This is a genomic window from Bradyrhizobium sp. AUGA SZCCT0222 (genome assembly GCF_018130205.1).
Lineage (GTDB): Bacteria > Pseudomonadota > Alphaproteobacteria > Rhizobiales > Xanthobacteraceae > Bradyrhizobium.
The window spans coordinates 1-57,671 of sequence record NZ_JAFCLX010000018.1 but is presented as its reverse complement, the minus strand read 5'-3'; the positions used below and the strand labels follow the sequence as shown (position 1 = coordinate 57,671).

At 59.4% G+C, this 57,671-nt stretch carries 45 protein-coding genes and 4 pseudogenes (1 of these 49 running past the window's edge); 12 read left to right on the top strand and 37 right to left on the bottom strand.

The features are described from left to right. The 3 genes from JQ629_RS17785 to JQ629_RS17775 form a co-directional block, all read right to left on the bottom strand. Positions 1-189, bottom strand: partial view of an efflux RND transporter periplasmic adaptor subunit gene (locus JQ629_RS17785; protein ID WP_212413763.1) — the 5' end (the start) only. Its footprint begins 1,074 nt before the window's first position; only the first 189 of its 1,263 coding nucleotides appear in the window; its start codon is at positions 187-189; the stop codon falls past the left edge of the window. Further along, complete coding sequence (locus JQ629_RS17780; RefSeq protein ID WP_212413762.1) at positions 186-3,377, bottom strand: efflux RND transporter permease subunit; 3,192 nt, start codon at positions 3,375-3,377, stop codon at positions 186-188. Before JQ629_RS17780 ends, JQ629_RS17785 begins: the two co-directional genes overlap by 4 nt. 533 nt (positions 3,378-3,910) lie before the next feature. Continuing rightward, on the bottom strand, positions 3,911-4,384 hold the full coding sequence (locus tag JQ629_RS17775) for a hypothetical protein (RefSeq protein ID WP_212413761.1): 474 nt from the start codon (positions 4,382-4,384) through the stop codon (positions 3,911-3,913). A 292-nt stretch (positions 4,385-4,676) separates the two neighbouring features. Between JQ629_RS17775 and JQ629_RS17770 the strand changes: the two genes are divergently transcribed. Together JQ629_RS17770 and JQ629_RS17765 are read left to right on the top strand one after the other, a co-directional pair. Continuing rightward, entirely contained in the window at positions 4,677-4,964 is a 288-nt protein-coding gene (locus JQ629_RS17770) for a hypothetical protein (protein WP_212413760.1), read from the top strand. Between the two features lie 173 nt (positions 4,965-5,137). After that, positions 5,138-5,227: pseudogene (locus JQ629_RS17765) on the top strand (alpha/beta hydrolase); the annotation flags it as partial. Positions 5,228-5,566: 339 nt separating this feature from the next. Here JQ629_RS17765 and JQ629_RS17760 read toward each other — a convergent pair. The 3 genes and pseudogenes from JQ629_RS17760 to JQ629_RS17750 all read right to left on the bottom strand — a co-directional run. After that, positions 5,567-5,755: pseudogene (locus tag JQ629_RS17760) on the bottom strand (dihydroxyacetone kinase subunit DhaK); the annotation flags it as partial. Between the two features lie 11 nt (positions 5,756-5,766). Then, complete coding sequence (locus JQ629_RS17755; protein ID WP_212413759.1) at positions 5,767-6,993, bottom strand: gallate dioxygenase; 1,227 nt, start codon at positions 6,991-6,993, stop codon at positions 5,767-5,769. Positions 6,994-7,024: 31 nt separating this feature from the next. Beyond that, the gene (locus tag JQ629_RS17750) at positions 7,025-7,738 is read right to left on the bottom strand and encodes a cysteine hydrolase family protein (protein WP_212413758.1); all 714 of its coding nucleotides are present in this window, start codon (positions 7,736-7,738) and stop codon (positions 7,025-7,027) included. Between the two features lie 165 nt (positions 7,739-7,903). Here JQ629_RS17750 and JQ629_RS17745 point away from each other — a divergent pair, with 165 nt between their 5' ends. Continuing rightward, entirely contained in the window at positions 7,904-9,103 is a 1,200-nt protein-coding gene (locus JQ629_RS17745; protein ID WP_212413757.1) for a LysR family transcriptional regulator, read from the top strand. A gap of 17 nt (positions 9,104-9,120) precedes the next feature. Here JQ629_RS17745 and JQ629_RS17740 read toward each other — a convergent pair whose 3' ends face one another. From JQ629_RS17740 to JQ629_RS17710, 7 genes are all read right to left on the bottom strand, one after another. Continuing rightward, the gene (locus JQ629_RS17740; RefSeq protein ID WP_212413756.1) at positions 9,121-10,296 is read right to left on the bottom strand and encodes a 4-hydroxybenzoate 3-monooxygenase; all 1,176 of its coding nucleotides are present in this window, start codon (positions 10,294-10,296) and stop codon (positions 9,121-9,123) included. A 78-nt stretch (positions 10,297-10,374) separates the two neighbouring features. Then, the gene (locus JQ629_RS17735; RefSeq protein WP_212413755.1) at positions 10,375-12,258 is read right to left on the bottom strand and encodes a feruloyl-CoA synthase; all 1,884 of its coding nucleotides are present in this window, start codon (positions 12,256-12,258) and stop codon (positions 10,375-10,377) included. A 67-nt stretch (positions 12,259-12,325) separates the two neighbouring features. Further along, positions 12,326-13,033 (bottom strand): ABC transporter ATP-binding protein, encoded by a 708-nt coding sequence (locus JQ629_RS17730; RefSeq protein WP_249135124.1) that lies wholly within the window; start codon positions 13,031-13,033, stop codon positions 12,326-12,328. Next, positions 13,026-13,790, bottom strand: a complete 765-nt coding sequence (locus tag JQ629_RS17725) for an ABC transporter ATP-binding protein (RefSeq protein WP_212413754.1) — start codon at positions 13,788-13,790, stop codon at positions 13,026-13,028. The genes JQ629_RS17730 and JQ629_RS17725 overlap by 8 nt, the downstream gene beginning before the upstream one ends. Beyond that, positions 13,787-15,085, bottom strand: coding sequence for a branched-chain amino acid ABC transporter permease (locus JQ629_RS17720; protein WP_212413753.1), 1,299 nt, complete (start codon positions 15,083-15,085; stop codon positions 13,787-13,789). The genes JQ629_RS17725 and JQ629_RS17720 overlap by 4 nt, the downstream gene beginning before the upstream one ends. Further along, positions 15,082-16,032: a branched-chain amino acid ABC transporter permease gene (locus tag JQ629_RS17715; protein ID WP_212413752.1), complete on the bottom strand. Its 951-nt coding sequence runs from the start codon at positions 16,030-16,032 to the stop codon at positions 15,082-15,084. The genes JQ629_RS17720 and JQ629_RS17715 overlap by 4 nt, the downstream gene beginning before the upstream one ends. A 73-nt stretch (positions 16,033-16,105) precedes the next feature. Continuing rightward, on the bottom strand, positions 16,106-17,356 hold the full coding sequence (locus JQ629_RS17710; protein WP_212413751.1) for a branched-chain amino acid ABC transporter substrate-binding protein: 1,251 nt from the start codon (positions 17,354-17,356) through the stop codon (positions 16,106-16,108). 174 nt (positions 17,357-17,530) lie between these two features. On the opposite strand from JQ629_RS17710, the gene pdxR reads away from it, so the two are divergent. Continuing rightward, positions 17,531-19,003 (top strand): MocR-like pyridoxine biosynthesis transcription factor PdxR, encoded by a 1,473-nt coding sequence (pdxR, locus tag JQ629_RS17705; protein WP_212413750.1) that lies wholly within the window; start codon positions 17,531-17,533, stop codon positions 19,001-19,003. A 79-nt stretch (positions 19,004-19,082) separates the two neighbouring features. Here the strand turns inward: pdxR and JQ629_RS17700 are convergent, their stop codons facing one another. The 3 genes from JQ629_RS17700 to JQ629_RS17690 all read right to left on the bottom strand — a co-directional run bounded on the left by JQ629_RS17700 (position 19,083) and on the right by JQ629_RS17690 (position 22,896). Then, positions 19,083-20,846 carry a pyridoxamine 5'-phosphate oxidase family protein gene (locus JQ629_RS17700; RefSeq protein ID WP_212413749.1) on the bottom strand — a complete coding sequence of 588 codons (1,764 nt, stop codon included), beginning with the start codon at positions 20,844-20,846 and terminating at the stop codon, positions 19,083-19,085. Positions 20,847-21,350: 504 nt separating this feature from the next. Then, a complete protein-coding gene (locus JQ629_RS17695) occupies positions 21,351-21,935 on the bottom strand; it encodes a flavodoxin family protein (protein WP_212413748.1) in 585 nt (194 codons plus the stop codon). Between the two features lie 112 nt (positions 21,936-22,047). Then, complete coding sequence (locus JQ629_RS17690) at positions 22,048-22,896, bottom strand: NAD-dependent epimerase/dehydratase family protein (protein WP_212413747.1); 849 nt, start codon at positions 22,894-22,896, stop codon at positions 22,048-22,050. Positions 22,897-24,471: 1,575 nt separating this feature from the next. Between JQ629_RS17690 and JQ629_RS17685 the strand changes: the two genes are divergently transcribed. Next, positions 24,472-25,272, top strand: a complete 801-nt coding sequence (locus tag JQ629_RS17685; protein ID WP_212413746.1) for a CbbQ/NirQ/NorQ/GpvN family protein — start codon at positions 24,472-24,474, stop codon at positions 25,270-25,272. Further along, a complete protein-coding gene (locus tag JQ629_RS17680) occupies positions 25,269-27,596 on the top strand; it encodes a nitric oxide reductase activation protein NorD (protein WP_349631282.1) in 2,328 nt (775 codons plus the stop codon). Before JQ629_RS17685 ends, JQ629_RS17680 begins: the two co-directional genes overlap by 4 nt. Here the strand turns inward: JQ629_RS17680 and ureE are convergent. The 13 genes and pseudogenes from ureE to JQ629_RS17615 form a co-directional block, all read right to left on the bottom strand. Beyond that, a complete protein-coding gene (ureE, locus tag JQ629_RS17675; protein ID WP_212413745.1) occupies positions 27,577-28,056 on the bottom strand; it encodes an urease accessory protein UreE in 480 nt (159 codons plus the stop codon). The genes JQ629_RS17680 and ureE overlap by 20 nt on opposite strands. A 46-nt stretch (positions 28,057-28,102) precedes the next feature. Beyond that, positions 28,103-29,122, bottom strand: coding sequence for an alpha/beta fold hydrolase (locus tag JQ629_RS17670; protein ID WP_212386115.1), 1,020 nt, complete (start codon positions 29,120-29,122; stop codon positions 28,103-28,105). A gap of 74 nt (positions 29,123-29,196) precedes the next feature. After that, positions 29,197-30,537, bottom strand: a complete 1,341-nt coding sequence (locus JQ629_RS17665) for a purine-cytosine permease family protein (RefSeq protein WP_212413744.1) — start codon at positions 30,535-30,537, stop codon at positions 29,197-29,199. A 212-nt stretch (positions 30,538-30,749) separates the two neighbouring features. Further along, the gene (locus JQ629_RS17660; RefSeq protein WP_212413743.1) at positions 30,750-31,787 is read right to left on the bottom strand and encodes an aliphatic amidase; all 1,038 of its coding nucleotides are present in this window, start codon (positions 31,785-31,787) and stop codon (positions 30,750-30,752) included. 231 nt (positions 31,788-32,018) lie between these two features. Beyond that, positions 32,019-32,165: pseudogene (locus JQ629_RS37910) on the bottom strand (ABC transporter ATP-binding protein); the annotation flags it as partial. 292 nt (positions 32,166-32,457) lie between these two features. Beyond that, positions 32,458-33,066 carry an ANTAR domain-containing response regulator gene (locus JQ629_RS17650; RefSeq protein ID WP_212413742.1) on the bottom strand — a complete coding sequence of 203 codons (609 nt, stop codon included), beginning with the start codon at positions 33,064-33,066 and terminating at the stop codon, positions 32,458-32,460. A 24-nt stretch (positions 33,067-33,090) separates the two neighbouring features. Further along, positions 33,091-34,257 carry a transporter substrate-binding domain-containing protein gene (locus tag JQ629_RS17645; RefSeq protein WP_212413827.1) on the bottom strand — a complete coding sequence of 389 codons (1,167 nt, stop codon included), beginning with the start codon at positions 34,255-34,257 and terminating at the stop codon, positions 33,091-33,093. 837 nt (positions 34,258-35,094) lie between these two features. Beyond that, on the bottom strand, positions 35,095-36,363 hold the full coding sequence (locus JQ629_RS17640) for a Zn-dependent hydrolase (protein WP_212413741.1): 1,269 nt from the start codon (positions 36,361-36,363) through the stop codon (positions 35,095-35,097). Further along, positions 36,364-37,203, bottom strand: coding sequence for a type 1 glutamine amidotransferase (locus JQ629_RS17635; RefSeq protein WP_212413740.1), 840 nt, complete (start codon positions 37,201-37,203; stop codon positions 36,364-36,366). Positions 37,204-37,206: 3 nt separating this feature from the next. Continuing rightward, on the bottom strand, positions 37,207-38,379 hold the full coding sequence (locus JQ629_RS17630; protein ID WP_212413739.1) for an iron-containing alcohol dehydrogenase: 1,173 nt from the start codon (positions 38,377-38,379) through the stop codon (positions 37,207-37,209). 9 nt (positions 38,380-38,388) lie between these two features. Beyond that, on the bottom strand, positions 38,389-39,774 hold the full coding sequence (locus tag JQ629_RS17625) for an aldehyde dehydrogenase family protein (RefSeq protein WP_212413738.1): 1,386 nt from the start codon (positions 39,772-39,774) through the stop codon (positions 38,389-38,391). Positions 39,775-39,810: 36 nt separating this feature from the next. Beyond that, positions 39,811-41,118, bottom strand: a complete 1,308-nt coding sequence (locus JQ629_RS17620; protein WP_249135122.1) for a glutamine synthetase family protein — start codon at positions 41,116-41,118, stop codon at positions 39,811-39,813. Between the two features lie 117 nt (positions 41,119-41,235). Beyond that, positions 41,236-42,573: an aspartate aminotransferase family protein gene (locus JQ629_RS17615; protein WP_212413736.1), complete on the bottom strand. Its 1,338-nt coding sequence runs from the start codon at positions 42,571-42,573 to the stop codon at positions 41,236-41,238. 344 nt (positions 42,574-42,917) lie between these two features. Here JQ629_RS17615 and JQ629_RS17610 point away from each other — a divergent pair, with 344 nt between their 5' ends. From JQ629_RS17610 to hisN, 3 genes are all read left to right on the top strand, one after another. Then, a complete protein-coding gene (locus tag JQ629_RS17610) occupies positions 42,918-43,730 on the top strand; it encodes a DeoR/GlpR family DNA-binding transcription regulator (RefSeq protein WP_212413735.1) in 813 nt (270 codons plus the stop codon). Positions 43,731-43,744: 14 nt separating this feature from the next. Further along, positions 43,745-44,776, top strand: coding sequence for a helix-turn-helix domain-containing protein (locus JQ629_RS17605; RefSeq protein WP_212413734.1), 1,032 nt, complete (start codon positions 43,745-43,747; stop codon positions 44,774-44,776). A gap of 72 nt (positions 44,777-44,848) precedes the next feature. Further along, complete coding sequence (gene hisN / locus JQ629_RS17600; protein WP_212413733.1) at positions 44,849-45,640, top strand: histidinol-phosphatase; 792 nt, start codon at positions 44,849-44,851, stop codon at positions 45,638-45,640. A gap of 22 nt (positions 45,641-45,662) precedes the next feature. Here hisN and JQ629_RS17595 read toward each other — a convergent pair whose 3' ends face one another. Next, entirely contained in the window at positions 45,663-46,622 is a 960-nt protein-coding gene (locus JQ629_RS17595) for a choline kinase family protein (RefSeq protein WP_212413732.1), read from the bottom strand. Then, complete coding sequence (locus JQ629_RS17590; RefSeq protein ID WP_249135121.1) at positions 46,619-47,710, bottom strand: phosphotransferase family protein; 1,092 nt, start codon at positions 47,708-47,710, stop codon at positions 46,619-46,621. Before JQ629_RS17590 ends, JQ629_RS17595 begins: the two co-directional genes overlap by 4 nt. Positions 47,711-47,781: 71 nt before the next feature. On the opposite strand from JQ629_RS17590, the gene JQ629_RS17585 reads away from it, so the two are divergent. Further along, on the top strand, positions 47,782-49,209 hold the full coding sequence (locus JQ629_RS17585) for an amidase (RefSeq protein ID WP_349631281.1): 1,428 nt from the start codon (positions 47,782-47,784) through the stop codon (positions 49,207-49,209). A 13-nt stretch (positions 49,210-49,222) separates the two neighbouring features. Here JQ629_RS17585 and JQ629_RS17580 read toward each other — a convergent pair whose 3' ends face one another. The 4 genes from JQ629_RS17580 to JQ629_RS17565 form a co-directional block, all read right to left on the bottom strand. Next, positions 49,223-51,046 carry an ABC transporter ATP-binding protein gene (locus JQ629_RS17580; RefSeq protein ID WP_212413731.1) on the bottom strand — a complete coding sequence of 608 codons (1,824 nt, stop codon included), beginning with the start codon at positions 51,044-51,046 and terminating at the stop codon, positions 49,223-49,225. Between the two features lie 2 nt (positions 51,047-51,048). Then, the gene (locus JQ629_RS17575; protein WP_349631280.1) at positions 51,049-51,966 is read right to left on the bottom strand and encodes an ABC transporter permease; all 918 of its coding nucleotides are present in this window, start codon (positions 51,964-51,966) and stop codon (positions 51,049-51,051) included. Positions 51,967-51,968: 2 nt separating this feature from the next. Next, positions 51,969-52,949, bottom strand: a complete 981-nt coding sequence (locus tag JQ629_RS17570; RefSeq protein ID WP_212413730.1) for an ABC transporter permease — start codon at positions 52,947-52,949, stop codon at positions 51,969-51,971. A 69-nt stretch (positions 52,950-53,018) separates the two neighbouring features. Continuing rightward, positions 53,019-54,581 carry an ABC transporter substrate-binding protein gene (locus JQ629_RS17565; protein WP_212413729.1) on the bottom strand — a complete coding sequence of 521 codons (1,563 nt, stop codon included), beginning with the start codon at positions 54,579-54,581 and terminating at the stop codon, positions 53,019-53,021. Positions 54,582-54,880: 299 nt separating this feature from the next. On the opposite strand from JQ629_RS17565, the gene JQ629_RS17560 reads away from it, so the two are divergent. Both JQ629_RS17560 and JQ629_RS17555 read left to right on the top strand, forming a co-directional pair. Beyond that, complete coding sequence (locus JQ629_RS17560) at positions 54,881-55,735, top strand: HAD-IIA family hydrolase (protein ID WP_212413728.1); 855 nt, start codon at positions 54,881-54,883, stop codon at positions 55,733-55,735. Beyond that, on the top strand, positions 55,732-56,718 hold the full coding sequence (locus JQ629_RS17555; protein WP_349631279.1) for a phosphotransferase enzyme family protein: 987 nt from the start codon (positions 55,732-55,734) through the stop codon (positions 56,716-56,718). Before JQ629_RS17560 ends, JQ629_RS17555 begins: the two co-directional genes overlap by 4 nt. Before the next feature lie 292 nt (positions 56,719-57,010). Here the strand turns inward: JQ629_RS17555 and JQ629_RS17550 are convergent, their stop codons facing one another. Together JQ629_RS17550 and JQ629_RS17545 are read right to left on the bottom strand one after the other, a co-directional pair. After that, a complete protein-coding gene (locus tag JQ629_RS17550) occupies positions 57,011-57,202 on the bottom strand; it encodes a hypothetical protein (protein ID WP_212413727.1) in 192 nt (63 codons plus the stop codon). A 280-nt stretch (positions 57,203-57,482) separates the two neighbouring features. Next, positions 57,483-57,671, bottom strand: a pseudogene (locus JQ629_RS17545) (MFS transporter); the annotation flags it as partial.

Below are 57,671 nucleotides of genomic sequence, written 5' to 3'. Positions count from 1 at the left end.
CGTAACCACCTGGCGCTGCTGCTCGTAATGGTTCCACGCTCCGGAAGCGAGCGCTATTGTCAGAACGAAGCCGAGCCCGGCGCCCGAAAGCCGACCAACCCATCGTCTATTGCCGGGCGTTAGACGTGCGGGTCCGGTCTCACGCCCGGTCTCCGGCGGCTCAATATCCAAAGGACGATTGAAGTTCATTCCAGCACCTCGTCAAATACCCCGTGATGTATCTTGCCGTCGTTGCCTTTGCGCAGCATGGCGAAGAGGTACGGCACGACCAGCAGCGTCGTCGGTGTTGCGAACAGCAACCCGCCGATCACCGCGCGCGCCAAAGCCGCGTTCTGCTCTTCTCCCGGCGCACCGATGGCCATCGGAATCATACCGACGATCATGGCGGCCGCGGTCATCAGCACCGGCCGAATCCGCGTATGTCCGGCCTCGATGGCCGCCTCGAACGCCGTCTTGCCGGCAAGCTGTTGCTCGCGGGCAAACGTCACCAGCAGAACGGAATTTGCCGACGCGACGCCGACTGCCATGATCGCGCCCATCAAGGACGGCACGTTGAGCGTGGTCCCGGTGATGAACAGCATTGTGAGGATTCCGCACAACGTCGCCGGCAACGCCAGGATAACGACGAAGGGGTCGCCGAAATTCTGATAGTTCACGACCATCAACAGATAGACAAACACCGCCGCGAACAACAGCCCGATGCCGAGATCAAGAAACGCACCGTTCATGCTCTGGATCTGGCCAATCACCTGGATGGTGTTTCCAGGCTTGAGTTGCTTCTGCAGATCCGTCACGATGTTACTGATCTGGCTGGCTACACCGCCGAGATCACGGCCCTGGACGCTCGCATAGACTTCATAGACCGGCTGGACGTTGGCCTGATTGCTGTTGGTGGGGACGCTGCCGCGCCTGAACGTCGTCACGTTGCTGAGCAGGCCCGGCACGGGGACGTCGGTCAAGGATGACGAAATCCCGGTGGAAACCGGCGTATTGCGCAGATCATTCAGCGAACTGATCCTGTTCTCTGGTGTCTGTACCGCGAGATAATACGGAATTCCCGATTTGGGATCGGTCCAGAAGTTCGGTGTCACCTGCTCGGACGAACTCAGGCTGACATTGACGTTGGTCGCGATGGTATTCGCGTTGAGCCCAAGCTGAGCTGCGCGCGTGCGATCGATATCGGCATAGAATGCCGGCGCATCGACTTCCTGCTGCAGATGCGCATCCGCGATCCCTGGTATGGCCGCGATTCTGCGACGCAGTTCGTTCGCGACGCGGAGATTGTTGTCCTTGTCGTAGCCCACGGTGCGAACGTCGATTTGCGCCGGCAGACCAAAATTGAGGATCTGGGTGACAATGTCTGCCGCCTGGAAATAGAACGTGTCTTCGGGGAACGCAGCAGGCAGCGCCGCCCTCAGCTTGCGCACATATTCGCTGGTCGGCCTGTGACCCTCCTTCAGCGATACCAGAATAACGCCGTCATTGACGCCGATGGTCGAACCATCGGTGAACGCCAGATTGTAGGCCCGCGCCGGCAGTCCGATATTGTCCACAATCAGATCGCGCTGGTCTTCAGGTATGATTTCACGAATCTTTTCCTCGACCTCCTGAAAGGTCCTTTCCGTGACCTCGATCCGCGTTCCGGCGGGCGCACGCACATGAAGCTGTATCTGTCCGCCGTCAATGGCCGGAAAGAAATCGCGGCCAACGAGCGGAAATGTGACGACTCCAAGCCCAAGCAGCAGCAACATGAATACCGGAACGATGTAACGATGCTTGATGAGTTCGGCGAGCGAACTTGAATACCGGTGGCGCATGGCTTCGAAGCTGCGCTCAAAAGCGGCATGGAAACGGGCAAATAGGCCAGCCTTTGTCGCGTCCGCCGGTCCGTGATTCTCGCCCTTGAGCAACAAGCCGATGACGATCGGCGTCAGCGTTCGAGACAGACCATAGGACGCCAGCATTGCGAATACCACCGCAAGGCCCAGCGGCGTAAACAGATACTTTGCCGGACCTTCGAGGAACACCACCGACGTAAAGACGCAGCTGATGGCCAGCGTCGACACCAGCGTTGGAATGGCGATACCGGCGGCGCCGTGCAGCGTGGCCAGCGGCAGAGGCATCCCCTCTTCGGTAAGCAGGCGATGGGTGTTCTCGATCGTGACCGTGGAATCGTCCACCAGGATACCGACCGCCAGCGCAAGCCCGCCGAGCGTCATCGTATTCAACGTCTCGCCGAGGAAGTACAGCACGACAAGTGAAGTCAGGATCGAAAGCGGAATCGAGATCATGACAACCAGTGTCGAACGCCATGATCCCAGGAATAGCAGAATCATCAACGCCGTGAGGCCGGCCGCGATCGCGCCCTCGCGCAAGACGCCGGCAACCGACTGCTTCACGAATACCGACTGGTCGAACAACTCGTTAATCTGCATGCCCGGAGGTGCTGCGGCGCGCGCTGTCTGCAACGCATTATGCACGGCATTGACGACGCTGAGCGTCGATGCATTGCCGTTCTTGATGATGCTGAGCAGCACGGAGTGGCGGCCGTTCTGCCGAACCAGGTTTTGCTGCACCAACCAGCCGTCATGAACCTGGCCGACGTCCTTTACGAAGATCGTGGCCCCGTTGACGACCTTGATCGGAATATTGTTGAGATCATCGATGGTCGCGGGCGTCGCGTTGGTCCGGACGGCATATTGCTTGTCCCCGAACTTTGCCGCGCCCGCCGGCAGCGTCAGGTTCTGCGTGTTGACGGCATTGACGACATCAAGCGGCGTAAGCCCCTTGGCGAGCAGCTTCGAGGGGTCCAGATCGACCATGATCTGGCGATATTTCCCACCCGTGGGTGTCGGGAGCGTGATGCCCGGTATCGGCGCCAGTTGCTGGCGGATCCGGTAGATTCCGTAATCGTAGAGCTGCTGCTCATTGAGCGTGTCGGAACTCAAGCTGATCTGCAACACCGGCACGCTCGAGGCATTGAATTGCACCACCAGAGGGGCCTGGATGCCTGGCGGCAATAATGCACGAATGGCGTTGGTTGCCGAGACAATCTGGGCAATCGCGAGGTCGAGATTAACGTCCGGCTGAAAGTAAATCTTCTGCACCGAAAGCCCGGCCAGCGTCTGCGCCTCAATGTTCTTGATGCCATTGACGTTCGAGCTGATGGCGTACTGGCTGTAAGTGGTGACGCGCTGCTCCATCTCCGGCGTGCTAAGTCCGGTATAGCTCCAGATCACCGTCACCACGGGGATATTGATTTCCGGAAAGACGTCGGTCGGCATCTCCCGGCATGCGACGACACCCAGAAACAGGATCAGCGCGGCGACCACATAAAACGTGTGCGGAAATCTCAGGGCGAAGCGAACAATACCCATCCATTCATCCTCAGCTACGTGCCGGCTGGGCCTGGGTCGCTCGGCCGGCTCTGCTTGTTTATTTCAATAACGCAGTTGCGACCAACGTCTTGGTCACCACAGGGAGATCACACGTTTGCGAACAAAAGGACGCGAGAGTGCACTCATCTCATCTTCGCACAGACAAGCTCACGCGGCCGTGAATTGCCGCATGCCTGCTCGCGCGTTTCCAGAGTGACTTTTCTTCTCGGAAGATTTGCCCAAAAACGACATTCCTGACACGCAGATACCCATCAGGAACATTTCGAACATGGCGGCTGGGTGCCCTGTTCTCAATTAAAAACGCGTTTAGTGTCGCGTAATCACCTTCGTGTCGCTAGTACGTCACCGAGGAATAAGGCGTCTCACGCAAAATCGCACGATGATTATATCGCGGTAGCACCAATCCATGAGATTAACCTCGGCATTCTCGGATACCGAGGTCATCTCGTGGCCGCCGAGCCTGTCGGATTACCGTTGACGATCGTGATCGGAATCCACTCTGCGACGGTCTATCAACCGCACACCTGAACAGGTTGCCGGCGCCAACCATGCGCGGTGTGCACGCGGCGTTGAACGACATAGCAACCATCGCTTTCAGCGAAAGAATCGCTCGATGCATACGGATATGCGTACGGATAACCGTAGCCATAGCCGTCGCTGTAGTCGTCATAATAGTACGGATTGTAGAATCCATAGCCTAGGCCCGTGCCGAACGCGAAGCGGCTTCCAAAGCCGCGACCATGAAATCCTTGGCCGTGGAATCCACCGCCTCGAAAGCCGCCGAAGCTGCTCCCGGCGTGGAAGCCCCCGGCCAGATTGCCACCATGGAAGCCGCCGCCTCCGAAGCCTCCACCGCCGTGGAAACCGCCACCGCCCATGCCGCCCCCGTGGCCACCACCGCCTCCACCACGCGCCAGGGCCATGGTTGGAGAAGCCAGGCCAATGGACATGACTGCCAATAACGCGATCGCTGTTTTATGCAACATCAACATTCTCCGTCAGAGATACAGCTCCCAGCGGGACTTGTGACCTGGAAATGGGAAACGCATCGAGCAAACGCCACCAGCTGCGACGCGTCCGCCGCTCAACTCTGCGCGAGCCTTGTCGGCCAAGAAGGCCGTGGTTGCTTCGACTAGTTCATTCACCGGGGATTGCCGAGCCAGCGCTGAGCTTTTCTAAAACTGAATTTAGTGGCATCGGCGGACTGCGAACCTAAACTTCGCGCGCATCAATCAACGAGTTGCGCAGAACCGGCCGACGCCAACGAGGAGTTTCGATATGAAAAAGCTTTCCGTTCTTTGCATCGCCCTTTGCTTTGGCCTTTCAACCACCGCGGCGTTTGCCCGCGGCGGCATGGGAGGAGCGCATGGCATGGGATCGTCTCATATGTCCATGATGGGCGGCGGCGCCCTCGGCACCACCGCTGCCGCGCCCGGCACCAACTCGTCTGGCACGGCACTTTCCTCAGATGGCGTGGGTCGCCCCATGCTTGACACCAAGCCCGCTATCGACCCTGAAGATGCGAAGATCGACAAGAGGATAAATTCGATCTGCCGGGGATGTTGATGCTTCTGGGGCTGAGGCGTTGCCACTGACCTTGAGGACCGTCAAATTGATTGAAGCAGTCGCGCCACCAACGCAAAGCATTGTGAGGCGACAGAACGCGCAGCGATCCTACTTGCGCGAGCCCTACAGCGTCATTGCCCGGTCATCCACCTTGCCCGCCGTGATGATCTAGGGCGACGACGTCACCCAAGCGTGTGCTGGCGCGGCAGGATGGCCCGACGGTGCTGGTGGGTCATTCCTTCTCCGGGATGATCGTCACGGAATAACTCATTGAAAAACCTCAACTGTCGGTCCAGTCCATCATGGGCGCCGTGGAGAATTTCCAGCATAACTCATTCATTTCATTGATCTATTTTGTCTCCACTCGATCCTGTAAGTGATTGGACCGACTGAGAAATCAAGCGCGACTAAACTTCCACAGATTGGATTTTCTTGGATCATACATGACCAGACTGGAAGCGAAAATTATCCAAATGCGCCCTCGGTGCACACATAGTGCACACGGAGGACCCGAGTGCACACGCATGTGCAGACCTTGAGTGCGTTAGCCTAGTAAGAGAACTCCCGCTCCAAGGGCCTGGGTGAGCGAAAGAACGCCGCGATCAAGCGCCCCAACGCAGCGTCGCCGTGTGCACGGGCGCATCCCACAAAGACTTCGCCTGGGCATCGAGCACCGATACGGTGACCGAGGCGCCGGCCATATCGAGGGCTTTGACATAGGAACCAGTCAGGAAACGCGTCGTCGTGATGCCCGCACCGTCGAGCGCAATTTCAAAGATCGTAATTACGCTGCCGATGGAGCTCAGCGGGCGCCTGGAACCTGGCGCGTAGCAAGAAACTCATCAAAGCTTTCGCCGCGCATCGACGCGTAGACCTCGAGATTACTCTCGCCTACCAGCCGCGCGAACTTTTCAAGTACGAAGAAATTCGCCCCGTACTGGATCAGTCCGAGCCAGTTGCGGTCGCGGACAAGCGTGGTCTCTTCCTCGGTCAGACCGGCCCGGAGGCAGGCCGCGGCTTCGTCCCGTTCGAATTCAGCGCGGCTTTCCGGTGTCTTCATGTTCCAGAAAAAGCGGTTCAGGCGGATGCAATCCGTGCCGGTTTTGATGTCGAAGGCATAGGTTCCGGCGATATCCTCGATGCCAGACAGTTGCGGATTATGCGAGACGCTCGCGTGCTGCTTCGGACCTTGATCGTTCTCCTCGAACACCAGCACCGTCATCGCCGTCGTGGTCGCCAGATAGTAATTCTGGTGAACCTTCCTGATGTCGTCGCTGAGTGCGCCGCGCATCGCCAGCCACATGATAACTTCGACGCTCTCGGCGCCGCCCAGGCGGATGTAATCGACGTGCTTCATTTTCGCGAGCGACATCGGATCCTTTTCGATCAGATCGATGAAACGCATGTCCCATTCGGTATCGTTATAACCGGTCCGCTCGCCATGTATCTGATGCGAAAGACCGCCAGTACCTACTACTACGACGGAGAGATCTTCGGGGTACGACTCTATCGCGCGCCGAAGCGCCTGACCCAGGCGGTAGCACCGCATCGCCGTCGGTAGCGGATACTGGACGACGTTGACCTGGATCGGGACGACGGAACCTGGCCAGCCGTCCTTGTGTGGCCAGAGCAAGGGTAGCGGCGAAAACACGCCATGATCAAGCGGGCGGTCCTGGAAGACCGACAGATCGAACTCGTCGTTGATCATGCTCTCGGCAATATGCCGCGCGAAGGCGGGATGCCCAGGTAATTTCGGCAGTGGGCGACGACCGGCACCCTCGTCGGCGACGTCGTAGCTTGGCGCGACACCAAGCGCGAACGTCGGATACAGATCATAGAAGAACGCATTTAGGTGATCGTTATAGAAGAACACCAGAACGTCGGGCTTTTTGTCCTGCAGCCATTTGAAAGCTGGCTCGAACCCCCTGAACAACGGCGCCCAGTCGGGGACGTCCTGCTTGTTCTTGTCGTAAGCGACGCCAATCGTCGGCACGTGGGACGCGCCGATGCCTCCAACAATCCTTGCCATCTACCGTTCCCTTCCCGCTGCAGCCGGCGCGTTATCCCGCGGCCGAAACACTATCCTTCGGCGCCGCACGTTCCAGGACGAGGTCATCGATCACCTCATGCATCGTCATGACGTCGCCAAAACTCTGAAATACCGTGGAGAAGCCGATGTTGTGGTCCTCGATGAAGCGAGCTGCGTTGGCATCGGAAACCATGACGACGCGAAAGTCGAGCATCATGGCGTCGCGCGCCGACGTCTCGCAGCACATATTCGTCAGCATGCCCGCGATGACGACATTCTTGATACCTTCGGCGGTAAGCTTTTCAGGAAGGTCTGAAGCGGTCGGCATAAAGGCGCTGAACCGCGACTTGTTCGCAAAAATATCCGCCGGCTGCACATCAAGCGCGGGATACAGTTGGTGTCCGTCCGCGCCCTCGGTGAGGTTATCGCGATGACGTGTGGCGTTTTCCTGGGTGAAGAAATAATCATGGTAGAGCGGCCACAGGCTCCTTCCATTCTCGCCGGCCGTCATTTTGACCCATGCAACATGCCCACCCCGTGCGCGAAACGTCGCGGCGAGCTTGTTGATATTCGGCACGATCGCAACTGCGGGCGGGACATCGGAGACGTAGAATTTCTGCATATCGATCACCACGAGCGCGGTTTCGCGCGGCTCAAAGCCGTCGAACACGCGCAGGCGGCCGCGCTTCTTCATCACCCGGTCGATGACGTAAGGCGGCATTTCGTAGGGCGCGAGTAATGTCATCGGATGATCTAACCTAGGAGCAAATCGGTTATGTCTCGGTTCGTGCTGGCCGCAAAATTACCTTGTCATACAGCCCTGCCTAGCGACATTTCTTGGTGGATGATATCTAAATTCATTATACCGTGATATCACGACGGGCACCCCCGCGAGGCTCAGGCAGTTGTGTTGAACATCAGAAATCTTCGGTCCTTCGTGGCCGTGGCTCGCTCCGGCAGCGTGATCAAATCGAGCAGGCTGGTTCGGCGCGCGCAATCCGCCGTGACACGCTCGATCAAGGAGCTGGAAACGGATGTCGGTGTCCTGCTGTTCGAGCGGAGATCAAAGGGAATGCTGCTGACGGAATTCGGTCGCGCTTTGCTGACCCGGATTGAACACGCCTTTTTCGAGATGGAAACAGCACGAACGTCCTTCAGAATCGCATCGCTGTCGGCAAATCTAATCGAAAAGGCTCCGATCTTTACATTGTCGATCAGCCGGCAGCGACTGCTCGTCTTTGCCGAACTGGTCGAGCAGCACCACATGGGCGCCGTGGCCGACTGCCTTGGAATTTCCCAGCCAGCAGCAAGTCAATCGCTGCGCGAGATCGAAACAAGCGTCGGCAGCAAGCTGTTCATCCGCGGGCCGGGCGGTATGCAACCCACTCCATTGGGTGCCCTGCTCGGCATGCACATCCGGCGGGCCCTCGCCGAAATTCGCGCCGGCGAGGCCGAAATCCAGTCGCTTCGCGGCGCCATCACCGGCAGGGTTGCAATTGGCTCATTGTCGCTCGGCCGGACCAGACTGCTCCCCAAGGCCATCATCCAACTTTCCAATGACTATCCCGACCTCACGGTCACGACGGTTGAAGGCGCCTTCGAGCATCTGGCTATGCGATTGCGGGCCGGTGACATCGATTTCATTCTCGGCGCATTGCGTCCTCCCGAACACACGATCGGTCTGACGCGTGAGGTCGTGACTCACGACGTGTTGTCGCTCGTTGCCGGCAAGTCGCATCCCCTCGCCCGAAAGCGGAGAGTGACATTTGGCGACCTTGCCTCAGCCGACTGGGTCCTCCCGCCGCACGGTGCTCCGACAAGGGAACTGCTTGAAAATGCGTTGAGGAGCCACGGGCTCAACGAGCCCCGCGTGGTGGTGGAGACGGCGGACCTTGCCATCACGCGGGGACTCCTGATGGGAAGCAACATGCTGACCGCTGTATCCGCGCACCTATTCCATGACGAGATTGCCGCCAAGACCCTGGTCGTACTCCCGTTGGCTCTCCCGGAGACCGGCCGGGCCATCGGGATCCTGCAGCGTTCCTCAAGCAGCCCTTCGCTCGCAGCGCAATTGCTGATGGCCAACATCAGAATGATCGGGCAGCTCTGACGACCGCAGGCCTCACCTCAGAGTACTGGCAGCGGCGTGCCGACATACTGTTCGGCGATGGTGGTCTGGCCTGCCCGAGATCCAAGGATGTATTCGAGCTCGGTCAGCTGCAAGTTTCGATCGAACGCCGAATGCTCCGGAAACTTGTGTAGCAAGCCAGTCAGCATCGTCGAAAATCGGACGGTCTTCCAAACGCGGTCGAGACACTTCTCGGAATAGCCGTTGAGCCGATCGCTGTTTCCAGTTCGGTAGAATTCGATCAGCGCTGCCGCCATGACGCGGGCGTCTGCGACCGCCAGATTGAGGCCCTTGGCACCTGCCGGAGGCGTGATGTGTACCGCATCGCCAGCGAGAAGCAGTCGCCCGTATTGCATCGGCGATGCGACGAACGAACGCAGTCGAGCAATATCGCGTTGAAATATTTCGCCTTCGGCAATTTCGGTCCGGCCTTCGTCGAACATACGCGCGTGCAGCTCATCCCAAAAGCGATCGTCGGACCATGCCTTATGATCGTCATTGGCATCGATCTGCAAATACAATCGGGATACTGCGTTCGAGCGCCGGCTGCACAGCGCGAAGCCGCGATCACTGTTCGTATAGGTCATGTCGGAAATCGGCTTTGATCGCGACAGCACGCCAAGCCAGGCGAAATCGTAAACCCGCTCGTAGCTGATGATATGCCCGGGAGGCGCCGCGGACCGACTCACGCCATGAAATCCATCGCAACCGGCGATGTAGTCACACTCCAGACTCTGATCCCGACCGCCATGGCTAAAGCGAATTTTTGCCCGATCACCGTCAAGATCAGAAAGCCCGGACACCTTAGCCTCAAACAGTATCGGCTGCGACGCTTCCAATCTCGCCTCGATCAGGTCTTTGACGACCTCCTGCTGGCCGTAGATCATGACCCGCTTGCCGGTCAACGCGGGCAGATCAAGGTGAATGCTCTTCCCGCGAAAGCGAATATCAAGGCCTTCATCGACCATGCCCTCGCGCCTCATCCGCGCGTCAAGACCCAGCATTTCCAACGTCTCGACTGTGCCCGGCTCGAGGACACCCGCCCGCACACGTCCCTCGACATATGAGCGGCTCTGCGCTTCAACGACAACACATTCGATGCCGGCGCGGTGCAAGAGGTGGGACAGGAAGAGCCCGGCAGGCCCGGCGCCTATAATTCCAACTTGAGTTCGCATATTCAGGATTCTCGCACCTTGACCACCAACCCTTTCGGTCCGCGCAGATTTGTTCGAGAGGAAGGATCACAAAAGGCATCAGCCGATCATGATGACGGATGCCCCGGACGGTCCTGCATAAATGTCTTCAATCAATTTCGCGCGATGCTCCAGCACAGCACGTTGGTTGACCGATCCCTTGTCGGTGACTTCGCCGCGATCGATCGACAGCGGCGTGTCGAGCAGCACAACACGGGTGATCCTCGTCGATGAGCCCGTCGAGCTGGCCAGGAAGTTGACCAGCCGCTCGCGAAACGCATCGCGGATCAGGGGATCGGAGGCCGTCGCGGCAATGTCGTCGGTCGGAAGCGCTGGATTGATGCGGCGGCAGCCGTCGATATCCAGGATGACGAGGGCCGCAATTTCATCTCGGTTGATGCCGGCGATCACCACATCGCGTACCAACGGCGCGAAAGTCGCGACGAACCGCGCCCGCAGCGGGCCGACGCTGACCCATGTGCCACTGGCGAGTTTGAAGTCCTCGGAAATGCGACCATCGAAATCGAATCCGGCACCGAGATCGTCGGGATCGACCGGCCTCAGCGCATCGCCGAGCCTGTAGAACCCCTCCTCGTCAAACGCCTTGGCGGTTAGTTCCGGCTCACGCCAATAGCCCGGTGTGATGTTCGGCCCCCTGGCGCGAACCTCCAGCTTGCCGTTGTTCGGCACCAGCTTTGCTTCATTGCCGGACACCGGCAGGCCGACATGACCGGCGCGGCTGGTCTGCGGCGTCACCGACATGAAGACCGGCGCGGTTTCGGTGGAGCCGAGGCCGGTCAACATCGGCACCCGGGCGCCAGTCTCCCGTACTGCGATCTCGTCAAGACCGTTCCAGACATGAGGCGACAGCGCCGCCCCGCTGAAGAACATCGCTTGCAGGCGGCTGAAGAACGTCTTTCGCAACACGGCGTCATCGCGCAGATAGGGCAGCAACGATTCATACCCCTTCGGTACGTTGAAATACACCGTCGGCGCGATCTCGCGCAAATTCCGGATGGTCTGCGCAATACCCGACGGCGTCGGCTTGCCGTCGTCGAGATACATCGACCCGCCGTTAAACAGTGTCAGCCCAATATTATGGTTGCCACCGAAGGTGTGATTCCACGGCAGCCAGTCGATGATGACGGGCGGTTCCTCCTTCAGGAACGCCAATGTTTTGCTCAGCATCACCTGATTGGCGCAGAGCATGCGTTGGGTATTGATCACGGCTTTCGGATTACCGGTCGAACCTGATGTCAGCAGAAACTTCGCGATGGTGTCTGGTCCAATGGCTTCGTGCACGGCATCGAGACGACTTTGCTCGGAAGTTGACATCAGGTCGGACAGCATCGTCACGCCCCGCCCTTGCACGGCGCCGCGCGTGGCGACGATCTCAACGCCATTCGGGACACTGGCGCGTATTGCATCCGAGAACACGGTAGCGTCGTCCGCGAAGACCAAGCCCGGCCTCAGCAGCTTCATCAGGTAGTTGAGCTTGCCGAAATCCCGGGAGATCAGCGAATATGCCGGCGACACCGGACAGAAAGCAATGCCGGCATAGAGCGCTCCGAATGACATCAACGCGTGGTCGATGGAATTGCCGGACAGAATGACGATCGGTTTCTCCGCTGCCAGCTCACGCGAAAGCAGCGCCGAGGCGATGCGCCGGCAGGAAGACAGCATCTGCGCGTAGGTCACTTCCCGCCAGGCACCGTCACCATCGCGCTCCGCCATGAACACCCGATCTGGCGCATTCTTCGCCCAATAATGCAAGCTATCGGTAAGGCGAAGTGGATAATCACCGAGTGCCATCATTGGCCGAAGATAAATGACGCCATCGTTACCGCTATCGATCGTGACCGATGTCCGGCCGAAGGAAATCTCCCGCAGCGGATAATCGTCCAAACGTATCGATTTTTCGCTTTTTGCAACCAGCTCAGACATGGTGTTCAGATTCGCCTTTCAGTCCGGGCAGAACTAGTCGCTTCTCGACCGAGAAACGCTCGCTGAGCTATACTTCAAGCCATTCCTTGCGCACGCCGGCATTCGCACTCAACTGCTCGGCGGTTCCTTCAAAGACTACCCGGCCGTGCCCCATCACATAGACCCGCTGGCTTATCTTTAATGCGATGGTCAATTTTTGTTCGACGAGCAGAACCGCGATGCCGCGCGACGCAATCCGTTCGAGCAGATTGCCGACATGATCGATCATCGCCGGCGAAAGACCCTCGGTCGGCTCGTCGACCATTACAAGGTCGGGGTCTCCCATAAGCGTACGACAAATTGTCAACATCTGCTGTTCGCCGCCCGAAAGCACATCAGCCCGCGTATCGGCTCGCTCGGCCAGGCGCGGGAAAATATCGAACATGTCTTGTATCGACCAGCGGTCGCATTTGTTGGCTTGCTTCTGCCCGAGGTAAAGGTTGTCCCGGACCGTCAGACCCGGAAAAATATCCCGGTTTTCCGGAACATAGCCTAAGCCTAGCCGCGCGACCTGGTGCGGCTTCAATCCGACAATCTGTTGATTCTTGAAACGAATTGAGCCGTGCGACTGAACCGCTCCCATGATCGCCTTGAGCGCCGTCGAGCGACCGACCCCATTGCGTCCCATCAATGCGACAATCTCTCCGTCGCAGACATCAAACGAAACGCCCTGCAGAATATGGCTTTTGCCGTATTTTGCGTGCATGTCCCGAATCTGTAGTATCGCGTCACTCATCACCGTCCTCCGCGTTGACGGCGCGTCCGAGATACGCTTCCTGCACAGCTTTGTTCTTGCGGATGTTTTCCGGTGTGTCGGTGGCAATGATCTGACCATGAACCAGCACTGAAATACGATCGGCCAGTTCGAACACGACACCCATATCGTGCTCGACCATGATCAGCGTGCGGCCAACACTGATCTTGCGTATCATCGCTACGAAATGCGCCGTTTCAATCCGGCTCATTCCAGCGGTCGGCTCGTCCAGCAACACAACGCCGGCGCCGCCAGCTATCGTGATGCCGATCTCCAGCGAACGCTGCTCTGCATAGGACAACGTACCGGCCTCATCGTCGCGCCGATGTGCAAGGCCGATTTCACGCATGATAAATTCGATACGTTGATTGACCTCATCCAGCCGCCGCATATTGTGCCAGAACGAATAGCGATAGCCCGCATGCCAAAGCACCCCACACACCAAATTGTCGAAAACACTGAGATTCGAATAGAAATTGGTGACCTGGAAGGACCGAGAAAGACCGCGTCGATTGATTTGAGACGGTCCCAGTCCGGCAATGTCCTGTCCGAGCAGAGTGATCCTGCCCTGACTGACCTTGAAGCGGCCCGAAATCAAGTTGAACAGGGTCGACTTGCCCGCACCGTTTGGACCAATGATCGCATGGCGCTCACCCGCTCTCACGTCCAGCGACAGGTCGCTAATGATCTGCGCCGCACCGAAGTTCTTGCTCACACCCTGCAACGATAGCGCAATCATCGCCCGACCTGATTCGACGGTTCGTGCGCCAGTAATACGAACGCCTTAGAAACGCGCGAAGCCCAAAGCCGACCAAACCAGAGCCCGGCAAGCAGCAGCAGCAGGGCAGCACCCCAGACGATCGGGTTGCCGGCGCTGTATTCCGTGCCCAGAAAATGCACCGTCGAACTACTGTTACTTGCCCACTGATTGCGCGCCATTCCGACTAGACCGGCCGCTCCAGCAACCCCGAGTGTCATCGGCAGCAACATGACGGCATAGTACGGTAGCATTCTATGCAGCCGCGAACGATGCACCAACGGAGCATGTAACATGACCACACCTGCCAGGCCGCCCGGCGCGAAAACGACGACGGCGACGAAAAGCAATCCGAAATACAACATCCAGGCGTCGGTGAGATCACTCAAAAAGATCTGCAGAAATACAACCAGGATGGCGCCAAGGATTGGGCCTATGAAGTGATCGACACCGCCGACGAAGGTCATCAAAAGGACGGTGCCGGATTGCCTGGCAGAGATGCTGGCCACGGTCATCAACTCGAAATTGATGGCGGCGAGACTACCCGCGATCCCTGCAAAGAAGCTGGATAGGCAAAATACCAAAAACCGCACCGTCGCGGCGGAGTACCCGTTGAACTCAGTCCGTTCGGGGTTGATGCGCACAGCCATTGACATGCGGCCCAGCGGTGTACGCGTAAACGAAAACATCAGCGCCGCACAAACGAAGCACCAGGCTGCGATCAGATAGTAAGTCTCGAGCTGCGAACCAAAACGTAGCCCGAAGAATGCCGGCAGTGTGGTGCGGTTGGTTGCGATCCCCTCTTCGCCACCGAAAAATGTGGGTAAAATTGGTGAAGCGGATGCAACCAGTTCACCCAGACCAAGGGTGATCATGGCAAAGGCAGTACCAGCTCGACGCGTCGACACGCTGCCAAAGATGACGCCGAACATCAGGCCCGTGACACCGCCAACAAATGGAACCAGCGGCAGCGGGATCGCGAGAGTGCTGCTCCCGAACCCGTTCATAACGTGAACTGTGAAGAATCCCCCCAGACCATAATAGACAGCATGGCCGAAGCTCAGCAATCCGGTTTGACCGAGCAGCATGTTGTAGCTGAGGGAAAAGACAATCATGATGCCCATGAGGGACATTGTGGTCAACGCAGTGCCAGAGGACCAAATCCCTGGAAGCAACGCGAGAATCACCGCGGTGACGATCCACGCGCTGTATCGTTTGGTTATATCGGACATCGAAATTGACGAAGTCTGCGCTTCGGTGCGCGCCTCTGAGCTCATGTCTCTCTAGCTCCCATCAAGCCGGTCGGCCGGAAGATCAAGACCAGAACCAGCATCAGGTAGGGAATTAGGGGCCCAACCTGGGCCACAGGCACCGAATAAATATCGCGCAAGACGCCATGCGTGGGTCGACCGACACCGATGCCGGCGAGTGCGTCGCCAAGGGAGTAGTCAATGGAGACGGCAAACGTTTGAACGAGACCAATTATCAGCGACGCTATAAAGGCGCCCGGCAGCGACCCCAGGCCACCAAGCACAACGACAACAAAGAGAATTGGGCCCAACGTATTCGCCATACTCGGTTGAGTGATTAGCAGGGGGCCAGCGACGACGCCCGCAAGACCGGCAAGGCCGCACCCCGCGCCGAAGACGAGCATGAACACTTTTGGAACATCGTGGCCCAGCATCGAAACCATTTGAGGATGGGTCAGCGCAGCCCGAATAATGAGGCCCAATCGCGAACGCGTGAGGACGAGGAACAGCAAAAGGAAAATGCCCAATGCCATCAAGAGCATGAACACGCGAAAAGCCGGATAGGTGATTCCAAGCACTTCAAACGCGTGAAAGTTGAGCGCGGCAGGTACGCGATAGTCCACGGGCAGTTTGCCCCAGACCATCTGCACGAATTCTTCGATGACGATTGCGAGCCCGAAAGTGAAGAGCAGTTCGGCCCCATGCCCCCTCGTTTGGACAGCTCGCAGACCCCATCGCTCGACCACGGCGCCCAAGCCGCCTACCAACACCGGAGCGACAAGCAACGCAACCCAGAAACCAGCCACTTGGCTGATCTGAAAACCCAAATAGGCGCCCAACATATAGAAGCTCGCATGTGCAAAATTCAGCACGCCCATTATTGAGAAAATCAAAGTCAAGCCGCTGGCCAACAGGAAGAGCAGCATCCCGTAAAGTATGCCGTTCAGGGTCGACAGGATTACCAGTTGAAGCAACGGTACCTCTCCGCTTTGAATCGCAACATCATTGGTCAGCTTGCACTCCTGAAGAGATCAGAGAATGCGACAATCAGTTACTGTTTTGCATTTTACATGTCGTAGGCAACAGAGTGGCGGACGCTGGAATTTTTGCGATTGTCTTCCAGCCCCACCCGGTCGACTCTTCGTCGAACTTTACGTCACCACCCAGCGGGACGAAGCTCGCAACATACATGTCCTGGAAGAACTGATGATCAGCGCTGCGAAAAAACGCCTCATCGCCGTAAATTGTAGTGTACTTCATGTTCGACAGAGCGTTAGCTAGTTGCTTCGGATCATCCGTCTTCGACGAATTGATCGCTATCGCCAGCATTTCCGCCATTTCGATGATCTGCGGATAGATTATCGATTTTCCGCCGTTGCTGCGGCGAAACTCCTGCTCCAGGAGTACGGCATCTCTGCTCCCGAGATTGGCGTAACCATCCACAACATAAAACACCCGACCCGGCTCCGGGTTGGCCTGCCTAATCGCCGTCGGGCTACCGTTACCGCCTGCGTAAAACGTGAACCAGTTTACATGCACGCTAGCTTCGCCCGCCGCCTTGATCAGCAAAGCCAGATCGGATCCCCAATTTGCGGTGATAACGCTATCGGCTCCACTAGCCTTGATTTTGGCTATGTAAGGCGCAAAGTCCGAAATCCTTCCTATGGGATGCAGCTCGTCACCGACAATTTTGATATCCGAGCGCTTGTCGGAAAGCATGTCGCGGGCGGTTTTTCGCACCGCTTGGCCCATGGAGTAATCTTGATTGATGAGATAGACCTTTTTGATATCCTGATTACTCTTCATATAGTTCGTCAGCGCTTGCAGCTTTATGTCGGAATGCGCGTCCCATCGGAAATGCCAAAAGCTGCATTTTTCGTTTGTTAGAATCGGATCGACCGCAGCAAAATTCAGATAGATGACCTCGCGGCCGGGATTCCGTTCGTTGTACTTGGTCACAAAATCGCTGATAGCGGCCGCGATTGAAGAACCGTTCCCCTGCGTGATAATGCGAGCTCCCGCATCGATTGCCTTTTGAACGGCCAGAACCGTCTCTTGTGCCGAGAACTTGTTGTCGTAGAGCACCAACTCCAGTTTTCGATTATTCAGAACGCCTCCTTTGGCGTTAATGCGCTGGATCGCGAACTGCAGCTGTTTGGTTGCGACTTCGCCTACATCGGCCATCGCCCCCGAAAATGCATCGATGTAGGCAACCTTAATGTTTTGCGCCGATGCCGACGGCACCGGCACACCGAAGAACGCCCATACCAAGCTTCCGATAGCGACAGCACGACGCATTTCATCTCCTCTCGGACATTACGGACCAGCCTCCGAAACGCGTGGCTCCATCGACTGGATTCCCGGCAGATTCAATTTTCCAAGTTCATATCTCGAGAATGCAGGCTAGATGGATTTGGTATTGTGAAAAGAACCATTTTTTGAAAACCTGAAAGCCATTTTGGGAGTCGTATCGTGAAGAGATCCACCAGCCCGGACTTTGCGCCACGCACGGCAAGGACCCGCCAGCAGACTCTGTTTCATTGGCTATATTCAGAGCTTCGTGACGCGATATTGAGCAATCGCCTTCCGTCCGGGGCACGTCTGCCGTCCAGCCGTGGACTTGCTGATCAATTTGGCGTCTCACGGACGATCGTCGTCAGCGTCTTTGATCAGCTGATCGCCGAAGGCTATGTCACCGCGAGGGTTGGATCGGGGACGGTAGTAAACGCTGATCAGCACCAGAGCGGAAGTATCACCTCCACGTCAGAGCGAACAAGAAAGGAGAGGGAGGCTGCACGAGCGCGCAAAAGCCCCATTCCCGCCCCTCCTGCAACGATCAGTATTGTAAGGGCCGCAGCGAAGCCTCGCCCGTTCGAAAGCAACATCCCTGCGTTGGACCATTTCCCTCAGAAAACCTGGGCCAGAATTGTGGGGCGCAGGTCGCGTATCCAGAATTACAAATCATTATTGGATGGCGATCCCAAGGGTTACAAGCCCTTGCGGGAGATACTTGCGGACTATTTGTCGCTGACACGCGGAGTGCAGTGCTCAGTCGATTCCGTTGTTATCGTCTCGGGCGTACAGCAGGCCCTCGATCTCAGCACGCGACTGACGCTGAAGCCGCGCGATTCCGTTTGGATGGAGGATCCCGGATATCCAGGTGCTCGTCACATATTCTCGCTTGCATCGGCAAAGGTCGTACCGATGGCGGTAGACGGCGAAGGAATGATAGTTCCCCGGCAGGATCGTCAAATCAAGTCGCCGAAGATGATCTACGTAACGCCGGCGCGCCAAAGTCCCACAGGAGTGACAATGTCGCCCGCCCGTCGCCTGGCACTGCTTCAACTCGCCAGTACGCATGGATCGTGGATATTCGAAGACGACTACGATGGCGAGTTTCGCTACTCGGCCCGACCATTGGCTGCTCTGCAAGGGCTCGATCAATCGGATTCCGTCATTCATTGTGGAACGTTTAGCAAGGTCTTGTTTCCGGCCTTGAGGCTGGGATACGTCGTCTTGCCGCAGGCGCTCATCGATCCATTCGTGTCACTGGTCTCTCTATCGACGCGTTTTGTACCAACCTTGGAACAAGCGGTCCTCTGCGATTTCGTTGAAGGAGGACATTTCAGTCGCCATGTTCGAATGATGCGAGATCTTTATGCCAGCCGACACGCCGCGATTGTAGAGGCCGGCGGCAAGTATCTCGCTGGCCTGCTGGAGTTTGGTCCGGCTGCCGGTTTGGAGGCCATTGGATGGTTGCCCGCAGGAGCAAACGACCGAAAGATCGCCGCAACCGCGGCACGCGCCGGCATTGTCGTTAGAGCGATATCGGAAAATGCCATACGCGCCAAGCCGCGGCCGGGGCTCGTTATCGGCGCCGCCGCCTACAGCATACCGACAATCGATAGCGGAATGAGGCAGTTGGCTAGAGCTCTCAACGCGTAGAAGACGGGCCGGTCGAAATGCGCCGTTAGTCGGGGCAGCAATTCCGTCAAGCTCTGGGCTACCGACAATGCGGTGGAGGCTATACGGCTACAACGAGTTTTGCCTTGTCTGCTGATGTCAGAAACGCATCAGCGAGGACGCGAGTTTCATTTGCACCAAGCATCATGGCAGCGCGACGACAACTGTCGACCATGGCCGGAGGCCCGGCAATGTAAATGGTGGCTTGCGTCAGGTCCGGCGCCATTTTGGCGATGATATCGGCGACGGATCCAACCAGTCGGGATGTCGTCCCAGTGGCTGCTGACAAAACCGGGAAAAAAGAAAAGTTTGGATGTTCCCTCGCGCATTTTTCGAAATGATCGACGTAATAAAGGTCCCGTTCGTCACGAACACCAAAGCAAAGTGTAATCGGTCCGTTCGAGCCTAGCCGAAGCGATCGATCGACGATCGATTTTACTGGAGCGAGACCGGAGCCGCCTGCGAATGCGTAAATTGGACGCTTTTCATCTTCTCGGAAATGCGCGATTCCGAATGGACCGCGAATTTCAACTTCGGTATCGAGCAGATTCTCCCGCGAAATTGTTCGGCTGACAAGTCCAGGCGTCATCGCCCGGACGTTGAGTTCAAGCAGCTCGTCGTCTGGCTGATTGGCGAGTGAATATTCGCGCTCCGGAAGGTCCGGTAATTTCAGCATGATAAACTGGCCAGACTTGAATTTGAACTCGGCGCGTTTTTCAAGGCGTATCAACAAACGGGTAATGTCATGCGTAAGCTTGCTTTGAGCTACGATGGTGCCCAGGACTTTGGATTCCGGCCTAAGCTTGACAAATGCAACTTCACAATCGGCCCTGGGCTGGGCGCGACAAGCAAGGATCCAGCCACCGGCGCGTTCCTCGTCGGATAGCGCCCGCTTTTCATATGCTAGCATCTCGACGTCGCCCGTCACGAGGCGCGTTTTGCATGTAGCGCAGCCTCCAGAAGCACAGCCGAACGGAAATTCGATTCCATTATCTAGAGCGCTTGCCAACAGCGTCTGATTGGCCCGAGCTAAAATGGTTTGCCCGGTGTTGAGTACCGAAATCTTGAATTCCCCAACGGGCGTTGGTGGCGTTTGAACCGGCCGACGCGGATAGTGTGGGACGTCCAGTTCGACTTCACTCAGATCCTGTGCCTTAAAGCGCTTGGCCACATCGATCGCATATTTTGGAACTCCGATGTCACTCCGCAAATGAGGGTCTGCCACCGGCTTTCCGACGGCAAGCTTGATTGGTATGTAGCCCGCCCAGGTGTTGACCCGGTCGTAGAGTAGTGGACTGTCGGGAGGCACGCCGCTGCTCGTTTTCGCTGACGCCTCCTGAATATCCATTTTCACAAGCGTCATGCGTTCAATCTCGGTGAACGTCGGTTGCTGGACACCATCCTCCCATCGCCCCGGCAGTATGCGATTCACAAACGCCTGCATGCCTTCCATTTTCGCCTGCGGGTCAGAAACGGCTTCGGCCCTGCCGAAGATCATTACCGAGCGATAATTGAATGAATGACGCGACATCACGCGAGAAAGCTTGATACCGTCGACCAATGCAACTGTGAAGCTAACCGGGAGGCCGGAGCTAACTTGCTTCAACATCCGGCTTTCCAGGGAGCCATGCCAATAGAGAGATTCGCCGACGCGCCAAAACGCTGTCGGCGTCACAACGGGCTGGTTGTCCACAATGAAACCGACATGCCCCAGGAGCGCTGCATCAAGAATTCCGAATATCGTCTCGCGGTCATATTTTCCGAGAAATGCGAATTGCTTGATCCGGGTTCGCTCAGTGGCAGGGAAATAATCCTGATTCGACATTCTTCCGCTCTGACCTTAATTGAATGGGCGCTTGCAAGGAGACTGCAAGACGGTTCTTGCTTGGGGTCTGGCACCTGCGTGAGACTCTTTCAGTCGGGCTCGCTTCTCGCGAAAAGATGCATACCCAAACAGGTCCATATTCAAAAAAACGGCAAACCACTTTGCAACCAACGTTCCTTCAGGGTGGTAGCTTGCTTTTGCCATTGGAGGATTCTTACCCCTTCCGTTATACGACTGCCTTTTGCGTCTCTCGATCGAGTGAATCCCCGGATCGCCTTCTAGACTCACCTGGACCACAAACATCGTGCGTTAGGACGGCGTATCGCCGCGCGGAATGTCGACCCTTTCAACGATGCGACGAACGCATCAGGCCCTTCTGTCAGCATCAAGGATCGGAATCACATTCATTAGAATGACGCGCGTTCTCCCGGCACGAATCTCGGACGCAAACGAACGACGCGAAGCGCGACGGATGGGCCACATTTGCGGCTGTGTCTCGTTAACTCAAGTTTTTCCTTCGGGCGAAAACCGGAGGGAGAGAGCCGCCACACGTCGGCCCAAATGTTCGCCCGTTTGCAGGTCGGATACTGGCGGCATCAGATCAGGAGCAGCGTCGATATCGGACTGGGCGGCGGCCCCAAGCCACACTCCACATCGATTCAGATCGTCACGACTTCCAGACGAGCGATTGTGGCCCGCCATAAGGCCCAAGCTCGTCCAAATCATCGAATGCTGGGCTGCGAAAGTGACAAACTGAATGAGTGTAAGAAGCTTGTCGCCGCTCCACGCGCCGGAGTTGGTAAAGCCAGCGGCCAACTTGTCCTTCCATGATTGCCGTAGATAGACCTTCCTCGAAGTCGAATCCATGAACGCCTTCATTTCGGCTGAAACACTTCCCATATAGGTCGGAGCGCCGAAAATGATCGCGTGGGCAGTATCTAGTTCGTCAAGCCTGCTTTGAGCTTCCGCGACCGTCATGAGTATTGCAGATGCGCCTTGCACCGACGCGACGCCGGCGGCGACCGCATGCGCCACGCGCTCCGTATGGCCCATGTTGCTGTGATAAACTATCGCGACGCTTCGAATCATATCACTCTCCTAAGGTCGTGGGGGCCGCGAAACGCAAACCTCCCAAGCGCAATATTTCCAACCGGCGCATGCTCGCGACGTTCGTTCCCAACTTGAGTTTTCTGATAGAATGTCATTCGAAGTGCCATCCGGACAGGAACGAAGGAAAGATCGGCGCCCAACCAAGCGTCTGCTTCGCCAGTGCGTTGGAAGTGCGGAAATTTGGATATCGCCGAGGCGCTCCGGAATGAATAGTCGTCCTTCCGTGCTCACGCGCGATATGGCCAAAGAGGTCCGACCAAGTTGACGGCGTATCATCCACTATGTTCAACAGAGGCTTGGAAACCGCCGACTCGACAGCGCAAACGAACGCCCTGCTCATATCGACAATATGGATGAGGGAGACGTAGCCGGAACCATCTTCCGGTAGTTGAAGCGTCCCATTCTTCGCCAGGCTATTCCACGCCGAGGTATTCTTGGCGCCCGGCCCGTAAAAAAGACCACCGCGCAACACTGTCGATGGAATTTTCGATTGAGCGACCAATTCTTCCATGTCTATGGCCGATTGAAACGAATCAGAACTGACGTTGCTTGATTCCGTGGTCCATGCATCTCCGATGCTAGGGGCGATCATCGCAATGCTTTGAACAACACACTTCGCTACAGACCGGTGCGCGGCAGCCTGAAGGAATTTGGCAGTTCCTTCTCGCCTCACGCGATCATTTTGAGACCAATCCATGTCCGGACCCGGCGGCGGGATCGCAGTTGCCAAATGCAAGGCAACGTCGGCGTCCTGCATTAGCTCGGAAAGCGCCGCTGAATCGAAAATGTCACCGCTCACGGGGCTAAGGCGGGAATGTTCGATTGGACAACGCCTTCCGTCCCGTCTTACCAGCACCGAGACCCGGTGTCCGCGCTCGATAAGGCGTGCTGTAACCTGTCGCCCGAGAACGCCTGTTGAACCCACCACCGCGACTTTCAATAACTGCTCCTTTCTGCTTTGGGTCAGTCTGCAGCCGCGGTGAATTATCGAAAAGGACCATATTTAGTAAAACGGCCAAACCATTTTCGTCGCGCAACCGCGGCGCCACGCTAGAGAGTCCTCGCGTGGCACGGATCGAGTCGCCCTGCCACCGACTACCCACTTGAGGAGCTCGAATGCACAACCGCTTCCTGCCGCAAGCTGCCTTCTTTGCGCTAAAGCACCACGTCACCGGCAAATCCGCGCACGGCGCACTCGCGCCTAATCGTCTTGCCAACGAGTGGGGATTGGGTACCGAGACGTTACGTGCCACAGACTCAGCGCAAGAGTTATCCGGACGCGCTGCTCAGTTCGGTATCAGGTAGGGATCTACAATTCCATCAGGTAGGGATCCACAATTCCAATTCACGACAAGCGCGGTCCAATCTCATCACCCTCTCAAAATGACTGATCGATCGCCAACTCTCAAAGCGAACTTATTTCAAGCCTGCTCAGTTGTTTGTGGCTGGATTTTCTTTGATCTCTCGGTGCGCGCATCGTGCACACACCGCCTTCTAACCAATTGAAAAACTTGAACTCTCGTTCCAGTCCATCATCGGCGCCACGGAAAAGCGGTGGTCTAAGCCATTCATCTCATTAATCTTTTATGCCTCAAGCCGATCCTATAAGGGATTGGACCGACTGGCAGATTCAGCCCGAGTGTGCCCGCTTACGCCGGTTTTTCTAGGATCATACCCGCCCGCGCTGGAAGCCAAAATCGTCACATCTGCATTCTCAGTGCACCACATGGTGCACGCGAGTGCCCGAGTGCACACGACCTTCACTCAACTGCATTCCGATTCGCCCACGACAGATTTTTTATTGGAAGTAGTCCCCTCGCATCCCAGCGTGAGCCGCGCGAAGAAACGCCGAGAACGAACCACATTCAACCGAAAAAAAATCAGCTTCGGCAATGACGTCTGCGTTGATCAAGCGTACCGACGATCGGTCATGCGCGGCGCAATGTTGGCGTAGTTCGGGAAACATCTCAACAAAACGTGAGGGGCATAATGAAATTGGATCATGTCGCCGGACCGATCCGGAGGAGCGCGCCAGCTCAAAACGCGGATCCGGCGCGGGCACTCCACGATTCGAAAAACTGTGATCGAAGGCCTTGTTCGGTAGTCCGGCTGGTCCGATCGGTTCCACAATGCCATTAATGAGTGTTCCTCTGCCGGGTGCGTGCCGACGACACGTGACACCCCAATTTTTGACAGTGATGGCGGTTTCACCGACTGGGTTCGTGGTTCAAATCGTGGACCCGCAACCAACGAGACCGACGTTCGTTGATGGTGACCATTTGGTCGCCATTCGACGGTCTTTCATGCCCTCGAGGAAGCGGAAGGCTTTGGCGCGCTTGTCCCTTGTCGCGATGTCATTTTCGCGGTCTAATTCGATCCGAGGCGTTTGATCGCCTGTTCGCACGCTTCGATGCCGCAGCGTGTCCCCGGCAAAGGCTGCCATTCCCATTCACGAAGGGACAATGGCGCTCGGCCGCGAGATCATTGATCCTTTGTCACACGCGGAGGATTTTTGATGAACCTCGACTACTTCAGGATCGCAGCCGAACCGTATTATCAGCCGCTCGGCAACGAGATAGCGACTTTTCAGGCCGCCTATGCCGAACGCCTGCCTGTGATGCTGAAAGGCCCGACCGGCTGCGGCAAGACCCGCTTCATTGAGCACATGGCCTGGCGGCTCGGAAAGCCCCTGATGACGGTTGCGGCGCATGAGGACATGACCGCGGCGGATCTTGCCGGACGCTATCTGCTCGAACCCTCCGGCACGGTCTGGCACGACGGCCCGCTAACGCTGGCGGTGCGCCATGGTGGGATCTGCTACCTCGATGAAATCGTCGAGGCGCGGCAGGACACGACCGTCGTGATCCACCCGCTCACGGACGCACGGCGCATCCTGCCGCTGGAGAAGCACAACGAGATCGTGCCGGCGCATCCCGACTTCCAACTGACGATTTCCTACAACCCCGGCTACCAAAGCGCGGTGAAGGATCTCAAGGAGTCGACAAAACAGCGCTTTGTCGCGATCGATTTCGGCTATCCGCCGCCCTCAACCGAAGCTTCCATTATCGTGCGCGAAAGCGGCACCGACGACGCACTGGCCAGCATCCTGGTCGCGATCGGAGAGCGGTCGCGCAATTTGCAGGGGCACGGCCTCGACGAAGGCGCGTCCACGCGGATGCTGATCCATGCCGGACGCATGGTGCGCGCCGGCCTGCCCCTGGAAATGGCCGTGCAGTCCAGCATCGTTCTGCCGATAACCGATAATCCCGACATCAGGGCAGCACTGAGCGACGCCATTCAGGCGTGCCTGCCGTGAACGCCACCGAGCCGCCGCTCACGCTGCATCTGGTTCCCCCGGATCAGGAGGATAGTGCGACGCGGCGCCTGCACCGACTGATGCGCGCGCGCGAGATGCTGCGACCGATGTTCCTGGCCGCCTGGGACGCTCTATCCCATCATTTCGACGCCAGCGAGCTTGAGGCCTGGGCCTGCGCCGTGCTCACGCTCGCGCATGTCAACGCCGGGCCGGCGTGCCTGATCGCCTATTGGGAGGCGAGCCGGTACGGCGATGGCCGGCGGGAGATCGCACCGCTGCTTGCGGCCGGACAAGCCGCCGCAGACATCTGCCGCCATGCCGGCGCGCAATCGGCAACCGCTGCGTTGCAGGCGTTGCCGGGCGCAGGACGCGTGCTCGGGAACGGTCCCGCACTGGCGCGATGGTGGCGGGTGATGGACGCACTGGCGCGGCAGGCGCCGGAGTCGGTCGCATCGGTCGCGGCTAACATTGGCGAGATCCTCACGCCGGGCACGATCGACGCCTTTGAGAATTTCGTCGCGGCGGGGCTGAAGTTCGCCTCCGGCAACAAGGCGCGGCGGCTCGCCTTCTTCACCCTGCAGGACGAACTCGCGCGCCGCATGATCGCGCGAGATCTCGGCAGCGTCACTTTTCCGGAGACGGAGGTCGAACTCAAGGCGTTCGTTACCGCGCTATGGGGCCGCAGCCCGCTGCTGCGCAGTTTTCCAGCCGACAATAGCCAAACGCCGCAGCGGCGCACCTCGATTGCAGGACCCTTGATCCGGCTGCCCGAAACCTACCGCGGCGTGCGAGGAAAAGCTGCCCGCGCGCTGTTTCGCGCGGCGGCCACCCACGCCCAGGGCCATCTGGTGCTGGGTCAGGGACTGTTTCCGGTCGGCACGCTCAAGCCGCTGCAGATTGCACTCGTCAACCTGATCGAGGACGCGCGGATCGAGACGCTGGCGATGCAGCAATTGCCGGGCTTGCGCCGGCTCTGGGCGCCCTATCACGTCGCCACCCCGTCCGGCGTCGTGGCGGCGCCGACCTTACTGGCCCGGCTGGCGCGCGCGCTGTTCGATCCGACCTACGCCGACAACGACAGTTTTGTCGCCAAGGGCCGTGAGATGTTTGCAGCAAGCGCGCCGCGGATCGACGATGCCGCCATCAGCCGCGAGATCGGCATGCTGCTCGGCAACGATCTCGGCCAGATGCGCGTGCAGTTCAACGCCAAGACCTATGTGGTCGAGCCGGTCTATCGCGACGATGGCCTGGGTCTGTGGGATTTCGGCGAGGACGCGCCCCCCTCCGGCGAAGTGATGGAGCTTCCGGTCGATGCCGTGCGGGTGGAACGGCAGGAGGCGCCCAACGACGACGGCACCAGCCGCGAGCCCGACGAACAGGGCCAGCCGCGCGGGCGCGGGCGCCCGGTGGCGCCGGATGATCGCGGCGTCGTCATCGCCAAATATCCGGAATGGGACCGCGAGCATAGAATCGAGCGCGCCGAATGGACCGTGGTGCGCGAGGTGCCGGCGCGCGCTGGTGACCCGCGCAGAATCGAGGACGCGCTCGTCCAGGCGGACGTGCTGCGCAACCGCATCGGCCGATTGATGCGCGGCGTGCGGATCGGGCGCACCATCCGCCTCAACCGCCAGCACGACGGGCACGATCTCGATCTCGATGCCGTGCTCGACGCCGGCATTGCGCTGCGGACCGGCCGCGAGCCCGACCCCCGCGTATTCCGCTCATCGACGTCGATGCATCGCGACCTCGCCGCGCTGCTGCTGATCGACATTTCGGAATCAACGCGAGACAGGCTAACCTCCGGCGCGACCATCCTCGACGTCGAGCGCCTGGCGGTCTCGGTGCTGGCCGAGGCGATGGACGGGCTCGGTGATCCCTTCAGCCTGCTGGCGTTTGCCTCCAACGGGCGCGAGGACGTCAAGATGACGACGGTGAAGTCCTTCGATGAGGCCTATGACCGGACCTGCAGGGCGCGTCTTGCCGGCCTAGAGTCGGGCCTGTCGACCCGGCTCGGCACGGCGCTCCGTCATGCCGGTCACGTGATCGGAAGGGAAACTTCCGCCCGCAAGCTCGTGATCGTTCTGACCGATGGCGAGCCGTCGGACATCGACGTCTCCGATCCGCTCGACCTGGTCGAGGACGCCCGCCGCGCCGCGGTTGGCCTGCATGCCGCGGGTATCGACGCCTATGGCGTCGTGCTCGGGCATCCGGGCATTCAGGCCACGTCCCGGATCTTCGGCCGCGGCAATACCATGATGGTGCACCGGATCGAGGATTTGCCGGGCCGCCTTTCCGAACTCTATTTCAGGCTGGCGCGGCGGTAGTGCCTCCATGGTCTTCCAGAATGCTCATTCCGACCCGGCGCGACCAGAACAATTCGCCGAGGCGAACAACATAGTTCTCTGCCCTCCCCTCGATGGCGACGAACAGCACCTCACCCTCGAAGCGGACCCGCCAGCCCAGATTGCCGACGTGGTAGCCGAGCTCGATCGCATCGCTGATCGAGCGCGGCTCCAGCCGCAGCCAGCGCTCGCCGGCCACCCGCACGACGATGGCGCTGACCTCGTCGAGCAGCAGCACCGCGCCATCGAACAGCCGCTGATGGCGCGGCAACGAGATCGCAAGCTCCTGCCCGTTGCGGGTCGTCGTCCGCAGCTGGTGCCGCTCAAGCTCTTCGCCCGACAGCCGCACCTCGTCGACGGCGTTGTGATGCTCCAGCGGCAGGATCTTCTCCGAGAAAGCCGGCTCGAGGCGGCTGCCGAGGACATGACTGATACTCAGCACGGCTCCGATATCCCTCCCAGAACAATACCTGGCCGAAGCGCCTGCTTTATGAGGCCAGAAGATCCTTCAGCTTCGTGTCGATGAAGTCGACATCCTTCGGATTGGTGCCGGGACCGCCCGCGAAATGCCCCCAGATCGAGGGCACCGGCATGAACTCGGCGTTCGGCATATGCGCCACCTCGAACTTGCTGTCCTCGGGCGGGAAGTACAGGTCGGTCTGGCCGGGCATGACGAAGGCCTTCGCCTTGATCGCACCGAGCGCGGCCTTGAAGTCACCCTTGTACAATTCGTTGTCGCTGATATCACCGTTCTGCCAGGTCCACAGCATGGTCAGGAGATTGTTGGGATCCTTTGGCAGGAAGAAGCCTTCCCAGAACGCGACCAGGAAATCCTCCAGCGAGGAATAGCCCAGCACCTCGAGGTCGAGCTTCTCGCGGTAGAAAGCCTGCGAGAATCCCCAGCCGGCATAGACCCGCGCAGCAGCCCTGAGGCCGCGAGCCGGCTTTTCGGTGTACCAGCCTTCCTTCCATGCGGCATCCGCCGTAAGCGCGGCCTTGACGCCTTCGAGAAACACAAAATTGTGCCGTGAGCATTTCGCCGAGCCGCAGAACGGCGCGATCAAATCCATCATGTCGGGATAGAGCGCGCCCCAATGGAAGGTCTGCAGCGCGCCCATCGACCAGCCGGTGACGAGCCGGATATGCTCGATGCCGAATTTCTCGGTGACGAGGCGGTGCTGCACCCGCACATTGTCGCAGGCCGTCACCTGCGGAAAGCGCGGACCGTTGTAAGGCTCCGGCGTGTTGCTCGGCGACGATGACAGCCCATTGCCGAGCATGTTCGGGATGATGATGAAGTATTTCTTCGGATCGAGCGCGCGGCCTTCACCGATCAGCCATTCATTGTCGTAGTGCTGGCCCGAATACCAGGTCGGATAGACGATGACATTGTCCTTCTTCGGGCTGAGCGTGCCGAACGTCTTGTAGGCCAGCTTGCAGTCGCGAATCGTCGCGCCGCGCTGCAGCTTGACGTCGCCGAGATCGTAGATTTCGTAATCGAGACTCATGATAAATGCCCTCGTTCAGGTTATGCCGGAGAAGCGGGTCGGCCTCCGTGAAGGCCGGCCGTCTTTTGGGAGCGTCAGACCGGCTTCGCCACGGCGACCCGTGATCTGGCGATGGCGTAATAGGCGATGCTCGCAACCAGCGCCGCCGAGATCGCGGTCGACAGATATGGCATCCGCTCCTCGACGATGAAGGCGCAGACCGAACCGGCCGCCCAGGCGATGAACGCGTCAGGCCGCCAGTCGGCCTCGATCTTCGCATCCGGCCGGATCAGATACTGGTCGACCAGGATGACGGCGCCGATCGGCGGCACCAGGATGCCGAGCAGCGACAGCCACTGGATGAAGAACGCCCACACATTGCCGGCGGCGACGACGATGCCGATGGCGCCGAGGATCACTGCCATCATGCGCATGTGGTTGCCGAGGATACGCGACCAGCCGGTTGCCGCATTGTAGAGACAGTGCGAGCAGACCGAACCGAGATTGACGTAAAGGAACAGGAATGCCAGCGCGCTCAGCCACGCCATCTGTTTGCCGTTCATGTAGCCGAACATGTTGTCGGCGCCGAACGGGTTTGCGTTCGGCACCGCCAGCGCCGCCGTCATCACGCCGCCGACCAGCATCGCGATCAGATTGGCGAACGGAAACGCGCTGAAGGTGGCCAGCAGCGACGCCGTCGGCGTCTTGGCCCAGCGGTTGAAATCCGCGGTCACCGTGCCGGCGTCGATGAACAGCGCCAGCACCACCGTGAGACCGACGCCCATCGACATGGTGGCGACGCCGTTATTGCCGGCATAGTTGAAGATCGCCGACGCTGAGCTGGTGGACGCGGCGTCGAACGCGACGAACAGGCCGAGCACAACGAACAGCGGCACCGACACCAGCCCGATATAGTGCAGTCCCTTCACGCCGACGAAGGTGATGCCGATATAAAGGATCCCGGCGATGACCGTCATGGCGACATAGTTCAATCCATAGGTCGAACTGACGAGCGCGCCGGTGATCCCGGTCTGCACCGCGTACCAGCCGAGCAGCAGGGTCGACAGCAGGCCGGACGCGAACACGTAGCCCTTCTTGCCGAACACGATGCTCGCAATCAAAGCAAAGTTCATGCCGCGCTTGGTGCCGATCAGGCCGAGCAGCCCGACATAGGCGAACATGATGACGTTGCCGATGATCATCGCCGTCAGCGCCCGCGAAAAGCCCATGCCGAGCACGAGGATCGAGCCGGTCATGGCGCCAGTAATAATCATGGGAAAGCCGAGCCAGACCATCGTGACCGAGAACGCGCTGTGGCGCGCGCGCATCGGAACCGGTTCGTGCTCATATTCGCTGCCAAGGAGATGATCGACCTGGTCCTCGGCGGCATGGAGGCCATCCGCGGCGGAGGCGGGCTTGGGTACACTGCTATTCATGGTTCGTCGTCCTTTGAGTGGGGATGCAAATCGCGCATAATTTCTCGTTCCCCGTCGCGGTGGCGACGGCGGCAGCAAGCTCCGTTGTTTGTTGAGTTAGGCCTCGCTTTGCGCGGCCCACCCCGAAGTGGAGGGGCCGGCCGGCAGCGCGAATTTCCTCCCCTACTCATGCACCGGCGGAGCGAGCCGCCGGCGCAAAGTCTCGTATGCCATCAGCGATGGGCGACTTTCTTGGCCGGAATGCCCTCGATCGGACATTCCTCCACGCCCACCGTGGTGCGCGTGAACGACTCGACCATTTCCCGCGTGCCTTCGGGATCGGCGATCCACTTGGCATAGAACTCATAAGGACACGCCGCGACGCCGCGCTCGCCTTCGCCGGAGTTGATCATGCCGGTGTAGCCGCGGTGGACCAGCTTGAAGAGATGGTTTTGCGACTGACCGGTCCTGCGCGCGTCGCGGATCAGCGACTTCGACAATTGGGCGTACTGGATGCCGTAGTCCTCCTCGCCGCACTCACCAAGCGTACGGCCGTCGAAGCCCACAATCGCCGAATGACCGAAATAGGAGTAGACACCGTCGAAGCCGGCGGCATTCGCCACCGCGACATAGACGTTGTTGGCCCATGCCATCGCCTTGGCCATGATCACCTGCTGGTCCTTGGCCGGGTACATGTAGCCCTGGCAACGCACGATCAGCTCGGCACCCTTCATGGCGCAGTCGCGCCAGATCTCGGGATAGTTGCCGTCGTCGCAGATGATCAGCGAGACCTTCAGTCCCTTCGGGCCATCCGACACATAGGTGCAGTTGCCGGGATACCAGCCCTCGATCGGAACCCAGGGCATGATCTTGCGGTATTTCTGCACGATCTCGCCCTTGTCGTTCATCAGGATCAGGGTGTTGTAGGGCGCCTTCTTCGGATGCTCTTCATGCCGCTCTCCGGTGAGCGAGAACACGCCCCACACCTTCGCCTTGCGGCAGGCTTCGGCAAATATCTCGGTCTCGTCGCCCGGCACCACGGAGGCCGTCTCGTACATCTCCTTGGAGTCGTACATGATGCCGTGCGTGGAATATTCCGGGAAGATCACGAGATCCATGCCGGGAAGGCCGGTCTTCATGCCCACCACCATGTCGGCGATCTTGCGGGCGTTGTCGAGCACCTCGGCCTTGGTGTGAAGCCGCGGCATCTTGTAGTTCACGACGGCGACGCCCACCGTGTCGTTGCTCGAAGAAATATCACCGTGCAGCATATCGCTCTCCTTGTCGTTTTCTGATCACATTCCAGGTGCCGCTCCTCTGCACCGCTTACGCCCTGCCCTGCCACGCTCCGGTCACACACCGCCATGTGGCGGTGAACCTACGCGTCGCTGAGTTCGCCGATCTCGCCCGCCGCCACCACGCCCGCCTTCCATCATGGCGAAGCGATGCGCCGCGCGGTGAACCGCCGGAGAACACGCCGCCATTGCTGTCGAGCTCATGCGATACGGGAACAGCTCCGCCACCAGCGGCGGAATCTCGCGAATGCCGTCGGCGCGGGCGAACGAGCCCATCAGGATGGTCTCGCGGATCGAAAAATCCGGAATGATCTCGCGTCCCTGCGGGACATAAGCGATCCCGGCCCTGGCGCGGTATCCATTCCCGAGAGACCTACGTCTGCTGACCGCCATAATCACACCCCCCATGTGTCCAGGCACACCTAGCCGTTCGCGCCGAAGCACGTTATTTGGTTCCGAACAACTCCCAGAGCGGATCGAGCCTCCGAAAACGCACGTAGCGTCGGCGGTGAGTCTCGGCCCAAAAGCAAAAAAGCCCGACAGATCCTCGCGGATCTTTCGGGCTTACCTAGCCAATGCCAAACCAGCAACATCGATGGTTCGGCGAACGTCGTTGGAAGATTTTTCTTCAGCGACGTATCAAAAACTAATCACCTTTCACGCGGTATTGCAATAGCTCATTTGCGTGGATGATTGCGGCTGCCATGTCGTCCATCGACAAGCGCTTCGACATCGCCTGACGACGAATGCTTTCGTAAGCTTCCGCTTCATTCAACCCCTGCCCGTCCATCAGGATCACTTTCGCCTTCTGAATGCGTTGCATGCCGGCGATCTTGCGCTCCAGTTTGCGCACGCGTTTATCGGCATCGCGCCGTTCCAGCCACAGGCTGCGCGCGATCGTGATGTTGGTGAGAACGCCGAACGGACGAATGGGCCGCTCGATCACGGCGACGGCACCCGCCTCGAGCACAAGCTGCAGCGTCGACGGGTCTTCGTAGCTGACCACCGCGATCAACGTCGGGCGGTGGCCATCATCCGATCTCAAAAGCCGCTGAATTTCCTGACGGACATCGTGCTCGATCGCCAGCAGCACGATGTCGGCGCCATCGGCCCAGCAATCCGGCACAGGCCATTGGGTTTCCACCATGCAACCGATGCGGCGGAGATGCTCGACAAGTTTCGTGCGTTCGGTGTCCGGCGGATGCACGACGTGGACCCGCAACCCCCGCAAGTCACGAAGAATTTGGATTGCCACTTCCAGTTCTCCGTTACGGGTTGCTCATGAGTGGAGCAGCGGCAGTTCGTCGACCGACCAGTCGTCCAGGCTCTGGACGACGCAGTAAGGATCCGGCTTGACACGAACGCCGGGATTCCACACTGCCTGAAAGCGGCCGTTGCGGTCCAGGCGCGCGATGCGCGGCCAGAGATAAGTGTGGTTGTTCTCCGGATCGATCCGCACCCGCCCCTGCGGCGCGTCGAATTCGGAATCACGCAAATTCGCCAGCACCTGCTCGGGATCATCCGTGCCGCATTTCGTCACCGCCCGCATCGCCAGATGCAGCTGGAAATAGGAGGCTTCCGCGCCCGCGGTGACCGGCGCGTCGGCGCCGTATTTTTCCTTGAAACTGGTGACGAAGCGCCGGGCGGCCGATGACGACAGCGTTTCGAAAAACGGTGCGGCAGTGATATGTCCTTCGGCGGCCTCTGCACCCATCTCCGCGACCTCGGCCTCGCTGGTGGTCAGGCTCGCAATCGGCATGCGCGTGGGATCGAAACCCGATGCCCGATAGGCGCCATAGAGCACGGCCGTGCCGCTGCCCACCACAGTCGAGAAGATGACGTCCGGTGAGGTCTTCTTGATCCGATCGATGACCCGCTCAAAGTCCTTCGGCTCGGGATAAAGCGGAACGTAGATCTCATCGAGGACCTTACCCTTCCCCTGGCTGACGAAGTCGCCCATCACGCGATTGGATTCATAGGGATAGATGTAGTTCGAGCCGACGAACAGAAACCGGTTGCCGTAGGCCGAGAGCAGGAACCTTGCGAGTTGAAGCGAGTTCTGGTTGGGCGCTGCGCCGGTATAAATACAGTGACGTGAATACTCGAATCCTTCGTAGAGGGTGGGATAGAACAGCAGGCCCCGATGAGCCTCGGCCACCGGCAGCACGGCTTTACGCGTGCTTGACATGTAGCAGCCGAACAGCAGCTTTATCTTGTCTACCTGAAACAGCCGTTCCGCCAAGGAACGAAATTTTTTCGGATCGGATACCGGATCATACATTACGGGCTCTATGGGCCGGCCAAGTACGCCGCCGCTCGCATTGATCTCCTCAATCGCCAGCAGCGTCGCATTGAGCTGCGTCCGCTCGATCGCCGAGGTCACGCCGGTCTGCGAAAACAGCACGCCGACACGCCATGGGCCCGAATTATCCTCGATCAACGCCATAGTAAGCCAAATCACTCCGCATGCAGCAAGATGACCCCAACCTGCTCGTCGGACCTTATTACCGAATTGACGCGATTGGAAAGATGCCTGTTGGATTATTATTGGTTGCCCTCCCGTCGAACCGGATAGCTCGGCACACCAGGTAATGGCTGGGGGACAGGCTGGACGGTGGAGAACACACCCAAGCCGTACTTCCGCATTGAACGCAGGCGGCTTCGATTCGCGGGAGCTGTGACGGACTGCTCACCGCATGGATCGCGGGACGACGGAGGTCCCTGGAAGAGAACGAAAGATTGCCCTTTGCTTCTGTGTCGACATGCACCGGATTTTTCAGACCTACATTGATGGTCTCTGCGAAGCACGGATTTGACGGTGCTTCGGGAAAGCATGGTAGAGGCAACTCGGCCTGCTCTACGCTGATTGTCTCTGGATTTTCTTTGACGACACTTTCATGACACCGACGATGGGTCCGAACGTCTCCTCGCATCATCACACGCATGGTGATCGACGTCGATCAGAACCTCCGGCATCAGGTAAGCCGTGCCGGCTCGATCGACCACAAAATGCCTGGCGTCAATCAACGGACGCGCTCCTCTGGCAAGGGCCTCCCTGGTATGGACACGTACTGTATCGGCGAAGCGCGCGCTTGCCATCGCGGCGCAATGTTGGCGTAGTTCGGGAAACATTTCAACACAACGTGAGGATGGATTTTCTGTTACGCTGCAGACGGCCGACGCCGTAAGGCCGGCGCGGCCCGCGCGACCATCCGCGGTTACGTATTGACCGCCGCGCCAAGACACGCCTTCGCATCGCGGTAGTCGCATGCCCTGCCTTCGATCAGCTTTCCGCCGTCGCCATCCGCCACAACGTTTCCACCAACACTGCATATCCCTTGTCGAGGGCTTGCGGATCGGTGAACTCGCGCGGATTGTGACTGAGCCCGCCCCGACTTGGCACGAAGATCAGGGAGGCGGGAATGCGTTTCTGGATTGCCAGCGCATCGTGGCCCGCGATGGTCTGCAGCGTCAGCGCTTTCAGCCCGAGATCGTGAACCACGCCGCGCACCACATCAACACCGGCAGAATCGAGCAACGCTGTCCCCCTGAGTTCGTCCGCGGCGAAGGAGACTCCCACACCGAGCAATGCCGATTCTCTCTTCACTCGTTCGAGAAAGCGACTGCTGATGACGAGCACCACCGCCTCATCTTCATGCCTGATCTCAAACCATACGCGCACCCGCGCCGCGACGACGTTGGGTGAATTGGGATACACGCTGATTCTGGCGGCCGACGCATGGGCGCCCGCGTTCTCGCGTTCGACCTCGTCATAAAGCGCTTCGATGGCACGCGCAGCCGCGCGCATGGCATCGCGACGGCTGGCCATCGGCATCGGGCCGGTATGCGAAGCCTCGCCTTCGAACACGACCGAAATCTTTCGCGCGGCCCAGGCGCCGGAAACCGCCGCGATATCCGCGCCCGCGCGCTCCAGCCGATCGCCCTGTTCGACGTGCAACTCGACATAGCGGACCGGCTGGAGATCCAGCGGCGACGATTCCCGATAATCGATCGCGGCCAGCGCATCGCCTAGTGAAATTCCGTCCCCGTCCTGGAGTGCGTACGCGTCCTCCAGCGCCAAAATGCCGGCGAACACGGAGCTTCCCGTCAGGCTGGGCTGAAAACGAGCACCCTCCTCATTGGTCCAGTTGGCGACGGCGAGATTTCGCCGCGCCCTGCCCGGCTCGGCGATAGCGCGATGGCGCAAAGCCTGGACCGCCAACAGTCCCGCCAATACGCCATATATGCCGTCGAACCGTCCGCCGGTCGGCTGGGTGTCGAGATGCGACCCGGCGATCACAACATCGGTGGATTCAGGGGCCAGCATCGCAACCCCAAACATGTTTCCAATGGGATCCACCCTGGCCAGAAGTCCGCGACCGTCAATCTCGCGGCGAAAACGGTCCCGGGCGGCCTGATCGAGAGCCGTTGCTGCGAGCCGGCATACGCCGCCGTCGCCGGTTGAGCCGATCGCAGCGAAGGCCGCAATGAGATCATGCAATTCCGTGGCCCGCACGGTACCCGATGCGCGCGGGTTCGAATCTGTCGTCATCTATTTGGACTTCCGTCGAATCAAATTGTTAATCCAGTTCGATAGTTCGATCTGACGCACCAGGGGATCAATGATGTCGTCGTCCAATCCCAGTCGCCAGGCGATGTCACGCCGTCGACTATCTTGATCAAGTAGCGACAGATCATCGGCGTATCGCTCAAGCTCGACCAGGCTCGCGAAGAAGCCTTCGGCGACGAGAATCTGGCCGTAGCGGCGGACCATGGCCGCGACATCGCGCAGACGATATTCGGGGTGATACTGGACGCCCCAGAAAACGCCTTCACCCATGCGGATTTCCGCCGCCTGGACGGCGCTCAACCCGTTGTGAGCCGTAACGATCGCGCCTTGCGGAAGTCGCGTCACCACGTCGCTGTGGATCGAAGGTGCGTCGTAGACGGGGGCGCGATCCCTATGCATCGGATGCGCACGACCAGCCTCCGTCAGTGCAATCTTGCGCGCAACGGCGACCTCTCGCCCCTTCGGATTGAGTTTGACCTCCCCGCCCGCAGCGACGGCAGCAAGCTGCAGGCCCCAACAAGAGCCGAACATAGGGATTCCGCGCGCGAAAACCTCGCGCACGAAATCGATTTGCCGCAACGCCTCCATGTCGCGATCGTAGATATTCAGCGAAGACCCCGTGATCGCCACGCCGTCGTAGCAATCCAGCGGTTGAGGGGTCGCTGCGCCAACATCCGCCGGCGTGCAGATATCCACCACCGCGTCCACGCCGATCTCCCGCAGCATGTTCGCATAGCTTTCCGAAGGCGTCGCCCCCGCCGATTCGGCAATTCGATGCCGGCCAGCCGGCGTATTTCCATCCGCCACGAGCAGCCGCAGCATCGGCTAGCTTTCCAGGTCGCCGCGGATGGCGGCGAGCGTCAGTTGCTCGAACTCCGCCGCGGTCAGTTGCCGGGGATTGGTGGCGGCTGTCGGATCCTTGGCGGCGTCGGCGGCGATCGCCTTGACATCAGCTTCCCTGACGCCGAGTTGCGCCAGCGTATGCGGTACGCCGAGCCTGTTCCGGAGTGAAAGAATCCAGGCGAGCACCGCACCGAAGTCGCGGCCGGGCAGATCGAGAACCCGGGCGATATGCGGAATCCTGTCGGCGATCGCCGATCTGTTGCAGAGGAGGACGTATGGGAACATGACGCCGTTGGTCAGCCCATGATGGGTGTCGTAGCGCGCACCGACCGGATGAGACACGGAATGGATCGCGCCAAGTCCCTTCTGAAATGCCGTAGCTCCCATTGAGGCCGCGGCGAACATATAGGCCCGCGCTTCAAGATCGGCCCCGTTGTCCACCGCGCGCGGCAGATAGGTATCGATGATCCTCAACCCCTCAAGCGCGATCCCGTCGGCGAGCGGATGAAAGGCGTTGACGCAATATGCCTCGAAGCAATGGGCGAGCGCGTCCATCCCGGTCGCCATCGTCAGGAATGGCGGAAGCCCAACAGCCAGCTCGGGATCCTCGATGGCAATCTTCGGCATCATCAGCGGGTGAAAGATGATTTTCTTTTCATGGGTATCTTCGCGGGTGATTACAACGGCGCGTCCCACCTCGGAGCCCGTTCCTGCCGTTGTCGGCACCGCTACGATCGGCGCAATCCCACGGATCTCGGCGCGTGTCCACCAGTCGCCGACGTCCTCGAAATCCCACACCGGCCGGGATTGTGCGACCATGAACGCCACGCACTTGCCCACGTCCAGCGCTGAGCCTCCCCCGACCGCCACGACCCCATCATGGCTCCCCGCACGAAACGCCTCGACGCCGGCACGCAGATTGGACTCCGTCGGATTGCTCTTCACATCGGAAAATACGCCGACTGGTAGTCCCGCGTCGCGAATGCGCCTGACGATGCCCTCGATGAGCGCGCTCTTGGCAAGCCCATGGTCGGTCACCAACAACGGCCTGGCGATATCCTGTGCCCGGCAGGTCTCGGGAAGTTCTGCGATGCGCCCGGGGCCGGCAATGACGCGGGTCGGAAAATTCCAGGCGCCGGTAATCTCAACTGCCATCTCTTGCTCTCAATGTTCGATGCGAAAGTGGAATGATTTTGGACGGGTCAGCGCCTCAAATCCTAGTCGAGACATACTGGCGCCACGGCCGGTATCCTTGACGCCGGTCCAGGCAAGCGCCGGATCGACATAGTCGCAGCGATTCATGAACACCGTGCCGGTGGCAACACCGTCACCGATCCGCTCGGCGGCTTCCGGGTCCTGCGTCCATACCGAGGCCGTCAGCCCGTATGGACTGTCGTTCATCAACCGAAGCGCGGCGTCATCCGACGACACTTTCATGATACCGACGATGGGTCCGAACGTCTCCTCCATCATCACACGCATGGTGTGATCGACGTCGATCAGAACCTGCGGCATCAGGTAAGCTGTTCCGGCTCGATCGGCCACAAAATGCCTGGCGTCAATCAACGAACGCGCTCCTCTGGCTAGGGCCTCCCTGGTATGGACACGTACTGTATCGGCGAAGCGCGCGCTCGCCATCGGGCCAAGCGTCGTCGCCTGCTCGAGCGGATTGCCGAGGTTGTACTGCGAGGTAACGCCGGCGAACGCATCGATGAATCGATCGTAGACTTTCTCGTCAACATAGATGCGCTCGATACCGCAACAGCACTGCCCAGAATTGTAGAACGCACCATCGACGAGTTGTTCGACCGTGAAGTCAATGTCCGCGTCGGGCCTGACATAAGCTGGATCCTTTCCGCCCAGCTCCAAACCGAGTGTCGTGAAGGTACCCGCCGCGGCCCGCTCGATGGCACGGCCACCGGCAACAGAACCCGTGAAGTTGACGTGATCGACGGCGCGGGAGGCGATCAGTCTTTCCGCAGCAGCGTGATCCAGCGCGAGCGTCGTGAACAGATTCTTGGGCAATCCGATCCGATCCATCGCGGCCTGGAGCCGCTCACCCGCAAGCAGTGTTTGTGTCGCGTGTTTGAGGATGACCCCGTTGCCCGCCAGAAGCGCCGGGACGATGGCGTTGATCGCCGTGAGATAGGGATAATTCCACGGAGCGATCACCAGCACGATTCCAACCGGAACACGCTTGACCATGCGCCGAAAGCCGGGGCGCGCGGCAGGTACCAGCGGCGCCAGGGCTTCGTCGCTCAACTCAACCAGAGCACGGACACGTTCCTCCAGACTCCGCAATTCGCCACCGTAGCGGACGGGCCGCCCCATCTGCATGGCGAGTTCGGGAACGATCTCGTCGTTTTGCGCCTGCATGGCGGCGAGAAAGGCGAGCACTTTCGCCTTTCGTTCGGCAAGCGGTATCCTGCACCATTCGCGTTGAGCTTGCCTTGCGGTGGCAAGAGCGGTGGCAATTTCATTATCCGTCGCGATCGAACGACGCGCGATTTCGCTGCCGTCAACTGGCGAGATGCACACAATATCGGTCACGATTATTTCACTCGTTCTTGAGGAGGGACGCCGGCTTCAGATGATTTCGAAATAACGCGCCAGCTCCCAGTCGGTGATCGCCTTGCGGAATTCGCGCTCTTCCCAGTGACGGGTCATGGCGTAATGCTCGACGAAAACGTCGCCGAACAGCCTTCGGGCGGCGGATGATGCCGCCAGCCTGTCGGCGGCCTCCGACAATGTGCGCGGCAGCGCGCGTTCGGCCGGATGGGCAATGTCGTAGGCATTACCGGCGACAGGCGCATCCGGCTCGATCCTGTGTTCGATCCCCCAAAGGCCAGAACCCAGCGCCGCGGCGATGGCGAGGTACGGATTGATATCTGCCGCGGCAATGCGATATTCCACGCGCTGGCTCGACGGCGAACCCGGAATGACGCGCAGCGCGCAGGTTCGGTTCTCGATGCCCCAGGTCGCATCGGTCGGCGCCCAAAACCCGGGGATCAGGCGCGAATAGCTGTTCACGGTGGATGCGACCATCGCCAGCAACTCAGGAAGCAGCGCCTGTTGTCCGCCAACAAACCAGCGCATGGTGTCGGACATATTGCCGGGGCGTCCGTCTTGATGAAACATCGGTGTGCCGGCGGTATCGCGCAGCGACAGGTGCAGATGGCCGGACTGCCCCGGATAGGCATTCGACCATTTAGCCATGAACGTCAGCATCCTGCCCTGACGCTCGGCCAGAACCTTGGCGAAGGTCTTGAAGATCGCCGCACGGTCTGACGCCGCCAGTGCGTCGGTATACTGAATCGCCGCTTCCAGGACGCCGGGGCCCGTCTCCGTATGGAGGCCCTCGAGCGGCATGTCCATATCGTCGCAAAGCTTGAGCAGCGCGTGATAAAAATCCGACTCAACCGACGATCGCAGCATCGAATAACCGAACCAACCCGGCGTGAGGTTTTTCAGGTCGCGATAGCCTTTTTCACGCACACTGTGTGGTGTCTCATCAAAAACAAAAAACTCGAACTCGGCCGCGACCGTGGCGGCGAGACCCATGCTCGCGGCGCGGTCCACCACGCGACGAAGCAGCCGGCGCGGACAAAGCTCAGCGGCCGGGCCGTCGAACTCCCCGAGGAAGAACAGCATGCCTCCTTCCATGGGCACATCGCGACAGGAAGACGGATCAATGCGCGCTGTCGCATCGGGAAAAGCCGTGTGCCAGCCCGTGAACGTGGATTTGTCATAGAGCTGGTCATGTGAATCCCAGCCGAATATTACGTCACAGAACTTGAAACCCTGATCAAGCGCATTGAAGAACTTGTCGCGTGCGAGATATTTTCCGCGAATGACGCCGTCAAGATCGACCACGCCAAGCTTGACGTGCGACAAGCCGCGCGCCTCCACAAGGGCACGCGCGTCTGCGGCGGTTTTGACATTTCTCGAATCCATCGGCCTCATATCTCGTCAGGGACGGTGAAGTATAGTCTCGGTCATCAGCATCGAGGATCAGCCCGGGCGGCTTTCACGCAGAACTTCGTCGCATGCGGTGATGAAGGTATCGGCATTGTCTTTCGTGAAACATAAAGGCGGACGAATCTTCAGCGCGTTTCCATAAGGGCCGGCAGCTCCGATGAGAATTCCTCGATGCCGAAGCCGGTTGATCAGAACACTCGCGATCTCCGGAGCCGGCGCCTTTGTCTCGCGATCATGGACAATATCGAGGCCGACAAACAACCCGGCGCCGCGCACCTCTCCGATCTGGACGTGGCGATTGCCGATCTCACGAAGCCCATCCATGACATAACCGCCGACGACGCGCGCATTTTCGATCAATCCCTCGTCTTCGATTACGTCAAGCACCGCGAGCCCGGCTGCTGCGGCCACCGGGTTGCCTCCGAACGTGTTGAAATACTTTGCCTCCGCCGCGAACCTGTCGAGCAGCGCCGCGCGCGTCGCAACGCCTCCCATCGGAAACCCGTTGCCCATGGGCTTGCCCATGGTCACGATGTCAGGCACGACGCCATGGCGAGCGAAGCCCCACAGCGAGGCACCGGTTCGCCCGAACCCCGGCTGCACCTCGTCGGCAATGAATAAACCTCCGCGATCATGCACAAGCTTGACCGCAGGCGCGAGGAAACCTGCGGGATCGGCATAAACCCCATCGCTTGAAAAGATCGTATCGGCCAGCAGGCCGGCGAAACCGATGCCGCTTCGCTCCAGGTCGGTGATGGCCTCGTCGACAGCCTCGGCGAAGCGCTTGCCGAGATTATAGGCGGGGACGCGAAACATCTCCGGCGCGGGAATGACGCGAACATGAGGTGGTACCGGCTGCCCGGCCCGAGCTGACGGTGATACATCGGTAACTGCGGCGGTGTTGCCATGATAGGCGGCTTCCGTGACGATGAAGCCGGCACCGCCGGTTGCGGCTTTCGCTATCCGGAGCGCAAGGTCGTTTGCTTCGCTGCCGGTACAGGTCATGACCAGATGATCGATCTCGGCCGGAAATGTCGCGAGCAGACGCTCTGCGTAGCAGTCGACAATTTCATTCAGATAGCGGGTATGGGTCGTCAGCAGACCTACCTGGCGCCGGATGGCTTCGACCACGCGCGGATGCGAATGTCCAACGGACGGGACATTGTTGTAGAGATCGAGATAACTCCGGCCTTCAGCGTCAAACATCCACACGCCGTCGGCGCGCTCCATGCGCAGCGGCTCTTGATAGAACAACACCGAGGCCGCCCCGAACGAACGCAGGCGCCGCTGGACCGCATCGCGCAGCTTCGCGTCCATCGCAGAGGCGGCACTCGGATCGAAGGCGTTCAGCGCCAGAATTTCCTTTTGCATCGTGCGCCCTCCTTCGCCGGCGCTGGCGCATACACGGCTCTGCAGCGACCATCCCGCCGCAGCTTGAGCGAATGTGGAAATATCCACAACTGGGAAGCTATCCACAGTCACAACTCAGCAGAGCAACAGTCATGCGCCTCCGCGGAACCAAGGGAAGATACAGATATTTCAGATATCTATAGACGACGCCCTGCTGCCCTGCGCATTTAGTGGGCATCTCGCCTGCTCAAAATTTGAGGAAGTTGCCACATAAATAGTGTGTACATACAACTTCAGTTAAGGAAGGATTTCCCCCAACGGCGGCTGCGCAATCCTGTCGCGGCCGATGCTGCAAGGGCATCCGGATGACGAGTGCCACGACCGACAAGCGGCCACGGAGACTGGAAGGCGACCGCCTCTCGAAACTTGCGCGCCACAAACACATCATCTCGCAACTGACGGCGGCCCCGACCTTGCGGGCCTCGGAGCTCGCGGCGGTGCTTGGCGTCTCCGGTGAAACGATCCGACGCGACCTGATGGAGCTTCAGGACCAGAAACTCATCAACCGTACCTATGGCGGGGCATCCCGGCCATTCGCGCTCGAGCCCGCCCTCACCGATCGCAGGGCGATCATGATTGCCGAGCGCGAAGCGATTGCCGCCGCACTTGTCGATCTGATCCAGCCCAACGAGGTACTGATGCTGGCCGCAGGCGCAACGACCTTCCACGTGGCGCGACAACTGGCTGCGCGCGCACACGACATCACGGTGATCACGCACGACTTCGCGATCGCCGCCGCGCTCGCGGTGAACGCCTCGATTCGCGTGCTGTGCTGCCCCGGCCGATATCATCCCGCGGAAGGTTACGTCTTCGGTACCCAGACAATCGCAAGCATCAACAGTTACGAAGCCAATCGCGCCATCGTGGGAGCGACCGGCATCAGCGCCCGCGGCATCAACGATGCGGACGACGAAGCCGGCGCGATCTACGGCGCCATGGTGAAGCGAGCGGCCGAAGCCATCATCGTCGTCGATCATACCAAGTTCGAACAACGCGCCCTGACGGTGTTCGCCCATTGGGCCGACATCGATCGCCTCGTTACGGACCGACAGCCGGAGGGGGCCCTGGCAACAGCGCTCCGTGAGGCCGGGACCGAAATTATCGTCGCCCAATACTAGGAAAGGCCGAAGCGATGGCACGCGTTACCACTCTTGTCCCCCGCGATGAGCGCACCGGACCTGATGTCGAAGCCGACAAGCGCCCGGCGTCGCACCGGCAGGCCTGCATCGGTCGTCTCAACATCGATCTGATCAATCTCGATCAGCCCTTCGCGCGCAGCTGGAAGCGCGTGAGCAATGTCCGCGATGCGTCCTATGTACTGATCTTCCCACTGACGGGATGCGTGGCCTACAGCCAGGACGGACGTATCGGCATCGCCAGGGCCGGAGAGTACATTCTCCTCAGCGAATTGGCCTTCTATGAGCTGTCGTCGGACAGGAACACGCGGCTGCTCCTGGTACGCATCCCCGCAACAGAACTTCGCGGCCGCCTGGTGTCGATCGAAGACCATATCAGCCGGCGCTTCGAGCCGAACCAGCAAATGACCCGTCTGCTTTCCGGGATGATCGGAAACATTGCGGAACTTTTCATCGATGCTCCGCCGCCCAATCCCCAGGCGCTCGCCACCGAGATCATCGGCTTCGTCGCCCTGACGATCGGTTCGGAAGACCGGGGTGCCGCTACCGATGTTCGCAACGCGCGTTATCATTTGCGCCGTCGGATCATTGATTTCATAGAGGCGCATTTGAGCGATCAGACCCTGTCGCCGACGAAGATCGCCGCAAACAGCCGCATTTCGTTGAGCTATCTTTACAGTCTCTTCAGCGACAATGAGACGACCGTGGTTCAATTCGTGCAGGTGAAGCGCCTGCAACGTGCCTATGAGATTCTGGTCGCGGATCCGAAAGGCCACCGCACCGTTTCCGAAGTTGCCTACGAGGTCGGCTTCAAGAACGTTTCGCATTTCTCGAGGAGTTTCAGCCGCCATTTCAAGATCGCGCCGCGCGACATTCGTCAGGTGAACAACGCCTTTGGTCCCGAGGCGCACGTCAAACCCAGGCGCCTGGAGACGGTACCAGCGTCCAAGACGCCGCCTCCCCTCGGCGGCAATCTTGGTTCGGCGTATTGGGAAACCAGCAAGCGACCGCTTCACGAGACCGTGTAGACGCCATTCATCTTACTTGCCGGTATCGCTCGCCGTCACAGCAATCACGGCGCTTCCTTTCCGGAGCTATCATTGGTCAATATTCAAGACGGATTGTCCGAGAGCGAGCTGGCCTCGTTCTTCAACGACCTCGCCGATGCGGCACGGAGCATTGCGTTGAGGCACTTTCGCTCCGACATCGATTTCGAGCGCAAGCAGGACTTGTCGCCCGTCACGATCGCGGATCAGGCCATCGAGCAGGAACTGCGGCGACAGATTACCACGCGGTTCCCGGATCACGGCATTCTGGGCGAAGAAAGCGGCTTAACACCGGGCGATCGTTACACATGGTATCTTGATCCAATCGACGGGACGAAAAGCTTCATCTCGGGAATGCCGTTGTTCGGCACCTTGATCGCGCTCGCGGACGAAACGGATGGGACCATTATTGCAGGCATGATTGACATGCCCGCACTTGCCGAGCGCTGGTACGGCACAGCGCGCGGTACCACTTTCAACAGGGCGCCCGCGAAGGTGAGCCGCGCGGTCAACCTGGAAGACGCACAAATCTACACATCGTCTCCGGACTTCTTTTCGCCGGAAGATTGGGCGCGCTATGACGCACTCAGCCGCAAGGCAATGTTCAGACGATTTGGCGGCGACTGTTACCAGTACGGCTTGCTGGCCTCGGGACATTGCGATCTCGTCGTCGAGGCATCTCTCAAGTCATTTGACTTCATGGCATTGGTTCCCGTGATCGAGGGAGCCGGAGGCGTGATGAGCGACTGGAAGGGGCAGCCGCTGACCCGCGACTCCGACGGACGGGTGATCGCGGCGGCCAACCGGGCATTGCTTGAGCAGGCGCTTGCGATCCTGAGGGACTAATCAGCCAGGAAGCTAAGACCATTCAGACCATGCGCAGCCAGCTCTCCCACCGGGGGTCATACATCACATCCCTGGCCCGCATATATTTCCACAGGCCATACTTCTGATAGTCGAAATCCCAATCCTTCAGCTTCCGATTGACAACGGCCCATGACGCCCATTTGATATCCGCGAGCGCACGGTTGACGATGACGCGCGCGACCATGTCGGGACGGGCCGAACCCAGATATTGCTCGATCAGGCTGGTCGTCAGTTCTTCGTCGAAGAACATTTCCGCGAACAAGACGCCAAGCTCGTAGCTCCGCTCGTTGTTCGAGGCGAATTCGTAATCGATCAGCCGCATCGGCTTTGGAGCGGCGCCCGAGTTCAAGCCAATGAGGAAGTTTCCGGGCATCGGATCGTTGAAGCAGGGAACGAGATCGAGGCCCGATGCCATGAACGCAGCCTTTGCCTGGCCATAGCGGTGCATGATCCACGGCATATCATGGGGGAAATCCGACCCCAGTTCCCTGCCCTGTTCGACATGCTCCTCGATCATGTCGAAGATCGTCTTGGTCAGGCCCAGCTTCGGACCGGCGTGAAGCTGACGATAGAGATTCAGAACATCGGACTGGATCGCCGAATCCCCGAAATCGGCGTTGGTGCAGGCCCGATAGCCCTCGAGGAATTCGCTTACCTCCAGGCCATCCTGCGCATCGAAGAAGATCACTTCGGGCGCAATCCCCATGGCGTGGGCATTGCGCGCGGCCTCGTTTGCGGCCACGCGATCGATGAACATTTCGGAACCTTCGCCAGGCACTTTGACGAAATAGCGCCGCGTATCGTTCGAGAGCTCGACCAGCCAGTTTTGATTCATCAGCCCGCCGACAAGGGAGGCATAGCTGATGCCTTTTCCGCGCCATTGCGGCACCCGCGCGACGGCACCTTCGAGATTGCGCTCGTGGACTGTGGTCGCTTCTCCAAGCTTTCTCCGAACGGTCATGAGATCCTCCGAAGCATTTCGCCGAAACGCGGCTCACGGACCGCCATACGGCAGCGCACGAAGCGCCAGCAGGCGAACTTGTAGAACTCAAGCGTATTCCGCGCCGATTTGGCCGCAAGAAGCGCCCCAATCAAACCCCACCGCAGATCGTCCGCAATTCCGTAGATTCGCACCCGGTTGAACGCAGCCTCATCGAATTTGCCGGTGTTGCGAATGAATGCGTCACGCGCCTCGGGCTCCTGGTCGAACGCCTCAATCAGAAAGCTGCCGAGATCCTCCAACGGATCGGCCGTGGTGGCGCGATCCCAATCGATCAGGCGAACCTCGCCCGCGTCGCTGATCAGGATATTCGACACGTTGCCGTCGCCGTGGATCGGCACCGCAGCGATGTTCAGGCCTCGAAACACCGCGGCGGCAAATCGCAGCTCCTCGACCAGCCATTCGGCGTCGGCCGGGAGTTGGGCCTCCGCCGATACTGCGGCGGCATGGAATTGCTCGATCTCGTCAAAAACACCCTTGCGCTTGGCTAAGGGCATTCCCGTCTGGAACGTCAGACGTGCGGCAATGACCGCGTCCGCAATCGCCGGCTCGAGCATGCGTTCGAGCGTTCCCACCCGCCAACCCTGGTTCAGGTCTTCCATCATCAAAAGTCCCGTTTGGGCGTCGGACAGGATCACCTTGGGACCAATGCCGAGGTCAGACGCGCGTCGGGCCGCTTCAAACGCACAGGGCACATCGATGTAGAGCTGCGCGTCGGGATCCATCATCTTGACGAAAATGGTTTCGCCGTTCGATTTGTTGACCGCACGCCAGGGAAAACCATCGACGCCGCGCCAGCTTGGCGATGCGAGGACAGGGATTGCGGGTTCGACGACGATGTCCGCCGAACTCCAACCGGGCAAGGTACGAGCGCTGTCCCGGATTTTGACCGTTTCCAGTTCAAATTGGTTCATGATGACGTGTGGTCTCTTGTGATATCGGGTTCGGCAACGCCATCCGTCCCAGCGCCCCTGTTCCCTATGGGTTGCCCATGGCTTAATTTGCCGAAGACAGATGCAAAAGGGATGCCTCGCGCTCCACCAAATCATGCCGTTGCAAACAACGCTCTACCCCTCAGCCGGCCATATTCGCTATCCGACGTGGGATCCGGATGCCTATTGTGAAATCCACGGCGGGGCGCATGTCTGCTGACGACCTGATTGGAATGAGCCTCGCCGGATTGGCCGGTGCTTATGCTTCGCGGAAGCTTTCGCCGGTCGAGGTCCTGCAGGACGTCATCGCGCATTCGGAAACCGTCAATGCTTCGATCAACGCCCTATTCTGCTTCCGTCCTGACCAGGCAATGGCCAGCGCCAGGCAATCGGAAGCTCGATGGAAGAGCAAGGTACCGCTAGGTCCGCTCGACGGCGTGCCCATGACGGTCAAGGACAGCGTTGCAATGGTTGGCTGGCCGTACTTTCACGGCATCGGCGCAAACCGCTCGCTGCCGCCGTCGAGCTACGACTCTCCGCCGGCCATTGCCCTTCGCGAGGCAGGTGCGGTGATCTTTGCCAAGACGACGATGCCCGATTGCGGGCTGATGGCCTCCGGCATCAGCTCGCTGCATGGCATCACGCGCAATCCATGGGGTCTCGCCTGGAATACCGGGGGCTCTTCATCCGGCGCGGGCGCATCGGTCGCCTCGGGCGCCGGCTTCGTGTCTGTCGGCACCGACATTGCCGGCTCGGTTCGCCTGCCGGCGGCACAATGCGGACTAGCGTCGCTCAAACCCACCCATGGGCTGATCCCCCACCTTCCGGCCGACACTATGCGGATGGCCGGCCCCATGGGGCGGCGCGTTGACGACATTGCCCGTTTGATGACGGTGCTGACCCGCCAGGACGAGCGCGACACCTGGAGCTTTCCTGCCGACGGCACGCAGTACCACGATCGACTCGATCGTGACATCAACGGGCTGAAAATTGGCGTCCTTACCGATATGGGTTTCGGACCCGCGCCGGAAGCGGTGGTACGCGGCGCGGTGGAGACAGCCGGCAAGCTGCTGGCAGGGGCCGGCGCGATCGTCGATCCGTTTTTATCCCCGCTCGACTATGATGCCTATGCTCCGATCGATCTGTTCCTTCAAGTGCGAGGCTATCTTGAATACAGCGCCCTGCCTCCACACAACGACAGCGCGCGCGACATCAACCCCTATGTGCGAGAATGGTGCCTCAGGGGTGCAAAACATTCCGGCGCCGATCTCTATCGGGCGCTCGGCCAGATCGGAAAAATGAAAGCCGCGTTGCTTGGCGCCTTTGAAGGCTGGGATTATGTGATCGCACCGACGCTCCCGGTGGTGAATTTCCCGGCCGACGAGCCGGGCGTATCCCGGCAGAACCCGCTCGAGCACGCGCTGTTCACAGCGATGTTCAATCAGACCTGCCAGCCCGCGGCCACGATAAACATGGCGTTCGACGCCCGGCATCTGCCGATCGGCATCCAGATCATCGGCCACCGGTTCGATGATCTGGGCGTGCTGCAGATCGCGAAAACCCTCGAAAGCTTGCGAACCGTAACCATGGATTGGCCGTTTCAGCCGCGCGCTTGAGAAGTATCGGAGGTCAGGCCGCCGTGGCCTTGGCTTGGTCAAGGTCCGCAAGATGGCAGGCGACAGAGCGCCCTGGCGAGCGTTCAATCAATTTCGGAGTTTCGATGCGGCAGCGGCCGAATGCTTTCGGGCAACGCGATGCGAAGCAGCAGCCTGCGGGAATGTCGATCGGGCTCGGGGGCTCGCCTTCCAGCAAAAAATCGCGCGGGTCGAACGGTTTGTCCTCGAGCGTCGGTGCCGCCGAAAGCAATGCCTTGGTATAGGGATGCAATGGACCAAAAAACAGTTCGCGGTTATCGGCGATCTCGACCATCTCGCCGAGATACATCACCGCAATCCGGGTACAGACTTTCCGCACCATCGCCAGGTCATGGGAGATGAAGACGTAGGTCAGGTCGTTCTTTTCCTGCAACTTGGCGAACAGATCGATCAGCCTGGCCTGCTCGCGCTGGTCCAGCGCCGACAGCGTTTCGTCCAGGATCAGGAGCTTGGGATCCAGAATGAGCGCGCGCGCGATCGATATCCGCTGCCGCTCGCCGGTAGACAATGCATTCGGCAACTGATCATAGAGCTCCGCAGCGAGGCCGACCTCGGCCATTGCCGCTGTTACCCGGGCACGCAGATCCTTGCGCGCGACCTTGCCGCGAATAAGCAGGCTTTCCTCAATCATCCGGCCAACTGTGGTGCGGGGCGGCAGTGCATTGTACGGATCCTGCAGAAGGAGCTGGAATTCGTTTCGCTTGCCGATGAGATCGCGCGGCGAAAGCTTCGACAGCGACGTTCCGCCGAGCGAGATAGTGCCTTGATCGGGCACTTCCAGCCAGGCCAGCAGGCGCGTCAATGTCGACTTGCCGCAGCCAGACTCGCCGACGATACCGAAATTCTCGCGTGGCATGATGTCCAGCGTCACCCCCCGCACCGCCTGCACGCTGCTGTAGGTGTTGAAGGTTCCGCGCTTGCGCGCCCGGTAGGTGCGATGAACGTTCTGCACCTGCATCAGCGGAACTTCGCCATCCGCCCGACGCCGCACAAGGGGCCCCTCTGATGTCGACCACATGCGTGGAACGCTCTCGATCGCCTTGCGCGTATAGTCGGTCGCGGGCGCCCGGAGTAGCTCGGCAAACCCCTGCTGCTCGACGAACCGGCCTTGATGAAGAACCGCCGTCCGGTCGCCGAACTGCCCCAGCGTCGGCAATGACGCCGACAGATAGATCGTCGCCATCCTGTGGCGCACACACAGATCGTGCAGCAACGCGACGATCTGAGCTGCAATCGTGACGTCGAGCGGCTGGGTAACGTTATCCGCGATCAGGACGGCCGGTTCGGCGCAGATCGCGTCGACAATCATCGCGCGCTGCATCATGCCGCCGGAGAATTTCGCAGGATAGTCCCAGTAGCGCTCCTTTGGCGAGGGAATGCGAACCTCGCCGAGAAGCTGGATCACTCGCTCACGGCACTCCCGCGGGGTCCATTCCGGCCGCACGCTGTGAAGTTTCTCGGCGATCTGGCTTCCGACCGGGACGGTCGGATCAAGCGAACTCTGCGGCTTCGAGCCGATATAGGCGATGTCGCGACCGATGCGGACATCGCTGGTTCCTTTCTTGAGGATATCCCGACCAGCGAATTTGACGTACCCACTCCGGTATTCGAGGCTCTCGGGCAACCAGTTCGCCAGAGCGCGGCTGAGCACGGTCTTCCCCGCGCCGCTTTCGCCGTAAATGCCGAAAATCTCCGAGGCGCTCAGACGAAAGCTGACTCGATCGAGGATCGGAGGCAACCCTGATGTCACCGGCCCCACCGTGAGATCGCCAACTTCGAGGATGAGCGAGCGATCCATTTCTAAAGACCTCCATAGATCCTGTTGCGCGCCTTCTCGAGCGCTGAGCCAACCAGGTTGATCGATGTCAGCGCCACGGCGAGAAACACGCCCGGAATAGTCGCGATCCACCAGGCGTTGATCAGATATTTGCGGGAGTCCGCAATGATGCTGCCAAAGCTCGGCGTCGGTGGCTGGATACCAAGCCCAAGGAAGCCGAGGATCGCTTCAAGGATCATCATGCGTGCAACATCGAGTACCGCGACGAAAGCGATCGGCGGCAGGATGTTCGGCGCCGCGAACAGCAAGAGGATGCGCCAGTCGCCGGCGCCGAGGACACGCAGTCCCCGGACGTACTCCTTGCCACGCTCGGCCACCGCCGCACTCCGCGCGACCCGTGCGTAGAGCGGCCAGCCCGACAACGCCAGAACAATGATGATCGTGGCCACCGTCGGCCGCGAGACGCCGAGAATGGTGATGGCCAGGATGATCATCGGGATCGACAATTGAGCGTCGGTGATCCGCATGATGATAATGTCCCACCATTTGCCCTTGAAGCCGGCAAACAGTCCAAGGCCACAGCCAATGATGAAGATAAGGACTACCGTTACGACACCGACCAGCAGCGAGTAACGAAGGCCGATGAGGCTTCTCATCAGCATGTCTCGGCCGAGCTGGTCCGTTCCCAGCGGATGCTCCCAGACCCATTTCTCGCCCAGAAACAGCGGCGGCAGGAACTTGTCCTTGACGACCATCTTGGTGGCGCTGACCGAGGAAATCTCGGGATAGATCGCCGACACCAGAAGAAGCGCCGTCAAAATGAGGAGGCCGATCCGGAAGCTCGGCATCCGCCAGGCCGCCAGCAGGATGCGGCGATTGACCGACTGAATGCGAGCCGGTTCCCGCTCCGGCTCGGTTTCGATGATCGTGGCGATCGTCACGGTCAAATCTCCACGCGAGGATCGACGAGATAGGCGACCAGATCCACGATAATATTGATGAACACAAACACGGCGCTGGTCGTGATCGCGATGCCCTGGATGACGGGGAAATCACGCCCGACCACCGAAACAACCGTCAGGTTTCCGAGGCCGGGATAGTCGAAAATATACTCGATCACCAGCACGCCGCCGATCAAGGTGGAGAGCTGGATGCCAAGCAGGTTGACGAGCGGCACTGCGGCATTGCGCAGAGCATGTGAATACACGATCCGCCTCCGCGACAGACCGCGGACCCGTGCCTCATCGATAAAAGTGGATTGCATCACTTCGCCAAGCGACGTCGTCAGGGTGCGAATGATGAAGGGCGCAATCTCCACCGCCAGTACAATGGCCGGCAACAGCACGTAAGAAAATCCCTGATAGCCGAGCGCCGGCAACAGCTTGAGTTTGACCGACAGGAACAGGATCAGGACAATGGCAAGCCAGAAATTCGGAATCGACACAAACAGCGACTGCGTCGCAAAGGCGAGCGCGTTCTGCCAGCCGTTCTGATGCAATCCGCCGGCAATTCCGATCGGAAACGATATCAACATGGCAAACAACAGCGCCATGCCGCCCAATTGAAGGGTAAACGGCAAACGTTCCAGAATCTGGTCAATCACAGGCGCCATGTCCGACTTGGTCGGATCAATGTACTGCCCGCCGGTCGCGATCATGCCGCTGCGGGGGCGCAGGTAGGATTGCCCGAGATCGCCCTGAAGCAGGCCGCGCATGTAGCGGCCGTACTGCACGATGATTGGATCGCGCAGCCCCATCTTGGTCGCCACCTTCTCGACGACGTCGGGCGGCGCCATGCCCCCGACGATAAGACGCACGGGATCGCCAGGGACCACGCGCAACAGGGTGAAGATGATGAGCGAGGTAATGAAAACGATCAGGATGCCCTGCGCGATTCGCTTGATCAGAAATTCCAGGATCAACATCGAAAAGGGCTACCTGCGCTTTGTCGGACCGCCGGCAAGCCGGACTATTCCCGCCTGCCGCAGCAAGAATCAGGCCAGCGTCGCTTTTGTCATGTCCTGCATTCCGTTCGGATAGATGTAGAGACCATCCAGTTTCTTGCTGTAGGCGTGGATGAAAACAGACGTGAACAGCGCCAACGCCGGCGCCTTGCGCGCGATGGTCGGAAGCGTTTCGGTCTGGAGCACTTTCTTGCGCTCCTCAAGCGTCGTTGCGTTGCGTTCCTTGTCAAGAACCGCGTCGATCTCCTTGTCGACAATCCCGCAGATCCGCTTCGATGATGAATGGAAGTGGGTTCGCAACACCAGATCGGGTTCCGGCGAACCGGTGCACCAGCCGCAATCGATCATGTTGCCCTCACCGCCGCCAGGCTTGTCATAGAGGAGATTGCCCCAGGCTGCGACTTCGAGGGTTTGGAGATTTACCTTGAAACCCTGCTCCTGCAGCATGCCGGTAATCAGTTCGGCGTATTCCTTGGTCTTGGGATAAAAACCAACGGAGGTATAATAGGTTAGTTCGGGAAGACCCTTGCCCTTCGGGAACCCCGCCTCCGCCAGGAGTTTTTGCGCCTTCGCGGGATCGTATTCCGGGTATTCCGCCACTTCGGTGTATCCGAACTTCACCGGGGAGATGTGCGCCTTCGAGTAGGTTCCCGAAACACCAAGGACTTCCAGGATCTGCTTGCGATCGATGGAATGGCACGCCGCCAGACGAAGGCGAGGATCGTCGAACGGCTTCTTGGAGCAGCGGAAGAAAAGGTACTTGTTCTCGACCGATACCGCCTTGTGGATGTTAAATCGCGCATCCTTCGCGATCGTCTCGACCTGTTCCTGCTCAAGCCGTTCGATGATGTCGGCTTCACCGTTCAGGAGCGAAAGCGTTCGCGTCGTGGTGTCGCCGACGAAGCGATATTCCAGGCCCGGGATTTTCGGCGCGCCCAGATAGAAATCCGGATTTGCCGTCAGGACGGTCGTATCGCCTTTCTGCTCCACATATTTGTAAGGACCCGTGCCGTTCATCCGCGCCGACAGCTGCGCCTTGTTGGCGATGTCCTTTGCCGACATGATCGGCAGGAACGACGAGAGATAGTAATAGAGCGTAGCGGGGTAGCCCTGCGCCTTGGTGTTGATGCGGCACGTAAGATCATCAATGACGTCGACCGTGACGGGGCCGGGATACCATTGCGCCGGACGATCGGGCTGGCAGCCATATTCGTACGTCGCCTTGACATCCGCCGCCGTGAACGGTGAACCGTCGTGAAACTTGATGCCTTTTCGCAACTTCACTTCCATCGTGTAGGTGTCGATCGGCTGCAGCGATTCAGCCAGTTCGAACACCAATTCGTCGGGCTTTTGCGGCCGCATCGGCGCACGCGTCAGGTACCCGAACACGAATCCTTCAACGATAAGCTGTCCGAGATTGGTGTGGGTTGTCGGGTCCCAGTTGCCGGTCAACGCTTCCGCACCGAGGAAACGCAGCGTCTTGCCTTCGGCGGCAAAGGCGGAATTGATCAGAAAATCGGGATTGACCCGCCCGAAGCCATACGCAGTGGCACCGGCAAGCCCAGCTAGCATCAAGTCTCTGCGGTTGATCATGTCGTATCCTTCGATGATTGCGGCAACGCTGAAACTTCTCTCAGGTCGCGAGGCTCTCAGCCGTTTCCATCGTGTCCTGTAACTTGCCTTGGAACTTGCAAAGCGTAGACCAAGTGGCGCTAGCGCCCGATTCCTGCTGCTCCACGATTCCGTTGCTGACGCTTCTCTGCCCGGCTACCCGCCGTACGATTTCTGGAATGACCGAGACACGCTGCTCAACCGCGAGGCATCGCGGCCTTATCGCTAAGCAGCACAGGAATTATGGACGGGCAGAAACAACGACGTTGTGCGGAACACTTATGATTGCGATTGGACCCAACATGAACGGATTGCCGCCATTGGAACAGAGCGACCCACGTGCCAATCAACCTATTCGCGGCATTATCTCGGACCTCGACGGGGTTGCCTATCGGGGCGCGCGGCCGATTCCGGACTCAGTGGAAGCATTTCGCATCTGGCATGCGCGCGGCGTGCCATACGCATTTGTCACCAACAACTCGACCAAATCCTCGGCACAATTTGCCGCGAAACTCGCCGGCATGGGTATTCCAGCGACCGCACCACAGGTGTTCAACACAATATCAGCGGTTGAAGAACTGCTCCGGCAGCGTTGGGCGCCAGGGACACCGCTCTTTGCAATCGGAGAGGCGCCGCTCCTCAGGACCCTCGAGGAAGCCGGCTATCGGCTGACTGGAACGGGTGCGGAGGTCGTGATTCTGGGTTTCGATTCCGACCTCAGCTACGCGAAGCTGCGCACAGCCGTGCGGGCAGCTCTCGCGGGCGCCACAATCATCGCCACCAATCCCGACGTGCTGACGCCTGTTCACGACGGCTATGATCCATGCGTCGGGGTATTGACCGCCGCGGTGACGGCGGCCGTGCCCAATGCGATACCGATCGTCGTCGGCAAGCCGCATCCATTCATGATCGAGCAGGCGCTCGCCTACATCGGCACGACAAGGGACGAGACGGTGATGATTGGCGATCAGGTCGCCACCGACGTCATCGCGGGCCAGCGCGCCGGCCTGCGCTCGGTCTTGCTGGCTGGCGACATCCCGTTCAACAGCGTCGCCGGCGTTGTGCCGGATCGGGTCATATCGAGCGTTCTCGAACTCGTCGATCCAGTTCCGGCTGATGAGGTCGAAGTGTCGTGACGACGAGCCAATCCGACATCGAAAGTATGCAAGTCGCGCTCGGCTCCGCGCTTCCCCGATGGAACATGTCTGCAGATGCCAGGCTCACGTTCCTGAGCCACTCCGAGAATACAACCTTTCTCGCCCGCGACCCTCGGTCCGGACAACAGCTCGTATTACGCGTCCAGCGGATCGGTTATCACACGCCGGCAGAAGTTCTCTCCGAATTGTCATGGATTTCGGCCCTGATCGCCGATGCGGTGATCGAAACGCCGCGCCCCCTCCCGGACCGTGACGGCCTCTTGCTGTGTCCGGTGCCATTGAATGGATCGATGCGACAGGTAGTGGCTTTTGAATATATGAGTGGGGAACAGCCCGGCGAATCCGCATCGTTGCAGGGCTGGTTCCGCAAACTTGGCGCGCTCAGCGCGCGGCTTCATCAGCACAGCCGGCAATGGAAGAAACCAGCGGCCTTCCAGCGCAAGGTCTGGGACTTCGATGCCATGTTGGGCGCACGGCCGTTGTGGGGAGATTGGCGCTCCGGACCCGGCCTGCACGAATCGGGCAGGCAACTCCTGCAGACGGTCGCCGACGCCCTCGCGCAACGCCTCGGCATCTACGGTAGAGGTCATCATCGATTCGGCCTTGTTCATGCCGATCTGCGGCTTGCAAATCTTCTCGTCGACGGACAGCGGCTCGGCATCATCGATTTCGATGACTGTGGTTTCTCCTGGTTTTTCTACGATTTTGCCGCGGCGGTGAGCTTCATGGAGCACGAACCGATCATAGCCGATCTGCAAAACACATGGCTTGAGGGATATCGGACCGTGGCGTCGGTGTCGAAAGAGGATGAGGCGATGCTTCCGGTCTTTGTGATGCTGAGGCGCATGCTGCTGACGGCCTGGATTGCATCGCACCCGGAAACGGAGCCAGCACGTCTGTTGGGAAACGGCTATGCGGAGGGCACAGTGGCGATGGGGCGGCGGTTTCTCCAGACTCTTTGACTGCAGACCGACTCGATCGCGAGAATCGTCTTCGACAATTCTGGGTTGGCAGACCATCGCAGAAAAGAAGGTGCGTTTAGCGAGGCGGCTCACGCTGGCTGTTTTTGGATTTGATTGATCTCCCGGTGCGAGCTTATTTCAGCGCATTGCCGCCCTACAGCTTGCGTGCCGCATTTGGCAGGCAAACGGTCGTAGATCTGGCTCCGACATTCATCATGAGCGCCGGGTTACGTTTTCCGGAATCGACGCGGACCCATCCAACGAGCCTTACCTTATCGCATTTCGCTAAACGTCATTGACGAGGATGGTGAGTGGAAAATCGCGAGCCACCATGCCTCGCCAGTTCCATCATAGCGTTTCCATCCCTGCGTGTTGCGGCATTCTCGGAGAGAATGGTAGCTGTCTCTTCCAGCAGATCTTCGAAAGCACCAACCAGATCCAGCGCGTGGTCATTGCCCGCGAGTTGCTTCGATAACGAACTCATGGGGCCACTGCTGACGGTCTGCGGCCCAGCCTAGACGTTCGTACGTCTGTTGGTGATCGCAGAGACGTCCGATTTGGTCGTATCGACCATCGCGGCTGCATACCTTCAACTGCATACGTGTGCTGATGAGGCCCGACGCGCCGGAGAGACCACGCACAACGTCGGCTTCGGTCAGGCGTCCCGCCACGTCGCGAGGCCCACCAGCCGAAAACTGTCACATCATCCCGGAGTGACGGCCAGCCATCGGCCCCACATCAAACACGCATCTTGTCAGGCTCCGTCAATGTGCAGGCGCCGCAGCTGGCATGGCTGCGGTCGACGCCGGCCGGATCGTCAGCAACAGGAGCAGCCCGGACAGAAGGTAGAGCGCAATCACGAAATACATGCTGTAAGTATTGTCACCCGTGCTCCTGACAATGAGCCCGTTGATCGTCGGACTTATCGCCGGACCGAGGTTGCCGAGGCTGCT

Bases quoted from the DNA above. Each gene is read 5' to 3' on its own strand.
- JQ629_RS17750 (WP_212413758.1), bottom strand. From the start codon at position 7,738: ATGACATTACTCGCGCCCTACGAAATGCCGCCTTACGTCATCGACCGG.
- JQ629_RS17560 (WP_212413728.1), top strand. From the start codon at position 54,881: ATGATTGCGATTGGACCCAACATGAACGGATTGCCGCCATTGGAACAG.
- JQ629_RS17770 (WP_212413760.1), top strand. From the start codon at position 4,677: ATGAAAAAGCTTTCCGTTCTTTGCATCGCCCTTTGCTTTGGCCTTTCA.
- JQ629_RS17735 (WP_212413755.1), bottom strand. From the start codon at position 12,258: ATGTCTGAGCTGGTTGCAAAAAGCGAAAAATCGATACGTTTGGACGAT.
- JQ629_RS17660 (WP_212413743.1), bottom strand. From the start codon at position 31,787: ATGCTGCACGGTGATATTTCTTCGAGCAACGACACGGTGGGCGTCGCC.
- JQ629_RS17615 (WP_212413736.1), bottom strand. From the start codon at position 42,573: ATGCAAAAGGAAATTCTGGCGCTGAACGCCTTCGATCCGAGTGCCGCC.
- JQ629_RS17665 (WP_212413744.1), bottom strand. From the start codon at position 30,537: ATGAATAGCAGTGTACCCAAGCCCGCCTCCGCCGCGGATGGCCTCCAT.
- JQ629_RS17685 (WP_212413746.1), top strand. From the start codon at position 24,472: ATGAACCTCGACTACTTCAGGATCGCAGCCGAACCGTATTATCAGCCG.
- JQ629_RS17580 (WP_212413731.1), bottom strand. From the start codon at position 51,046: ATGGATCGCTCGCTCATCCTCGAAGTTGGCGATCTCACGGTGGGGCCG.
- JQ629_RS17630 (WP_212413739.1), bottom strand. From the start codon at position 38,379: ATGGCAGTTGAGATTACCGGCGCCTGGAATTTTCCGACCCGCGTCATT.
- JQ629_RS17725 (WP_212413754.1), bottom strand. From the start codon at position 13,790: ATGATTGCGCTATCGTTGCAGGGTGTGAGCAAGAACTTCGGTGCGGCG.
- JQ629_RS17720 (WP_212413753.1), bottom strand. From the start codon at position 15,085: ATGAGCTCAGAGGCGCGCACCGAAGCGCAGACTTCGTCAATTTCGATG.
- JQ629_RS17755 (WP_212413759.1), bottom strand. From the start codon at position 6,993: ATGGCAAGGATTGTTGGAGGCATCGGCGCGTCCCACGTGCCGACGATT.
- JQ629_RS17780 (WP_212413762.1), bottom strand. From the start codon at position 3,377: ATGGGTATTGTTCGCTTCGCCCTGAGATTTCCGCACACGTTTTATGTG.
- JQ629_RS17550 (WP_212413727.1), bottom strand. From the start codon at position 57,202: ATGAGTTCGTTATCGAAGCAACTCGCGGGCAATGACCACGCGCTGGAT.
- JQ629_RS17595 (WP_212413732.1), bottom strand. From the start codon at position 46,622: ATGACCGTTCGGAGAAAGCTTGGAGAAGCGACCACAGTCCACGAGCGC.
- JQ629_RS17610 (WP_212413735.1), top strand. From the start codon at position 42,918: ATGACGAGTGCCACGACCGACAAGCGGCCACGGAGACTGGAAGGCGAC.
- JQ629_RS17645 (WP_212413827.1), bottom strand. From the start codon at position 34,257: ATGGCGTTGATCGAGGATAATTCGGGCCCATGGCGTGTCGGCGTGCTG.
- JQ629_RS17700 (WP_212413749.1), bottom strand. From the start codon at position 20,846: ATGTCGAATCAGGATTATTTCCCTGCCACTGAGCGAACCCGGATCAAG.
- JQ629_RS17695 (WP_212413748.1), bottom strand. From the start codon at position 21,935: ATGATTCGAAGCGTCGCGATAGTTTATCACAGCAACATGGGCCATACG.
- JQ629_RS17565 (WP_212413729.1), bottom strand. From the start codon at position 54,581: ATGATCAACCGCAGAGACTTGATGCTAGCTGGGCTTGCCGGTGCCACT.
- JQ629_RS17775 (WP_212413761.1), bottom strand. From the start codon at position 4,384: ATGTTGCATAAAACAGCGATCGCGTTATTGGCAGTCATGTCCATTGGC.
- JQ629_RS17590 (WP_249135121.1), bottom strand. From the start codon at position 47,710: ATGATTTGGTGGAGCGCGAGGCATCCCTTTTGCATCTGTCTTCGGCAA.
- JQ629_RS17635 (WP_212413740.1), bottom strand. From the start codon at position 37,203: ATGCTGCGGCTGCTCGTGGCGGATGGAAATACGCCGGCTGGCCGGCAT.
- JQ629_RS17670 (WP_212386115.1), bottom strand. From the start codon at position 29,122: ATGAGTCTCGATTACGAAATCTACGATCTCGGCGACGTCAAGCTGCAG.
- JQ629_RS17740 (WP_212413756.1), bottom strand. From the start codon at position 10,296: ATGCGAACTCAAGTTGGAATTATAGGCGCCGGGCCTGCCGGGCTCTTC.
- JQ629_RS17710 (WP_212413751.1), bottom strand. From the start codon at position 17,356: ATGCGTCGTGCTGTCGCTATCGGAAGCTTGGTATGGGCGTTCTTCGGT.
- JQ629_RS17640 (WP_212413741.1), bottom strand. From the start codon at position 36,363: ATGACGACAGATTCGAACCCGCGCGCATCGGGTACCGTGCGGGCCACG.
- JQ629_RS17730 (WP_249135124.1), bottom strand. From the start codon at position 13,033: ATGAGTGACGCGATACTACAGATTCGGGACATGCACGCAAAATACGGC.
- JQ629_RS17570 (WP_212413730.1), bottom strand. From the start codon at position 52,949: ATGTTGATCCTGGAATTTCTGATCAAGCGAATCGCGCAGGGCATCCTG.
- JQ629_RS17605 (WP_212413734.1), top strand. From the start codon at position 43,745: ATGGCACGCGTTACCACTCTTGTCCCCCGCGATGAGCGCACCGGACCT.